The organism is Mesorhizobium sp. M0598 (assembly GCF_040320865.1).
Lineage (GTDB): Bacteria > Pseudomonadota > Alphaproteobacteria > Rhizobiales > Rhizobiaceae > Mesorhizobium.
The window spans coordinates 1-55277 of record NZ_JAMYQL010000018.1; the positions used below are offsets into that span (position 1 = coordinate 1).

General features: G+C 62.4%; 56 protein-coding genes (1 of these 56 running past the window's edge). 26 read left to right on the plus strand and 30 right to left on the minus strand.

Going from position 1 to position 55277, the window contains the following annotated elements; genetic code table 11:
- Positions 1-377: 377 nt before the first annotated feature.
- Complete coding sequence (locus NKI59_RS21145) at positions 378-1274, plus strand: LysR family transcriptional regulator (RefSeq protein ID WP_352706558.1); 897 nt, start codon at positions 378-380, stop codon at positions 1272-1274.
- Between the two features lie 44 nt (positions 1275-1318).
- Here the strand turns inward: NKI59_RS21145 and NKI59_RS21150 are convergent, their stop codons facing one another.
- The 3 genes from NKI59_RS21150 to NKI59_RS21160 form a co-directional block, all read right to left on the minus strand.
- A complete protein-coding gene (locus NKI59_RS21150) occupies positions 1319-1480 on the minus strand; it encodes a hypothetical protein (protein WP_352454322.1) in 162 nt (53 codons plus the stop codon).
- 81 nt (positions 1481-1561) lie between these two features.
- On the minus strand, positions 1562-3181 hold the full coding sequence (groL, locus tag NKI59_RS21155) for a chaperonin GroEL (protein ID WP_352706561.1): 1620 nt from the start codon (positions 3179-3181) through the stop codon (positions 1562-1564).
- Positions 3182-3281: 100 nt separating this feature from the next.
- Positions 3282-3620, minus strand: a complete 339-nt coding sequence (locus NKI59_RS21160; RefSeq protein ID WP_352591912.1) for a co-chaperone GroES — start codon at positions 3618-3620, stop codon at positions 3282-3284.
- Positions 3621-3865: 245 nt separating this feature from the next.
- Here NKI59_RS21160 and NKI59_RS21165 point away from each other — a divergent pair, with 245 nt between their 5' ends.
- Together NKI59_RS21165 and NKI59_RS21170 are read left to right on the plus strand one after the other, a co-directional pair.
- Positions 3866-4138 carry a hypothetical protein gene (locus tag NKI59_RS21165; protein ID WP_352454325.1) on the plus strand — a complete coding sequence of 91 codons (273 nt, stop codon included), beginning with the start codon at positions 3866-3868 and terminating at the stop codon, positions 4136-4138.
- Positions 4135-4401: a DUF1488 family protein gene (locus NKI59_RS21170; RefSeq protein WP_352591915.1), complete on the plus strand. Its 267-nt coding sequence runs from the start codon at positions 4135-4137 to the stop codon at positions 4399-4401. Before NKI59_RS21165 ends, NKI59_RS21170 begins: the two co-directional genes overlap by 4 nt.
- A gap of 30 nt (positions 4402-4431) precedes the next feature.
- Here the strand turns inward: NKI59_RS21170 and NKI59_RS21175 are convergent, their stop codons facing one another.
- Positions 4432-4617, minus strand: a complete 186-nt coding sequence (locus NKI59_RS21175) for a hypothetical protein (RefSeq protein WP_352706563.1) — start codon at positions 4615-4617, stop codon at positions 4432-4434.
- A gap of 539 nt (positions 4618-5156) precedes the next feature.
- Here NKI59_RS21175 and NKI59_RS21180 point away from each other — a divergent pair.
- The 14 genes from NKI59_RS21180 (at position 5157) to NKI59_RS21245 (ending at position 21030) form a co-directional block, all read left to right on the plus strand.
- Complete coding sequence (locus NKI59_RS21180) at positions 5157-5567, plus strand: DUF3168 domain-containing protein (protein WP_023677827.1); 411 nt, start codon at positions 5157-5159, stop codon at positions 5565-5567.
- A 373-nt stretch (positions 5568-5940) separates the two neighbouring features.
- Entirely contained in the window at positions 5941-6240 is a 300-nt protein-coding gene (locus NKI59_RS21185; RefSeq protein ID WP_352454329.1) for a hypothetical protein, read from the plus strand.
- Between the two features lie 64 nt (positions 6241-6304).
- Positions 6305-6970, plus strand: a complete 666-nt coding sequence (locus tag NKI59_RS21190) for a response regulator transcription factor (RefSeq protein WP_352454330.1) — start codon at positions 6305-6307, stop codon at positions 6968-6970.
- A 10-nt stretch (positions 6971-6980) separates the two neighbouring features.
- Positions 6981-8408, plus strand: coding sequence for an ATP-binding protein (locus tag NKI59_RS21195; RefSeq protein WP_352454424.1), 1428 nt, complete (start codon positions 6981-6983; stop codon positions 8406-8408).
- A 121-nt stretch (positions 8409-8529) separates the two neighbouring features.
- Positions 8530-8964: an RT0821/Lpp0805 family surface protein gene (locus tag NKI59_RS21200; protein WP_352706566.1), complete on the plus strand. Its 435-nt coding sequence runs from the start codon at positions 8530-8532 to the stop codon at positions 8962-8964.
- 222 nt (positions 8965-9186) lie between these two features.
- Positions 9187-10305, plus strand: coding sequence for a c-type cytochrome biogenesis protein CcmI (ccmI, locus tag NKI59_RS21205; RefSeq protein ID WP_352706568.1), 1119 nt, complete (start codon positions 9187-9189; stop codon positions 10303-10305).
- A gap of 3 nt (positions 10306-10308) precedes the next feature.
- Positions 10309-10752 carry a cytochrome c maturation protein CcmE gene (gene ccmE / locus NKI59_RS21210; protein ID WP_023677821.1) on the plus strand — a complete coding sequence of 148 codons (444 nt, stop codon included), beginning with the start codon at positions 10309-10311 and terminating at the stop codon, positions 10750-10752.
- Positions 10753-10766: 14 nt separating this feature from the next.
- A complete protein-coding gene (locus NKI59_RS21215) occupies positions 10767-12755 on the plus strand; it encodes a heme lyase CcmF/NrfE family subunit (protein WP_352706570.1) in 1989 nt (662 codons plus the stop codon).
- A complete protein-coding gene (locus NKI59_RS21220) occupies positions 12752-13216 on the plus strand; it encodes a cytochrome c-type biogenesis protein (RefSeq protein ID WP_352706573.1) in 465 nt (154 codons plus the stop codon). The genes NKI59_RS21215 and NKI59_RS21220 overlap by 4 nt, the downstream gene beginning before the upstream one ends.
- 116 nt (positions 13217-13332) lie before the next feature.
- On the plus strand, positions 13333-14889 hold the full coding sequence (locus NKI59_RS21225) for a Do family serine endopeptidase (protein WP_023677819.1): 1557 nt from the start codon (positions 13333-13335) through the stop codon (positions 14887-14889).
- A 399-nt stretch (positions 14890-15288) separates the two neighbouring features.
- Complete coding sequence (locus tag NKI59_RS21230; protein WP_254819962.1) at positions 15289-15963, plus strand: response regulator transcription factor; 675 nt, start codon at positions 15289-15291, stop codon at positions 15961-15963.
- 6 nt (positions 15964-15969) lie between these two features.
- Positions 15970-17439 carry a sensor histidine kinase gene (locus NKI59_RS21235; protein WP_352706575.1) on the plus strand — a complete coding sequence of 490 codons (1470 nt, stop codon included), beginning with the start codon at positions 15970-15972 and terminating at the stop codon, positions 17437-17439.
- Positions 17439-20405, plus strand: a complete 2967-nt coding sequence (locus NKI59_RS21240) for a bifunctional [glutamine synthetase] adenylyltransferase/[glutamine synthetase]-adenylyl-L-tyrosine phosphorylase (RefSeq protein ID WP_352706577.1) — start codon at positions 17439-17441, stop codon at positions 20403-20405. The genes NKI59_RS21235 and NKI59_RS21240 overlap by 1 nt, the downstream gene beginning before the upstream one ends.
- Before the next feature lie 145 nt (positions 20406-20550).
- Positions 20551-21030, plus strand: coding sequence for an EF-hand domain-containing protein (locus NKI59_RS21245; RefSeq protein ID WP_352706580.1), 480 nt, complete (start codon positions 20551-20553; stop codon positions 21028-21030).
- Positions 21031-21140: 110 nt separating this feature from the next.
- On the opposite strand, the gene NKI59_RS21250 is transcribed toward NKI59_RS21245, so the two are convergent.
- From NKI59_RS21250 to pepN, 4 genes are all read right to left on the minus strand, one after another.
- Positions 21141-21578 carry a type II toxin-antitoxin system PemK/MazF family toxin gene (locus NKI59_RS21250; RefSeq protein WP_352706582.1) on the minus strand — a complete coding sequence of 146 codons (438 nt, stop codon included), beginning with the start codon at positions 21576-21578 and terminating at the stop codon, positions 21141-21143.
- Positions 21575-21835, minus strand: coding sequence for a type II toxin-antitoxin system prevent-host-death family antitoxin (locus tag NKI59_RS21255; protein WP_352454340.1), 261 nt, complete (start codon positions 21833-21835; stop codon positions 21575-21577). Before NKI59_RS21255 ends, NKI59_RS21250 begins: the two co-directional genes overlap by 4 nt.
- A 125-nt stretch (positions 21836-21960) precedes the next feature.
- Positions 21961-24285 carry a PAS domain-containing sensor histidine kinase gene (locus NKI59_RS21260; RefSeq protein WP_352706586.1) on the minus strand — a complete coding sequence of 775 codons (2325 nt, stop codon included), beginning with the start codon at positions 24283-24285 and terminating at the stop codon, positions 21961-21963.
- 189 nt (positions 24286-24474) lie between these two features.
- Complete coding sequence (pepN, locus tag NKI59_RS21265) at positions 24475-27120, minus strand: aminopeptidase N (protein ID WP_352706588.1); 2646 nt, start codon at positions 27118-27120, stop codon at positions 24475-24477.
- Positions 27121-27274: 154 nt separating this feature from the next.
- On the opposite strand from pepN, the gene NKI59_RS21270 reads away from it, so the two are divergent.
- Positions 27275-27499: a hypothetical protein gene (locus tag NKI59_RS21270; RefSeq protein ID WP_352706696.1), complete on the plus strand. Its 225-nt coding sequence runs from the start codon at positions 27275-27277 to the stop codon at positions 27497-27499.
- The gene (locus NKI59_RS21275) at positions 27496-28473 is read left to right on the plus strand and encodes a DMT family transporter (RefSeq protein ID WP_502897459.1); all 978 of its coding nucleotides are present in this window, start codon (positions 27496-27498) and stop codon (positions 28471-28473) included. The genes NKI59_RS21270 and NKI59_RS21275 overlap by 4 nt, the downstream gene beginning before the upstream one ends.
- Here the strand turns inward: NKI59_RS21275 and NKI59_RS21280 are convergent, their stop codons facing one another.
- The 3 genes from NKI59_RS21280 to NKI59_RS21290 form a co-directional block, all read right to left on the minus strand.
- Complete coding sequence (locus NKI59_RS21280) at positions 28474-29289, minus strand: helix-turn-helix domain-containing protein (RefSeq protein ID WP_352706590.1); 816 nt, start codon at positions 29287-29289, stop codon at positions 28474-28476. It abuts the gene before it with no gap.
- A gap of 104 nt (positions 29290-29393) precedes the next feature.
- Complete coding sequence (locus tag NKI59_RS21285; RefSeq protein ID WP_352706593.1) at positions 29394-30275, minus strand: uracil-DNA glycosylase; 882 nt, start codon at positions 30273-30275, stop codon at positions 29394-29396.
- 37 nt (positions 30276-30312) lie between these two features.
- On the minus strand, positions 30313-30957 hold the full coding sequence (locus NKI59_RS21290; RefSeq protein ID WP_023677808.1) for a hypothetical protein: 645 nt from the start codon (positions 30955-30957) through the stop codon (positions 30313-30315).
- A 239-nt stretch (positions 30958-31196) separates the two neighbouring features.
- Here NKI59_RS21290 and NKI59_RS21295 point away from each other — a divergent pair, with 239 nt between their 5' ends.
- Complete coding sequence (locus tag NKI59_RS21295) at positions 31197-32876, plus strand: electron transfer flavoprotein-ubiquinone oxidoreductase (protein WP_352706597.1); 1680 nt, start codon at positions 31197-31199, stop codon at positions 32874-32876.
- A 111-nt stretch (positions 32877-32987) separates the two neighbouring features.
- On the plus strand, positions 32988-33584 hold the full coding sequence (locus NKI59_RS21300) for a DUF922 domain-containing protein (protein ID WP_352706599.1): 597 nt from the start codon (positions 32988-32990) through the stop codon (positions 33582-33584).
- A gap of 30 nt (positions 33585-33614) precedes the next feature.
- Here the strand turns inward: NKI59_RS21300 and NKI59_RS21305 are convergent, their stop codons facing one another.
- The 5 genes from NKI59_RS21305 to NKI59_RS21325 all read right to left on the minus strand — a co-directional run bounded on the left by NKI59_RS21305 (position 33615) and on the right by NKI59_RS21325 (position 37259).
- Positions 33615-34652: an endonuclease/exonuclease/phosphatase family protein gene (locus tag NKI59_RS21305; protein ID WP_352706602.1), complete on the minus strand. Its 1038-nt coding sequence runs from the start codon at positions 34650-34652 to the stop codon at positions 33615-33617.
- Between the two features lie 80 nt (positions 34653-34732).
- Complete coding sequence (locus NKI59_RS21310; RefSeq protein ID WP_352706606.1) at positions 34733-36235, minus strand: AMP nucleosidase; 1503 nt, start codon at positions 36233-36235, stop codon at positions 34733-34735.
- An 80-nt stretch (positions 36236-36315) separates the two neighbouring features.
- Complete coding sequence (locus tag NKI59_RS21315; RefSeq protein ID WP_352454349.1) at positions 36316-36510, minus strand: hypothetical protein; 195 nt, start codon at positions 36508-36510, stop codon at positions 36316-36318.
- A gap of 41 nt (positions 36511-36551) precedes the next feature.
- Positions 36552-36704, minus strand: coding sequence for a hypothetical protein (locus NKI59_RS21320; protein WP_023677802.1), 153 nt, complete (start codon positions 36702-36704; stop codon positions 36552-36554).
- 210 nt (positions 36705-36914) lie between these two features.
- On the minus strand, positions 36915-37259 hold the full coding sequence (locus NKI59_RS21325) for a DUF2147 domain-containing protein (RefSeq protein WP_023677801.1): 345 nt from the start codon (positions 37257-37259) through the stop codon (positions 36915-36917).
- A 458-nt stretch (positions 37260-37717) separates the two neighbouring features.
- Here NKI59_RS21325 and NKI59_RS21330 point away from each other — a divergent pair, with 458 nt between their 5' ends.
- Together NKI59_RS21330 and NKI59_RS21335 are read left to right on the plus strand one after the other, a co-directional pair.
- Positions 37718-37984, plus strand: a complete 267-nt coding sequence (locus NKI59_RS21330) for an SEL1-like repeat protein (RefSeq protein ID WP_010915070.1) — start codon at positions 37718-37720, stop codon at positions 37982-37984.
- Between the two features lie 379 nt (positions 37985-38363).
- On the plus strand, positions 38364-39485 hold the full coding sequence (locus NKI59_RS21335) for a branched-chain amino acid ABC transporter substrate-binding protein (protein WP_352706608.1): 1122 nt from the start codon (positions 38364-38366) through the stop codon (positions 39483-39485).
- A 98-nt stretch (positions 39486-39583) separates the two neighbouring features.
- On the opposite strand, the gene NKI59_RS21340 is transcribed toward NKI59_RS21335, so the two are convergent.
- The 11 genes from NKI59_RS21340 to NKI59_RS21390 all read right to left on the minus strand — a co-directional run bounded on the left by NKI59_RS21340 (position 39584) and on the right by NKI59_RS21390 (position 48301).
- Positions 39584-41572, minus strand: a complete 1989-nt coding sequence (locus NKI59_RS21340) for an acetyl/propionyl/methylcrotonyl-CoA carboxylase subunit alpha (protein WP_352569847.1) — start codon at positions 41570-41572, stop codon at positions 39584-39586.
- A gap of 111 nt (positions 41573-41683) precedes the next feature.
- Complete coding sequence (locus tag NKI59_RS21345) at positions 41684-42058, minus strand: hypothetical protein (protein ID WP_352569846.1); 375 nt, start codon at positions 42056-42058, stop codon at positions 41684-41686.
- Between the two features lie 43 nt (positions 42059-42101).
- Positions 42102-42482 carry a hypothetical protein gene (locus NKI59_RS21350; RefSeq protein ID WP_245274740.1) on the minus strand — a complete coding sequence of 127 codons (381 nt, stop codon included), beginning with the start codon at positions 42480-42482 and terminating at the stop codon, positions 42102-42104.
- A 29-nt stretch (positions 42483-42511) separates the two neighbouring features.
- Positions 42512-42886: a hypothetical protein gene (locus NKI59_RS21355; protein WP_352706691.1), complete on the minus strand. Its 375-nt coding sequence runs from the start codon at positions 42884-42886 to the stop codon at positions 42512-42514.
- A gap of 115 nt (positions 42887-43001) precedes the next feature.
- Positions 43002-43532, minus strand: a complete 531-nt coding sequence (locus NKI59_RS21360) for an O-acetyl-ADP-ribose deacetylase (RefSeq protein WP_352540759.1) — start codon at positions 43530-43532, stop codon at positions 43002-43004.
- A gap of 1 nt (position 43533) precedes the next feature.
- On the minus strand, positions 43534-45141 hold the full coding sequence (locus tag NKI59_RS21365; protein ID WP_352706612.1) for a carboxyl transferase domain-containing protein: 1608 nt from the start codon (positions 45139-45141) through the stop codon (positions 43534-43536).
- A gap of 4 nt (positions 45142-45145) precedes the next feature.
- Positions 45146-45529, minus strand: a complete 384-nt coding sequence (locus NKI59_RS21370; RefSeq protein WP_023677795.1) for a type II toxin-antitoxin system VapC family toxin — start codon at positions 45527-45529, stop codon at positions 45146-45148.
- Entirely contained in the window at positions 45526-45918 is a 393-nt protein-coding gene (locus NKI59_RS21375) for an AbrB/MazE/SpoVT family DNA-binding domain-containing protein (protein ID WP_352706615.1), read from the minus strand. The genes NKI59_RS21370 and NKI59_RS21375 overlap by 4 nt, the downstream gene beginning before the upstream one ends.
- 82 nt (positions 45919-46000) lie before the next feature.
- Positions 46001-47164 (minus strand): isovaleryl-CoA dehydrogenase, encoded by a 1164-nt coding sequence (locus NKI59_RS21380; protein WP_352706617.1) that lies wholly within the window; start codon positions 47162-47164, stop codon positions 46001-46003.
- A gap of 65 nt (positions 47165-47229) precedes the next feature.
- Positions 47230-47874 (minus strand): TetR/AcrR family transcriptional regulator, encoded by a 645-nt coding sequence (locus tag NKI59_RS21385; RefSeq protein ID WP_352706620.1) that lies wholly within the window; start codon positions 47872-47874, stop codon positions 47230-47232.
- 148 nt (positions 47875-48022) lie between these two features.
- A complete protein-coding gene (locus tag NKI59_RS21390) occupies positions 48023-48301 on the minus strand; it encodes an acylphosphatase (RefSeq protein ID WP_352706622.1) in 279 nt (92 codons plus the stop codon).
- A 384-nt stretch (positions 48302-48685) separates the two neighbouring features.
- Between NKI59_RS21390 and NKI59_RS21395 the strand changes: the two genes are divergently transcribed.
- Entirely contained in the window at positions 48686-49000 is a 315-nt protein-coding gene (locus NKI59_RS21395; RefSeq protein ID WP_352706625.1) for a MarR family winged helix-turn-helix transcriptional regulator, read from the plus strand.
- A 32-nt stretch (positions 49001-49032) separates the two neighbouring features.
- Here NKI59_RS21395 and NKI59_RS21400 read toward each other — a convergent pair whose 3' ends face one another.
- Positions 49033-50139 (minus strand): pyridoxal phosphate-dependent aminotransferase, encoded by a 1107-nt coding sequence (locus NKI59_RS21400; protein ID WP_352706627.1) that lies wholly within the window; start codon positions 50137-50139, stop codon positions 49033-49035.
- A 120-nt stretch (positions 50140-50259) separates the two neighbouring features.
- Between NKI59_RS21400 and NKI59_RS21405 the strand changes: the two genes are divergently transcribed.
- Together NKI59_RS21405 and NKI59_RS21410 are read left to right on the plus strand one after the other, a co-directional pair.
- A complete protein-coding gene (locus tag NKI59_RS21405) occupies positions 50260-51912 on the plus strand; it encodes a tetratricopeptide repeat-containing sulfotransferase family protein (protein WP_352706629.1) in 1653 nt (550 codons plus the stop codon).
- Positions 51913-51991: 79 nt separating this feature from the next.
- Positions 51992-53644: a tetratricopeptide repeat-containing sulfotransferase family protein gene (locus NKI59_RS21410; protein ID WP_352706631.1), complete on the plus strand. Its 1653-nt coding sequence runs from the start codon at positions 51992-51994 to the stop codon at positions 53642-53644.
- Between the two features lie 262 nt (positions 53645-53906).
- Here NKI59_RS21410 and NKI59_RS21415 read toward each other — a convergent pair whose 3' ends face one another.
- On the minus strand, positions 53907-55058 hold the full coding sequence (locus tag NKI59_RS21415) for a porin (RefSeq protein ID WP_352591993.1): 1152 nt from the start codon (positions 55056-55058) through the stop codon (positions 53907-53909).
- 97 nt (positions 55059-55155) lie between these two features.
- Positions 55156-55277: the end of a GIY-YIG nuclease family protein gene (locus NKI59_RS21420; protein WP_352591996.1), read on the minus strand. Its footprint extends 130 nt past the window's final position; the window shows 122 of its 252 coding nt (coding positions 131-252); its start codon lies off the right edge, out of view; the stop codon is at positions 55156-55158.

Sequence of the window (55277 nt, forward strand, 5' to 3'; positions counted from 1 at the left end):
CGGTGGTCGTGGCTGCGATCGCACGCGAGATGGCCGCCTTCTTGTGGGCCATCGGCCGGGAGGTCGCGCCGTCATAGCCGGTCTCGACCCAACCCGCTGCACAGTGTTGGGGGTGGGGCCACGGTGGGGAACTCCCGTCGCTAGTTATGTGGCCAAGCCGATGCGCCCGACGCCCGCCCTCTAGACCGAGGACAGCCCCGAGACGAAGATACGGAAGGCCGGTACCCAACCCGCGGATGAGAGTCTGATCAACCGTCGTCTCTGAGCTCCACCCCCAGCCCTGTGCAGCTTCAGCCGGTCCGACTGCTTCGCAAACCTGCCAAGCAGGCGAGCCTTCTTGCCTTCAACCTTGACAGGGAACATGAGAGACTAGGTTCGTGATCAAGACCGGCGAACCGGACTGGAACGATCTGCGCTACTTTCTCGCTGCCGCCCGCGCGGGAACGTTGTCGGGAGCAGCGCGCGTGCTCGGCGTGCGTCACACGACGATCAGCCGGCGCCTGGCTGCTCTTGAGGCGGCACTCGGGGTTTCGCTTGTCGTGCGAACGCGGCAAGGCATTGAGATCACGCCGCTTGGCCAGACATTGCTGCCGCTCGGCGATGACCTTGAACGTACCATGCAAGCACTGACGGCGCTTGTGCGTTCGGGCAAGAATAGCGTTCGGCTGGCACTGCCGTCGGGCTTCAGCCCCCTTTTTGCCGAGCGTATGGCCGGGTTCCATAAGGCCCACCCGGATATCAACCTGGAACTGACGAGCGGCAGCAGGCCAGTGGACCTGCAGCACGGCGAGGCCGACCTTGCGGTCAGGATCGGCAGCGTCGCCGCAGACGATTTGATCGCGCAGAAGCTTTGTGTTGCGGGCTGGTCGATCTATGCGTCCCAGCGCTATCTCGACCGTCACCCAATGCCCATCGACCCTCGCCAGTTGGCCGGACACGAGATCATTGGATTTCACGCAAGCCTTGCCGGCGTCCCCGGCGCCAAATGGGTTGAGGCGCACGGCGCCGGCGCGACAATTGTCCTTCGCGTTGCCGAAATGACGGAAATGCTGGCGGCGGCTCTGAGTGGCGCCGGTCTGGCGGTAATGCCCTGCATGTTGGCCGAAGCTGAACCGCGGATGGTGCGCCTTGCCCCCGACATTCTCGGCAGTCATCCGGTGTCGCTCGTCTATCGCCGTGAAATCGGGGCGGAGGCGCCGGTGCGCGCCGTCATCCGCTTCGTTTCTACCATCATCAAGGACCGTGCCGCGCTGATCAGCGGCGAAACGCGATAAGCGTCTGGTGCCGCGCTTGCGTGGGTGCCGAAGATTGGCAGTCGTCACATGGGACGCTTGTCCGCGATCTTTTTCGGGTCGCGGCCTACCATGCCGGCGTCGGCTTTCCTGTGCTTGTCGGCAAGCCTGCGAATGCGATCGAAGCGGCTTTCCTCGGCCACTTTGGTCTTCGCCGCTGCCTTTGGCTTCGGGACGAATGCGATCATGGATCGATCTCCTTGCCGATGGCGCGGCCGGGGAAGAACCCCGGCGGCTGTCTTTTCAGGCTTGTTTCGGGCAGCGGCTGGTCAATAGCCCATGCCGCCGGTCGAAGCAGCGGCGTCCTTGGCCGAAACGTCGGTGATCATGGCTTCCGCAGTGATCAGGAGCGCCGCAATGGAGCCCGCGTCCTGCAGTGCCGTCCGCACCACCTTCGCGGGGTCGACGATGCCGGCCTTGATCATGTCGACATAGACCTCGTTCTGGGCATCGAAGCCCTGATTATGGTCCTTGTCGTCGGCGAGCTTGCCGATGACGATCGAACCTTCGACGCCGGAATTCTCGGCGATCTGCCGGATTGGCGCTTCGAGCGCTCTCGACACGATCGAAATGCCCGCCGTCACATCGGCATTGGCTCCGGTCAGCCCGTTCAGCACAGCCTTGGCGCGCAGCAACGCAACGCCGCCGCCGGGAACGATGCCTTCTTCGACGGCCGCGCGCGTGGCGTTCAGCGCATCATCGATGCGGTCCTTCTTTTCCTTGACTTCCGTCTCGGTCGCGCCGCCGACGCGAATGACAGCAACGCCGCCCGCCAGCTTGGCGAGACGTTCCTGCAGCTTCTCCTTGTCATAGTCGGAAGTGGTTTCCTCGATCTGCGCCTTGATCTGCTGGACGCGCGCCTGGATGGTGGTCTTCTCGCCGGCGCCGTCGATGATCGTGGTGGTGTCCTTCTCGATCAGCACGCGCTTGGCGCGGCCGAGCATGTCTATGGTGATGTTCTCCAGCTTGATGCCGAGATCCTCGGAAATCATCTGTCCGGCGGTGAGCACGGCAATGTCTTCCAGCATCGCCTTGCGCCGGTCACCGAAGCCAGGCGCCTTGACGGCCGCTACCTTGAGGCCGCCGCGCAGCTTGTTGACGACCAGCGTTGCCAACGCTTCGCCCTCGACGTCCTCGGAGATGATCAACAGCGGCCTGCCGCTTTGCACCACGGCTTCGAGGATGGGCAGCAGCGCCTGCAGATTTCCGAGCTTCTTTTCGTGGATGAGGACGTAAGGGTCTTCCAGCTCGGCGCGCATCTTCTCGGCATTGGTGACGAAATAGGGCGAGAGATAGCCGCGGTCGAACTGCATGCCTTCGACGACGTCTAGTTCGGTTTCGGCGGTCTTGGCCTCCTCGACGGTGATGACGCCGTCATTGCCGACCTTGTCCATCGCCTTGGCGATCATGGCGCCGACGCTGGTGTCGCCATTGGCGGCAATGGTGCCGACCTGCGCGATCTCGCCTGAGGACTTGACCTTCTTGGCGCGCGCCTGGATTTCCTGGACGACGGCGCTGACAGCAAGATCGATGCCGCGCTTGAGATCCATCGGGTTCATGCCCGCGGCAACGAATTTGGCACCTTCGCGCAGGATGGAAGCGGCAAGCACCGTGGCGGTGGTGGTGCCGTCGCCGGCGAGGTCGTTGGTTTTCGAGGCCACTTCGCGCACCATCTGTGCGCCCATGTTTTCGAACTTGTCGGAAAGCTCGATTTCCTTTGCCACCGCCACCCCGTCCTTGGTGATGCGCGGCGCGCCGTAGGCCTTGTCGATGATGACGTTGCGGCCCTTGGGGCCGAGCGTCACCTTGACGGCGTTGTTGAGGATTTCGACGCCGCGCAGCATGCGGTCACGCGCGTCGGTGGAGAATTTGATTTCCTTGGCAGACATGATCTTTTCCAGTTCGGTTGTCGTGGCAAGACGCTTGCAGCGCCTGAATCAAAGCTCGGAGCGTCCTTTGCGCGCGCGGGAGGGCGCGCGGCCTTCCAAATCAGGCGGCCTTCTTGGCAGCCACGGTCTTGTCGATGATGCCCATCTCGCTTTTTTCGATGATGCCCATGATGTCGGCCTCCTTCATGATCAGAAGGTCCTCGCCGTCTATCTTGACCTCGGTGCCGGACCATTTGCCGAACAGAATGAGGTCGCCGGCCTTGACGTCGAGCGGGATCAGCGCGCCGCTTTCGTCCCGCGCGCCCGGCCCGACAGCGATCACTTCGCCTTCCTGCGGTTTTTCCTTGGCATTGTCGGGGATGATGATGCCGCCCTTGGATTTGGTGTCGCTTTCGGCGCGCCGAATGACGACGCGATCGTGGAGTGGCCGGAATTTCATGGGGACTCTTTCTGGGGCCGGCTTAGGCGGCCGCCCCCTCTCTATAGGCGCCTTGGCACTCGATTGATAGGAGTGCCAAAAAAATATTCATAGGGCATATAAAATATTGAACGTATTATCTTGCCTGGTCATGCCCTGATGTTCGGGTCTTGCGGAATATTAATGAAATTGAATTTCTGTCTTTGAACACCTATTTTACGATGAAGTTCACATTCATGACTTTCGCTTCAAGGGAGATTTTACCGATGGCCGAAGGCAATCAGAACATCATGGAAAAAGCTCAGGCTCGCTTCATGGAAAATCAGAAGAAGACGGCGGAGCGGAACAAAGCAACTGCCGAATATCTCTCGGAGGCCAAGGCGAGGAGCATCAAAACGGCAAGGCTGAGGGAATTGCGACTGGCCAAGGAAGAGGCGGACCGCGCGGCGGAAGCTCTGAATCCGGTCGCACCAAAGAAGAAGCGGGCGTCGCGGACAGTCAAGAAGGCCGTATCTGCATCGACGGAGGCCAAATCATGAGCCTGACATTTCCCAACCCCAGCCGCAGCTACGACGAGGCAAGCAAACGCATTCGCTTCGTTGGCCATGACGGCATGTTCCAGATTTCCTTCTCTGTCGCAACCGATGCCATTTCCAAGATGCAGCCGGGAACGGCGGCTTCAGAAGCTACCTATCTGGCGGCCTTCGACACGGCTTCCAGCTCAATTCATGACGTCGCCAGGAATGCCTATGCCCGTACCCGCAGGAGCATGTACGTGCTGACTGCAGCCGATTTTCGCTAGATCCTTCGAGATCGCTCACAGGACGGTTGCTCAGGACTTGCGATCCGCCTTGGCTCGCCGCTTGACGTCGCGACTGTTCAGCCGGTCGACCATCGCGTCTGCATCGCGCGTATTCATGCCGACCATGAGCTGATGCTTGACCGGCTGGCCGGTGAAGACGTCGAAGACGGTCCAGCTGTGGGGATGCTCCATGCGCAGTGCGTAGCGGTTTGCCATCCTGGCGTCCTTTGGTTTCCGCCCGATCGATGAATGTCGCTCGATCAGGCCTGGGCGATCTCGGTCAGGCCTGGGCGATTAAGAATACTGCCGCTAGGACAAGCTCCGTCCACAAAACGACGGACAGTTTCAAGGCCAGGCTACCGTGCGCCGAGAGCATCTCCCGAGTGCGGCTCACCAAGCTCTTGATGGTCATCGACATAGTCGGCGCCGCAATCGCGACCGGCGGCGCCTTGACCCCAAGCTTTCCGCAGCAGCGATGGCTCGCGCAGAAACCGACCTCGAATATTTGGAAACCAGACATCTTCATAGCACCGTTCTTTCAAACTCCATGCATGCCAAATGAATTCGCGGGTTGGCATCACCCTAAAGGGCGTCCGTGATGCGAAACGTCGCGGGTTGCAGGAGCAGGGCTTATTGCCGAGATCATGAAGGTTCATAATCCGCATGAGACGCGCTGATTCGCGCTTTGCCGGGATGCCTTCATGCAACGCAGCTACGCAGCCGGGAGGTCGAGGCGACGGGCGAAGGGAAAGACGATGACCGCGCCGGCCGTCGAATTGCAGAGGGCCATATTCGAGGCAGTGAACGGCGATCCCCACCTGTCGGCGGCACTGGGCGATGCAAGATTATTCGACCATGCGCCGGAAAATGTTGCGTTTCCCCACATGACCTTCGGCCGCACCAGCGTCTACGACTGGGCAACGGGCATGGAGAACGACGCCGAGCAGTTGCTGACGCTGCATGTCTGGTCGAAGTCCGAGGCCAGCAAGGAAACCAATGACATCATGGACCTTGTTAGCACCCGCCTGCGCGATACGGCTCTCTCGCTCGGCGAACATCGCCGCGCCTACCTCAAGCTCGAATTCGCCGAAGCCCGCTACGACGAGGACCTTTCGGCCCATCACGGGCTGCTGCGCTTCCGCGCCGTGATCAAGGACGAGGGCTGACCACCGGGCACTTTTTGCAAATCGGGCAATGTTGTTCTTGCTTTGTGCCGGCAGCTATGCTACTAATTCCCCTATGGTGCTGATGGCGCCAGCGACCCGCCGCAGAGGCGGGTTTTTTGTTTCAGGTTCGGTTCGCCTGAACTGCCATCGGTTGCCTTGGGCCGGATGCTTCGTCGTCCCAAATGGTCCTGCCCGCCAGATGATGCCGGTTGTCGACGAAGGATTGGAGGGCTAGGTTAAACATTGGCGATTTCGCGGAGCCGGGCGGCGAAATGGCAATCCGGTAATCTCGCGCTTCAGGGGTGTGGCGGGCATGCATTCGAGCGTTCACCGTTCATATCACGTTCAGCACCGGCGCGTTAGAACGCTGACCATGAACATCCTTCGCCCCCACTTCCGGACCGCGGCACTGGCGCTGTCAGCCGCCGGTCTGCTTGCGTCGCAAGCGATGGCGATCCCCGTTGTCGTGCCCGAGCAGCCGCAGCCGGTCGTCCTCGCCGCGTCCGACTGCTACGCGATCGGCCAGCAGGTGGCCGAGCAGAATGGCGGCACCTTGGCCAAAGCCTCGCAGTCGACACGCGGCGGCCAGCCGGTCTGCATCATCGTCGTGCTCGTTCCGGGCAAGGAAGGGCAGCGTCCGCGTCGCTCGGAGATCGTCGTTCCGCTGAACTGAATCGTGCCGTTTCCCAGTCTGCCGGAATCGGCCTATATCTGACCAGCATCAACAGGCCTCCCGCATGCGCGTACTCGTCGTCGAAGATGACAAGGATCTCAATCGGCAGATCGGCGATGCGCTGGTCGATGCCGGCTATGTCGTCGACCGCGCTTTCGACGGCGAGGAAGGGCTTTTTCTCGGGGACACCGAGCCCTACGATGCCGTGGTGCTCGATATCGGCCTGCCGCAGATGGACGGCATCAGCGTGGTCGAACGCTGGCGGCGCGGCGGCCGCAAGATGCCGGTGCTGATCCTGACGGCACGCGACCGCTGGAGCGACAAGGTTGCCGGCATCGACGCCGGCGCCGACGACTACGTCACCAAACCCTTCCACATCGAGGAAATCCTGGCCAGGGTGCGGGCCTTGATCCGGCGTGCTGCCGGGCACGCTTCGTCCGAACTGACCTGCGGGCCGCTCCGCCTCGACACCAAGGCCTCCAAGGCCGACGTCGACGGCGTGCCGCTGAAGCTGACCTCGCACGAATTCCGCTTGCTTGCCTATTTGATGCACCACATGGGCGAGGTGGTGTCCCGGACCGAGCTTGTCGAACATCTCTACGACCAGGATTTCGACCGCGATTCCAACACGATCGAGGTCTTTGTCGGACGGCTTCGCAAGAAGATGGGCATCGACATGATCGAAACTGTTCGCGGCATGGGCTACCGCATGCGTAAGCCGGAGGCGTAACGCGGAACCGCTGCCTACAAAACCCGCCGTCTCGAACACGCCGTCGCTGCGGTCATGGCCGCGTTCGGTGGCGTTTCGCGTCATCGCCTTTTCCACGGTCTGGGCGATCCTCACTCTGGTCGTCATCTTCACCTTGATCACCACGCTCTATCGCCAGGCCAGCGAGCGCGGTTTCGACAGCCTGCTTTCGGCGCATCTGTTCAACCTGATCGGCTCGGTCGGCGTTTCTGAAAGCGGCCAATTGACCGGCGCCCCCGACCTTGGTGATTTGAGGTTCTCGGAACCGAATTCCGGCTGGTACTGGTCGGTCGAGCCTGCCTCGGAAGGTGTGCACGGCGATCTCCATTCGTCGTCGATGACCAAGGCGATCCCGTCGCCAAGCGTTGCCGAGGTGCCCTTCAATGCCAGCTTCCAGCGCAGCTATTCAGCGGACGGCATCGAAGGCGAGCAACTGGAGGTGTTCGAGAGCGAGTTCGTGCTCGATGCGAAAAACCGCGCCGCGCGCTTCCGCGTCATGGGCAACCAGACCGAGCTCGAGCAGGAAATCGCCACCTTCCAGCGGCGCCTTTTGACCTATCTGTCGCTGTTCGGCGTCGGCATGATCGCCATCAATGCGATTGCCATCCTGCTCGGCCTGCAGCCGCTGCGCCGGGTCAGGAATGCGCTTGCCATGGTGCGCGAAGGAACCGCGCAGCGCCTAGACGGCCGTTTCCCGGCCGAGATCGAGCCGCTCGCCAACGAGACCAATGCGCTGATCGAGAACAACAGGCGTATCGTCGAGCGGTCGCGCACGCAGGTCGGCAACCTCGCGCACTCGCTGAAGACGCCGCTTGCCGTGCTGCTCAACGAGGGACGGGCGCTGGGTGGCGCCAAGGGCCAGCTGATCGCCGAGCAGGCCGCTTCCATGCAAAAGCAAGTGGACCATTATCTGCAACGTGCCCGCGTCGCCGCGCAGCGCGACAGCGTCGTCTACCGTACGCCGGTGGCGCCGCTGGTCCAGCGCATGGTTCGGGTGCTGCAGAAGCTCAACCCGCAGACGGCGCTGTCGCTGTCGCTGCCGGCCACCGACATCGTCTTTGCCGGCGAACGCGAGGACCTGGAGGAGCTGCTCGGCAATCTGCTCGACAATGCGATGAAATGGGCAAGGAGCGCGGTCGCCGTTTCGGTCAAGCCAATCTCCAGCAAGGGTGGCGCTGGCACGGAAGGCGCAGCCAACCTGTTCGAGATCAGCATCGAGGATGACGGCCCCGGCATTCCCGACGACAAGGCGCGCGAGGTGTTGCAGCGCGGCCGGCGGCTCGACGAGACAAAACCGGGCAGCGGGCTCGGACTTGCCATTGTCGCCGACCTTGTCAACGAGTATGGAGGCTCTCTGGCGCTGGAACGATCCGTCATGGGTGGATTGAAGGCGATGGTTCGATTGCGGAGCCTTCAGTAATGCTTTTCCAGATTGCTTTTCCAGGTGGCCGGCTGCGGCCAAATTTCCGACAAACATCGACATTATGGCCGCGCCAGCTGCTGACAGCGCGGCGGTCCAGCTCAAGAAAGCCGGTATTGGCATGAAGATTCGCGTCGCGCTCGTTTCCGCCCTGCTCGCCGTCTCCGGCTGCACAACGCTCGGCAAGGGCCCGGCCGTTACGGTGACGCCGGCCGCGACGCCCCCCAGCGGCGCCAAGGTGGCGACGACGATCATCGCCGCCATGGGCGGCGGCCTCGTCGGCGGCTCTATCGGCGCCGGCCTGAGCGAGACCGAGAAGCGCAGCGCGCTCGAGGCGGAATACAAGGCGCTTGAATACACGGCGAGCGGCCAGAAAGTGGCTTGGAAGAGCGACAGTTCGGCCCATCGCGGCGAAGTGGTCGCCGCCCAGCCCTATCGCGTCGGCTCGCAGGACTGCCGGCAATACACCCATACGGTGTTTACCGGCACCGCCGGCGCCACCGCGCGCGGAACCGCCTGCCGCAATGCCGACGGCAGCTGGACGCCGCTGACGTAGCTGGCCGGCCGTCGATCCGCCGATTCCGGTCCGGCACCAAAGCGCGTCGCGTTCGACCGGCCTCATGCGACGCGCTTTAGGTTCTTGTTTTGATGCATGGTCGTTATCGCAAAACCGCTGCACACTTTTGCGCGACATGCATTATCGATCGGAGCGGCCCCGCCAAAGCGTCGCAGCACGCTTGTGTTGGCAGGGCAAGGGTCTCGTTCTATTGGAAGAGCCATGCTGTTCTGGGTCATAGCCGCAATCCTGACGCTGGGCGCAAGCCTGGCGGTGCTGCTGCCGTTGGCCGGCGGATCGAAGAACGCGTCCGCTGCCGGCGATCACGACCTTGAAGTCTATCGCGACCAGCTGGCCGAGCTTGACCGCGATATGGCGCGTGGCCTGATCCAGCCAATGGAGGCCGAAGAGGCACGCGCTGAAATCGCCCGCCGCATCCTTCGCCTGAGCAATACCGGCCACTCCGACGACACGGCGACGCAGCCGTCGCGGTCGACAAGGCTGGTGGCGACAGCGGCCGTGCTGCTGGTTCCGCTGGTCAGCTGGGGCCTCTATGGCCAGCTCGGCTCACCCGACCTGCCGTCGCAGCCGCTCAGCGAACGCCTGGCCAAGAATCCCGCCGACAGCTCGGTGGACGAGCTGATAGCCCGCGCCGAGGCGCACCTGGCGGCCAACCCATCCGATGGCCGCGGCTGGGACGTGCTGGCGCCGGTCTATCTGCGCATGCAGCGATACGCCGATGCGGTGACCGCCTATCGCAACGCCATCCGCCTCGACGGCGACAGCGCCGCCCGCCAGGCGGGTCTTGGCGAGGCGATCGCCAATGCGGCCGGCGGCATTGTCTCCGCCGAAGCGCAGGCGGGTTTCGAGGCGGCGTTGAAGCTCGATCCGGCCAATCCGAAGGCATCGTTCTATCTCGCCATGGGCATGGCACAGGAAGGCCGCATAGCTGAAGCCACGGCGGCCTGGCAAAAGATGCTTGCCGCCTTGCCGCAGGGCTCGCCGTGGCGCGGCGCCGTCGAGCAGGCGCTGGCCGAATCCGCCGAGGCGCCCGCGAAAGGGCCGACCGCCGAGGATATCGATGCTGCCTCCTCGATGTCGCCGCAGGACCGGCAAGCCATGATCAGCACCATGGTTGCCGGCCTCGACGAAAGGCTTCGGCAAAATCCGCGCGACGAGGAAGGGTGGATGCAGCTCGTTCGTTCCTATGCCGTGCTGGGCAAGACAGATCAGGCGCGTGACGCGCTCAATCGCGGTATCGCCGTCTTTGGCGCGGACAGTGACCAGGCCAGGAAATTCACCGCCTTTGCCGCCTCGCTTGGCGTGACGGCGACGGAGTAGACGATGACGCGCAAGCAGAAACGATTGTCGGTGATCGCAGCGGGGCTGGGGTTTCTCGGTGTTGCCACGGGGCTGACCTTCTATGCGCTTGGCCAGAAGGCCTCCTATTTCTACATGCCGGCCGATCTGGCCACCGCCAGCCTTCAGCCGGGCCAGCGCATCAGGCTCGGCGGTCTCGTCGAAAAAGGCACGGTCGAGCGTAGCCAAGGCGCCACCGTCGCCTTTTCGGTGACCGACAACCAGAAGGACGTCAAGGTTACCTATACCGGCATTCTTCCCGATCTTTTCCGGGAAGGGCAGGGCGTGATCACCGAAGGCTCGTTTGGCCCTGACGGAATCTTTGTCGCCGACAGCGTGCTGGCCAAGCATGACGAGACCTATATGCCCAAGGAAGTGGCCGACGGCCTCAAGGCCAAGGGCGTATGGCAGGAGAGCAAGAGTGACTAGCGGGTGCGGTGACAATGGTTGAAACCGGACATTTCGCCCTGATCCTGGCGTTTGCGCTGGCCCTGGTGCAGACGATGGTGCCGCTGTTCGGTGCGCGCACCGGCAACCACAAGATGATGGCCGTCGGCGCACCGGCCGCGCTGACCGGCTTTGCCTTGACGGCGCTGTCTTTCGTGGCGCTGGCAACCGCCTACGCCGGCTCCGACTTCTCGGTTGAGAGCGTCTGGGAGAACTCGCATTCGCTGCAGCCGCTGATCTACAAGATCACCGGAACCTGGGGCAATCACGAAGGTTCGATGCTGCTCTGGGTGCTGATCCTGACCTTCTTCGGCGCGCTCGTCGCCGTCTTCGGCGGCAATCTTCCGGCGACGCTCCGGGCCAATGTGCTTGCCGTGCAGGGAGCGATCGGCGCCACTTTCTTCCTGTTCATCCTGACGACGTCGAACCCGTTCGTCAGGCTCAATCCGGCGCCTATCGAGGGCCGCGATCTCAACCCGATCCTGCAGGACCTCGGCCTCGCCATCCATCCGCCGCTGCTTTATCTCGGCTATGTCGGTTTCTCGATCTGCTTTTCCTTCTCTGTCGCTGCCCTCATCGAGGGCCGCATTGACGCTTCGTGGGCGCGCTGGGTAAGGCCGTGGACATTGGTTGCCTGGATGTTCCTCACCGGCGGCATCGCCATGGGCTCCTACTGGGCCTATTACGAGCTCGGCTGGGGCGGCTTCTGGTTCTGGGATCCGGTCGAGAACGCATCCTTCATGCCGTGGCTGGCGGGCACGGCGCTGCTGCATTCGGCGATCGTCATGGAAAAGCGCTCGGCGCTGAAGATCTGGACGCTGCTTCTAGCGATCCTGACCTTCTCACTGTCGCTGCTCGGCACCTTCCTGGTGCGTTCCGGCGTGCTGACCTCGGTGCACGCATTCGCCACCGATCCGACGCGTGGCGTGTTCATCCTCTGCATCCTGACGCTGTTCATCGGCGGCTCGCTGGCGCTGTTTGCCTTGCGCGCCTCCCGGCTGACGGCCGGCGGCCTGTTTCACCCGATCTCGCGCGAAGGCGCGCTGGTCCTGAACAATCTGTTCCTCACCACCGCCACCGCCACCGTGCTGGTCGGCACGCTCTACCCGCTCGTCGTCGAAGCCCTGTCTGCCGACAAGATTTCGGTCGGCGCGCCGTTCTTCAACCTGACATTCGGCCCGCTGATGGTGCCGCTCTTGGTCGTCGTGCCGTTCGGGCCGCTGCTCGCCTGGAAGCGCGGTGACATTTTCGCGGTCGCCCAGCGCCTGATGGCGGCTTTCGCGGCGGCGCTGCTCGCCGTGCTGGTGACGGCCCTGTTCATCGATGGCGCTTCGGTGTTGGCGGCACTCGGTGTCGGCCTTGCCTTCTGGCTGATCTGCGGCGCGCTCACCGATCTCGCCGTCAAATCCGGCTTCGGCACCGTCGCGCCCGCCACCATGCTCAGGCGCTTCGCCGGCCTGCCGCGCTCGGTCTTCGGCACAGCGCTTGCGCATCTCGGCCTCGGGCTGACAACGCTCGGCATTGTCGGCACGCTTTGCTTCGGCACCGAAAAAATCTTGGCGATGCATGCCGGCGAGACCGTCGAACTGTCCGGCCACAAGCTGCGCTTCGAGGGGCTCTACCCGGCCCAGGGACCTAACTACAGTGAGGATCGCGGCCGCTTCGCCCTGCTTGGCGCCGACGGTAGCGTCGCAGGCGAGATCACCTCGGCCAAGCGCTCATATCCGGTGCGCCAGATGACCACAACCGAATCCGGCATCAGGACGATCGGCTTCAGCCAGCTCTATCTTTCGCTTGGCGACGAGGGCAGCGATGGCTCTGTGGTCGTTCGTCTGTGGTGGAAGCCGCTGGTGACGCTGGTCTGGGGCGGCGGACTGGTGATGATGGCGGGCGCGGCGATGTCGCTGCTCGACCGCCGCCTGCGCGTCGGCGCACCGTCGCGCCGCAAGGCTGCGGCCGGCGTGCCATCGGCGAGCCCGCAATGAAAAGGATCACGCTGGCCTCGCTGGTCCTGCTGCTGGCGCTGTTGTTCGCCGGCGCCGCGCAGGCGGTCAAGCCCGACGAGGTGCTCGCCGACCCGGCACTCGAGGCGAGGGCGCGGGCTTTGTCGGAAGGCCTGCGCTGCATGGTCTGCCAGAACCAGTCGATCGACGAGTCCGATGCCGACCTCGCCCGCGACCTGCGCATCCTTGTGCGCCAGCGCCTGGTCGCCGGCGATACCGACCGGCAGGTGATGGACTATGTCGTTTCGCGCTACGGCGAATTCGTGCTGCTGAAGCCACGCTTCAATCTGCGCAATGTTTTGCTCTGGGGGACGCCAGTTCTTCTGCTGCTGGTTGGCGGGACATTCATCCTGCTGGCCGCCCGCTCGCGCCGTTCGACGGTGACCGCTGCATTAACTGCCGAGGAACAGGCGGCGCTGGACAAGATGCTCCGCCGCGATTGATCGATACATTACGAAAGTTTCATGTACCGGAAATGGCGCCGTAATGTGCGGCCCTCTATTTCCTTTGTCGAGGATGCCAATCAAGGGGCGTCCCTTGAAAAGAGGATACGATAAACATGAATGTTGCCCCCAATTCATATCTTCGCACCCGTAAACGCCTGCTGGCCGCAGCCGCATCCCTGGCCATTGCCGGCGCGATCGGCTTTGGTGCTGTTGCCACCGGGACAGCCCCGGTGCTGGCCGACGCCGTGCGTGTCGAGGCACCGCAGGTCCCGAGCTTCGCCGATGTGGTCGAGCGCGTTTCGCCGGCGGTCGTCAGCGTGCGCGTCAAGGCCAAGATCCAGTCGACGGCCGATGACGGTTCCGGCCAGATGGACGACGAGGACGGCTTAGGCAATCTTCCCGACAACCCGCAGTTGCGCCGGTTCTTCCGCGAATTCCGCGGCTTTGGCGATCAAGGCGGCGATCAGGGCCCGAACGGAATGCGCCGATTTGGACACCGTGACCGCAACAACGACCAGCCGCGGCCGGTGGCGCAAGGGTCCGGTTTCTTCATCTCCGATGACGGCTATCTCGTCACCAACAACCATGTCGTCGAGGAGGGCACCGCCTTCACCGTGGTGACCAATGACGGCAAGGAACTCGACGCCAAGCTGATCGGCACCGATCCGCGCACCGATCTTGCCGTGCTCAAGGTCGATGACGGCAACAAGTTCACCTATGTCGACTTCGCCGATGATTCCAAGGTTCGCGTCGGCGACTGGGTGGTGGCTGTCGGCAATCCGTTCGGCCTCGGCGGCACGGTTACCGCAGGCATCGTTTCGGCCCGCGGCCGCGATATCGGCGCCGGTCCCTATGACGACTTCATCCAGATCGACGCCTCGGTGAACCGCGGCAATTCGGGCGGCCCGACCTTTAACCTCAACGGCCAGGTTGTCGGCATCAACACCGCGATCTTCTCGCCCTCGGGCGGCAGCGTCGGCATTGCCTTCGACATTCCCGCTTCGACCGCCAAGCAGGTCGTGCAGGATCTGATGAAGAACGGCACCGTGCAGCGTGGCTGGCTCGGTGTCGAGATCCAGCCGGTCACCCCCGAAATCGCCGAGTCGCTTGGCCTTGGGTCCGGCAAGGGCGCGCTCGTTGCCAGCGCGCAGGACAACGGTCCCGGCAAGAAGGCCGGCATCACCGCCGGTGACGTGATCACCCAGGTGGACGGCAAGGACGTTGCTTCGCCGAAGGAACTCGCCCGCCTGATTGGCGCTTACCCGCCCGGCAAATCTGTCGATGTCACGGTGTGGCGCAACGGCAAGAGCGAGGCGGTTAAGGTCGATCTCGGCAAGCTGCCGTCGAGCGACAAGCAGGCCTCGGCCGACCAGCAGCCTGCCCCCGCGCCGAAGACCGACACGCTCGCCGATCTCGGCCTGACCGTCACCAAGTCTGACAATGGCAAGGGCCTTGTGGTGACCGATGTCGACCCCGACAGCGATGCCGCCGATCGCGGCATCCAGCCCGGCGACGTCATCACCTCCGTCAATTCGGCGGAAGTAAACGGCACCGGCGACGTCGACAAGGCGATGGCCGACGCGGTGAAGTCCGGCCGCAAGGCGGTGCTGATGCAGATCACCCGCGACGACAGCAACCGCTTCGTCGCACTGCCTGTCGCCAAGGGCTGAGCGCATGACCCCGAACACGTATTCCGTTTTCGGAAAGGCTCATGCGCCGATTCAAGGTGCTAGAGCGTCCTTTGCGCGTCCAAGAGGACGCGCGGCGCTCTAGTGGTCGACTTTTCCGGTGCGGCGGTTTTCAACACCCCCGAGCCGCCGCACGGGAAAGCACGGGGCCTGAATACGTTAGTCAGTCATCGTGTTCCGCCCCAGCGGCAGCGGGCTTCCCATCGCCGCTGCCGCTCGAACATGCCGCTCAAGGCGTGAAGCGATTTTAGGCTAACGACATGCTAAAACAAAGACTTACCGCGTATCCCTGAATCACTTTGTTCGCGATATGCCATGGAGAAGGCCACGATGCATATGCCGGCCACTCAATCTTCCAGCGAAATCGCGTATAACGGTTCTATGAAGATTCTCGTCATAGAAGACGATCGCGAGGCGGCCGACTACCTGCAGAAGGCGTTCGCCGAGGCCGGCCATACCGCCCATGTCGCCGGCGACGGCGAAACCGGCTTCGCGCTCGCTGATTCCGGCGACTATGACGTCATGGTCGTTGATCGCATGATGCCGCGCCGCGATGGCCTGTCCGTCATTGCCGGGCTCAGGTCCCGGGGCAATACGACGCCCGTGCTGATCTTGTCGGCGCTCGGCGAAGTCGACGACCGGGTCACCGGTCTGCGCGCCGGCGGCGACGACTATCTGACCAAGCCCTACGCCTTTTCCGAACTGCTCGCCCGCGTCGAGGTGCTGAACCGCCGCGCCAGCGCCAGGGAAGCCGAAACCGTCTACCGGGTCGGTGATCTCGAACTCGACCGGCTGTCGCACTCGGTGCGGCGCGCCGGGCGCGAGATAACGCTGCAGCCGCGCGAGTTCCGCCTACTCGAATATTTGATGCGCCATGCCGGCCAGGTGGTGACGCGCACCATGCTGCTCGAGAATGTCTGGGACTACCATTTCGATCCGCAGACCAACGTCATCGACGTTCATATCTCGCGGCTGCGGGGCAAGATCGAGAAGGGCTTCGACAAGCCGATCCTGCACACGGTTCGCGGCGCCGGCTACATGCTGAAAAGCGGCTAGAACCCCATGACTCTTTCCGTGCCGGCCATCATGAAGACGACGGCAGCGCGGCTTTCGGCGCTCTACCTCCTGCTGTTCGCCATCTGCGCGGTGCTGCTCGTGTTCTACATGACCTCGCTGTCGGCGCGCATGCTGACCGGCCAGACCCAGGACACGATCAACGACGAGGTGCTCGGCCTCGCCCGCGCCTATCAGCGCGGCGGCTTGCCGCTGCTGGTCCGTGTCGTCGAGCAGCGCTCCCGCCAGCCCGGCGCCAATCTCTATCTGATCGCCGATGCCAACGGCCAGATCCTGACCGGCAACGTGCAGAGCCTGGAGCCGGGCGTGATCGAGGCCGAGGGCTGGACCACCGAACCGTTCTCCTACCGCCGCTTCGGCGAGGGCGAGCTCGAGCGGCAGCGCAACCCGATCTCCGACCCGAACGAGCCCGCCCAGAGCGAAGTCCAGGCCGAAGGCGAGAAAGGCCACAACGCCATTGCCCTGGTGCTGCGCCTGCCCAACCAGATGATCATGCTGGTCGGCCGCGACCTCGGCGAGCCGGAGCGCTTCCGCGCCGTCATTCGCCGCGCCTTGATGCTGGCGCTCGGCATGATGGGCGTCGGTGGGCTGCTGATCTGGTTCTTCGTCGGGCGCGCGGCGCTGAAGCGCATCGACAGCGTGTCCGAGGCGAGCCGCCGTATCATGGGCGGCGATCTTTCCGGCCGGCTGCCGGTCACCGGCGCCGGCGACGAGTTCGACCGGCTGTCGGAAAACCTCAATTCCATGCTGGCCAGGATCGCCACGCTGAACGAGGGCCTGAAGGAGGTCTCCGACAACATCGCCCACGACCTGAAGACGCCGCTGACCAGGCTGCGCAATCGCGCCGAGGCGACGCTTTCCGGCAAGCACAACACCAGCGACTACCGGCAGGCACTGGAAGGAACGATCGCCGAATCCGATCAGCTGATAAAGACCTTCAACGCCATCCTGATGATCTCGCGACTGGAAGCCGGCTATTCCTCGGAAAGCACCACCAGGGTTGATCTGGCCGCTGCCGTGCACGACGTCGTCGAACTCTACGAGCCGGTAGCGGAGGAGGCGGGCGTGACGCTCGAAACTTCGGTGCAAGGTTCTTTCGCCGTCAACGGCAATCGCGAGCTGATTGGCCAGGCACTGTCCAACATCGTCGACAACGCGATCAAATATTCGACCGACTCGACCTCCAGGCCTACGGTTCGCGTGACGCTGGAGCGTGTCGGTAGCGAGATCAGACTCGCCGTCTCCGACAACGGCCAGGGCATTCCCGACGATGTCGACCGCGCCAGGGTGACCGAGCGATTCGTGCGGCTGGAAAAGAGCCGCTCGCAGCCGGGTTCCGGCCTTGGCTTGAGCCTCGCCAAGGCGATCGTGACATTCCACAATGGACGGCTTGAGCTTCTGCCCGGCAATCCCGGATTGTCGGTCGTCATGAGTTTTCCCGGGCGTGAGGATCGCTGATGGTGGCGAGGATGGCAGTGCGACGCCTCGAAACGGACTGGCTGTTGAAGCCGACGGTAGAGCTCGTTCCGCTGGATGCAAGCCGCGCCAGGCAGGAATTGTCGGAGATCGCCGACGCCGCGCGGCAAAAGGAACTGCCGCGACTGGCGAAATTCTTGGCAGGCAAGGGGGTCGTCCAGGATTTCCTCGCCGCCGTGTTCGACCTGTCGCCGTTCCTGCGCGATACCGCGCGCCGCCGGCCGCGGATACTCGATGTGCTTTTCGACGAGACCATCGAGGCGCGGCTATCATCGATCGGCGCCGCGGTCGACAAGGCAGCACGCCTTCAGGCCGTCTCCGAAAGCAGCCTGATGATGGAGCTGCGCCAATGCAAGGCGGAGGCGCATTTCCTGATCGCCTTGGCCGATCTCGCCGGCGAAGCCGAGACCTCGCTGACGGTGCGGCGACTGAGCGACCTTGCCGACGCCTGCACGCGTGCGGCTGTCGATTTCCTGCTCCGCGACGCGCATGAGCAAGGCAAGCTCCGATTGCCGGATGCCAAAAATCCGGCGCGACGCTCGGGCTGGATCCTGCTCGGCATGGGCAAGCTCGGCGCGCATGAGCTGAACTTCTCCTCCGACATCGACCTCATCGCCTTCTTCGACCCCGATGCGCCTGCCGTCGTCGATCCGCTCGATGCAACCGAGCTGTTTTCGCGGCTGACACGCCGGCTGGTCCGCATTCTGCAGGACCGCACCGAGCACGGTTACGTCTTCCGCACCGATCTCAGGCTTCGTCCCGACCCCGGCTCGACGCCGCTGGCGATCCCGGTCGAGGCGGCGCTGCGCTACTATGAGGCGCGCGGCCAGAACTGGGAGCGCGCCGCCATGATCAAGGCGCGCCCGGTGGCCGGCGATGTTGCCGCCGGCGCCGCGTTCCTGAAGGAACTGCAGCCCTATATCTGGCGCAAATACATGGACTACGCGGCGATTGCCGACGTCCATTCGATCAAGCGCCAGATCCACGCCCACAAGGGCCATGGCGAGGTCGCGGTCAAAGGCCACAACGTCAAGCTCGGCCGCGGCGGCATCCGCGAGATCGAGTTCTTCGTCCAGACCCAGCAACTCATCGCCGGCGGCCGCTTTCCCGAACTGCGCGGCCGCGAGACCGTGCCGATGCTGGGCGAACTCTCCGCGCGCGGCTGGATCACCGCCGAAGCGCGCGATGCGCTCACCAGGCAATACTGGTTCCTGCGCCGCGTCGAACACGCCATCCAGATGGTTGCCGACCAGCAGACGCATATCCTGCCGGAGGACGAAGAGGGGCTGGAGCGCGTCGCCCGCATGCTGGGCTTTGCCGATGCGGCAGGCTTTGCCGAAACGTTCCGCGCGGCGCTGCACCAGGTCGAGCGCCACTATGCAGCGCTGTTCGAAACCGCGCCGGAGCTTTCGGCCGGCATCGGCAATCTGGTCTTTACCGGCGACGTCGACGATCCCGATACCTTGCAGACCTTGCAGCGGCTCGGCTTCCAGCGGCCGAGCGACATCTGCCGGGTTATCCGCGGCTGGCACTTCGGCCGCTACCGCGTCACCCGGTCGGCGGAGGCGCGCGAGCGGCTGACCGAACTGACGCCGGCGCTGCTGCAAGCCTTCGGCCAGACGCGGCGAGCGGACGAGGCGGTGATCCGCTTCGACGAATTCCTTGCCGGCCTGCCTGCCGGCATCCAGCTGTTTTCGCTGCTGCAGTCGAATCCGGCTTTGCTGAAGCTGATGGCGACTATCATGGGCGCGGCACCGCGGCTGGCCGCCATCATCACGCGCCGGCCGCATGTCTTCGATGGGCTGCTCGATCCGGCGCTGCTGAGCGAACTGCCAAACCGCGCCTATCTGTCGGCGCGTCTTGCCGCCTTCCTCGAAGGCGACAGAGCCTATGAAGACGTGCTCGACCGGCTGCGCATCTTTGCTTCGGAGCAAAAATTCCTGATCGGCGTCAGGCTGCTTGCCGGGTCGATCGACCCGCCGCGCGCCGGCCGCGCTTTTTCCGATCTCGCCGACCTGACCATCGAGGCGGCATTGCAGGCGGTGATGGCGGAATTCGCTTTGCGTCATGGCTATATTGCCGGCGGCCGGGTCGCGCTGCTCGGCATGGGCAAGCTCGGCAGCCGCGAACTGACGGCGGGCTCCGACGTCGACCTCATCCTGCTCTACGATCACGACGCCGATGCGGAGGAGTCCGACGGCGACAAGCCGCTTGCCCCGTCGCATTACTACAGCCGGCTGACACAGCGGCTGATCGCCGCCGTTTCCGCGCCGACCGCCGAGGGCGTGCTCTACGAGCTCGACCTTCGCCTGCGGCCGTCCGGCAACAAGGGGCCGGTGGCCACCCATGTCGACGCCTTCAAGAAGTATCAGCGCCAGGACGCCTGGACATGGGAGCACATGGCGCTGGCGCGCGCCCGCACGATCGGCGGCGATGCCGAGCTCTGCCGCGAGGTCGAGGGAGAGGTTGCCGCAGTGCTCGCTCTGCCGCGCGATCCAGCCAAGGTGATGGCCGAGGCATCCGAGATGCGCGCCATGGTCGACAAGGAGAAGCCGCCGCGCGATCCCTGGGACATCAAGCTGATCCCGGGCGGCCTCATCGATCTCGAATTCATTGCCCAGGTTGCGCTGATCACCGGAAAGATCGAGGCAGGCCGCAGGGCCACCGGCACGGCTGAGGTCCTGTCGCGCCTGGCGCCGGATTTCGCCAGCGCCCAGGTCAGGCAGGAACTGGTGGATGCCTATTCGCTCTATCTGGCGCTGACCCAGATGATACGGCTTTGCCTCACCGGCGCGTTCGAACGCGACGACGTTCCGCCAGGGCTTTCGGATCTGCTTCTGGCCGTCACCGACCTGCCGGATTTCGGGGTGCTTGAAGCGCATCTCGGGGAGACGTCGCAGAAGGTCAGAAAGGATTTCGACCTTCTGCTTCGTGCGAAACAACCGTGACGGCAACCAGCCGAACGGGCGAGAGCATCGGGCCCAAAATTGCGACCTGCTTTGGGAGGTTCCGATGTTCAATCAAAGAGATAGAGCGGGGGATTGAAGGTCCGCCGCTCTAGCATCGGGGGTGACGATGCAACAGGAGAAGACCATGAGAAAGACAACCAGACTTGCACTCGTTTTCGCAGCCCTGGCCGGCGCCGTCGGCACCGCTGCCTATGCAGACGAGCACTCCGGGGCCGGGCCGCGCGACGGCATGATGATGCGCCTCGGCAAGGTCATAAAGGACAATGACGGCACCATCACCTTCGACCAGTTCTCCGACGCCATGAACGCGCGGCTGAAGAAGATGGTCGCCGACAATGGCGGCAAGCTGACCGTGGCACAGCTCGCCGAGGCGCTGGAGAAAGCACGCTTCGAGCAGATGGCCAGGCGCATCATCGCCCGTTACGACACCAAGGGCGACGGCACGCTGACCGCCGATGACATCACCAGCCGCCAGAAGAAGGTCTTCGCCATGCTCGACCGTGACAATGACGGGAAAATCGAGAAGAACGAACTGCCGAAGGGTCCCGGCGGTCACCGCCAATGGGACGGCGAGGGCAATGATGGCACTGACGGCATGCAGTGAGAATTGATAACGCTCCGGCGGTGCGAGCCGCCGGAGACTTATGTGCGCGTCGACGCCTGAATCACCAGATCGGCCCAACTGCGAACGGACGGTGTTTCCACCGCATTCAGCTACTCTGTTCGGCGAGTCCGGTGCAGGGCGCGGCTTGTGTGGACCTGCAAAATCCGGTCGCGCAGATGGGCATAGAAGCGCGGCGGCAGCATGCCGTGATCAAAGCGGGACGGCTTCGTCCCTGGAATGGGCCTCAAATCGGGACCCGGCCAAAGGAATTCATTGATCTCGGTCACGATGATCCACGACGGCATATCGTCGAGACCGAGGTGGGTTTTGAGTGGCGCAGGTATTTCTATTGCATCCGCATGATCAGCCGGAGCTGAGTGGGTAATCGGAACCACCGTTACAACTTCACGCCCCTCCACGATGCGACGGGCGGCGACAATGGCGCAGGGCCGGCTCTTGCGGCCTTCCTCCGCGCCTTTTTTGTTTTCTCTCGGCCAGAGATAGGAATAGGAAATCACCAGACCGGAGACAGGTTTTGGGAGGCTCACGGTGTCCAGTCTTTGAGCATTGCATCAAGTCCGGCGTATTGGGTCGGGACGGCGCTTTCGCCGATGGCGTTCAGCGTCTCGTCGTCCAATTCCTCGACCGGGCGGGCGACCCGTCCTCTGACCAAAACCTCGAACATAGCCGCTGACAGGAGTACTGTATGGGTCCGCCCATTCTTTGTGATTGCAACCGGCGTGCGCTGGGCGGCATCCTGAAAGCGTCCGACATTCTGCTGGAATTCCGTTGAAGTCACTCGCATCACAAGCCCTCCTGTTATCTAAAATAGATAAAATAGATAGACTTATCAAGGGAAAGTTCTCGCGTTGCAGGGCGGCGCGCAAGCGCATGTTCGACTGATCATGCTGGGCCTGGTCACGAAGTCATTCAGGCAGCCGCCCTGACCGCCTGCGCGGCTTTCTTGATCGGGATGCGTACCGAGACGATCGTGCCCACGCTTTCGGTCGAGCGGATCTTCAACGCGCCACCCTGAAGCTCGGCCAGCGAGCGCGAGATGGCGAGGCCGAGGCCGGAGCCGGCATGGCTCTTGGAGAACTGGTTTTGCACCTGTTCGAATGGCCGCCCGAGCTTGCTCAGCGCCGCCTTCGGGATACCGCAGCCATTGTCCTCGATCGTCAGGATCAGCGCGCTGGAAATGCTGCGGGCTCTGACCGAGATGTGGCCGCCTTGCCCGGTGAACTTCACCGCATTGGACAGAAGGTTGATCAGGATCTGCTTGATCGCCCTGCGGTCGGCGAACAGCGTCAGCGAATCGGCGATGCGGGTTTCGACGGTGATCGACTTTTCCGCCGCCTGCAGAGAAACGACGCGAACCGTCTCCCTGATGAGCGGGCAGAGATCGATTTCTTCCTGATCCAGGGCGAACTGGCCGGCCTCGATCTTCGACATGTCGAGGATGTCATTGATCACACCGAGAAGATATTTGCCGCTGCCGTTGATGTCGGTGGCATACTCTTCGTAGCGCGGCGAACCCAGCGGCCCGAACAGCCGCCGTTCCATCAGTTCCGAGAAGCCGATGATCGCGTTGAGCGGGGTGCGCAACTCGTGCGACATGTTGGCCAGGAATTCGGATTTGGCCCGGTTCGCGGCTTCGGCGCGCTCGGTTTCCTTCATGTATTTGCGATTGAGTTCGACGAGCTCACGAGCCCGTTCTTCCTCCGCGCGGCGGGCAAGGCTGAGGTCATGGATTGTCGCCATCAGCCGGCGCTCGCTGTCGACCAGCTTCTCCTGGTGCAGCTTGATCTGGGTGATGTCGGAGCCGACGGAGACGGTACCGCCGTCCCTTGTCCGCAACTCGTTCACCTGCAGCCAGCGGCCGTCGGCAAGCTGGCGCTCGAAGGTCACGCCTCCCTGCGGTCCGTTGGTGTTGGCAAGCCGCCGCTCCGAGGCGAAGGCCAGCATGCGTTCCTCCAGAACGGCTCGCGGAGCGCCCGGCATCACGTCGCGATCCAACAGGCCGTTGTCCTGCTGGTATTTGGAATTGCACATGATCAGGCGCTCGGACGAATCCCACAGCACGAAAGATTCGTTGATGTTTTCGATGGCCGTCCTCAGGCGCAGGTCCGCCGCTTCGGAGCGCAGCGCCAGATGCCGCTGCTCGGTGACGTCGACAGCGATGCCGATCAGCTGGATCTCCGGCGCTTCCGGGTCGATAACGTGTGCTCTTGCGCGCATCCAAACCCATTGCCCGTCGGCATGGCGCATCCGGAACACCTGGTCGATATGGTCGATCTCGCGTGCGATGATCCTGTTGGCGAGTTCGAACAAATCGCCGTCCTCGGGATGAATGATTTCATCGACTTCGCCGAACGACAGCATCGTGTCACAAGGCTCGTAGCCCAGCATGTCGTACATCGAGCGCGACCAGTACATCTTGCCGCGCACCATGTCCCAATCCCACAGGCCGCAGCGGCCGCGCACCAGCGCCATGTCGATGCGCTGGTGGGCTTCGAGATAGATGCGATCGGCGGCCTGGGCGCGCGCCGCCTGGCCGAAATAGGCGTAGAGGATGATGATCAGCACGCCGGCCGTCAGCACGAACAGCGTGACGTTGAGTGAGACCGTCTTGCGCCAGGCGTCAAAAACTGCCTCCTGCGGCACTAACGCTGCCGCGGCACCCCTTCGGCCATTCGCCAGGCTCACTGCCGCGTACCAGTCCTGTCCGCCGATGTTGACCTCCATTACCCCGGCGCGGTCGCCGAACATGAACAGCGGCTGCCCGCCCTGCACGACGCCATCGAGCGATCGCCCCTCCCAGTGCATCGACTGCGGCGATACGGCAGTGATCTTGAAGGCGCTATCGGTGATCGCCAGTACGTGGCTTCGGCCCATCGCGCCCTGACGACCGGTGCTCTCCAGCAGGTCCTGGATCGCGCCGGGCGCGGAAACCATGGTCGCGTCGGCGATCGAACTGGCCAATTGGCCGGCGGCCAGCGCAAGGATCGCCTTGGCGTCGCGCTCGATCTCGTCGCGCTCGTTCATCAGCGACAGAAAGCGCAGTACTGCGATGATCAACAGAAACATGATGATGAGGGCCGGGATCGATCGCCGCAACAGCGGCTCGGCTGCCAGCAGCCGTCGGTAGGCAGGTTCGGCGATGAGCCGCGTATTGCCCGCGAGACCGTCGCTTCGCGCCTCGCGACGCTCAAACGCCGTCCCACCGGGCGCGCCCCACGCGTCCGCCTTCGCCATAAATGGCACTCCCCGATTTTCTGTCCCGCTTGACGATCCGGCAACGCCGCACTTCCGAATCGTCACTAAAGAATCAAAGGTGATTCGCCTTGTCCAGAGGCGCGGCGAAAAAAGATTAAAAATCGACTAAAATAATGGGGTTTTCGGGTGGTCTTCCCTTTTTCCCACAAGGGGAGAACGGGAGGTCGCTTACGCCAGGGTGCGCTCGACGATGTCTCGCAAATCGGCCGACAGCTTCTCGGTATTGGCGATCGAAAGCAACGCCTCCCTTGCCTTGGCCTGCCGCACCGGTTCGAGCGAGCGCCACGACCTGAGCGCCGTCGCCAGCCTGGCGGCCACCTGCGGGTTGCGTTTTTCGACCTGCAGCACCGTTTCGACGAAAAGCCGGTAGCCTTGGCCGTCGGCGCCATGGAAGCCGGTCTGGTTGGCGCTGGAAAACGTACCGATGAGTGCCCGTACCCGGTTCGGGTTGGCCATCGAGAACGCCGGGTGGCTGGTCAAGGCGCGCACCGCGTCCACGGTTTGCGGGCCGGGCACGCTGGCCTGGGTCTGGAACCATTTGTCCATGACCAGCGGATCGGTTGCATATTTCGCCTCGAAATCGGCCAGTGCCTTGGTCGCTTCAGGTGAGCCATGGTGACGGTGCGCAAGAACGGTCAACGCCGCGGCACGATCCGTCATGTTGGTCGCCGATTGGAAGTGCCCGGCAGCGAGTCCCGCACCTCCCGGCAGCAAGGAGAGATAGTCCAGCAGGACATTGCGCAGTGCACGCCGCCCGGCACTGGCCGCGTCCGGGCTGAACGGACCATTGTCGGCGAGCCGATCGTAAAGGTTGGAGAATATCTCGCGGTTGGCCTCGGCGATCGCAACCGCCAGCGCCTCGCGCGCCGCGAAAATGGCGTCGGGGTCGATGTTCTTGCCGATGTCGCGGGCGATATCGGCCTCGCCCGGCAGCGCCAGCGCCAGCGCCCGATAGGCGGGTTCGAGCGCTTCGTCGCCGGCTGTCTTGCCGGCAAGCCCGGTCAGCCGGGCGCTGAACTCGGGTTGCCTGTGGTCCAGGATCTGGCGGAAGGCTGCAATCAGCGCATCGGTCAAAAGAGTGTTGAACGACTGCCAGCGCGAGAAGGCGTCGCTGTCGTGGCCAGCCAGAAAAAACTGGTCGTCGGGCCGCTGCTCGACCGAAAGCGTCACCGGCGCCGAAAAGCCGCGGTTGAGCGACATGGCTGGACGCTCGGCAATCCCGGAAAACCTGACGACATGGCGGCGTTTGCGGATATGGATGACACCGTCCTCGACGTTCGCCCCTTCGGCGCCGCTGTGGGCTATTGCCTCGCCACCGGCGCCAACCAGGCCGAAGGCAAGCGGAATGTGCATCAGCCGCTTGCGGCTTTCCGACGGTGTTGGCGGCACCGACTGCTCGATTTCGAGCGTGAATTCCCGCGCCGCCGGATTATACGCCGAACTGACGGTCAGGTTCGGCGTACCGGCCTGATGATACCACAGCGAAAACTGCGACAGGTCGCGACCTGAGACGTCTTCGAACACTTTGATGAAGTCTTCGATCGTCGCCGCCTGGCCGTCGTGACGTTCGAAGTAGAGGTCCATGCCGGCGCGGAACGTCTCGGCGCCGAGGATGGTATGGATCATGCGCACGACTTCCGAGCCTTTTTCGTAGACCGTCGCCGTGTAGAAATTGTTGATCTCGCGGTAGCGGCGAGGCCGGACCGGATGCGCCAGCGGCCCTTGGTCCTCGGGAAACTGATGGGCGCGCAGCGTACGCACCTCGGCGATGCGCTTGACGGCGCGCGAGCGCTGATCGGCCGAGAATTCGTGGTCGCGGAAAACCGTCAGCCCTTCCTTCAGGCAAAGCTGGAACCAGTCGCGGCAAGTGATTCTGTTACCTGTCCAATTGTGGAAATACTCATGCGCGATGATGGCTTCGATATTGGCGAAATCGGCATCGGTCGCAGTTTCCTGGTCGGCAAGAACGTACTTGTCGTTGAAGATGTTGAGGCCCTTGTTCTCCATTGCGCCCATATTGAAGTCGGACACGGCGACGATGTTGAAGACATCGAGGTCGTATTCGCGGCCGAATGCCTCCTCGTCCCATTTCATTGACCGTTTCAAAGCGTCCATGGCGTAGCCGGCGAGCCTCTCCTTGCCCGGTTCGACATAGATTCCGAGCTCGACCCTGCGGCCAGACAGGGTGACAAAACTGTCCGAGATCTTGCCGAGGTCGCCCGCCACCAGCGCAAACAAATAGGACGGCTTGGGGAAGGGGTCGTGCCAGACCGCATAGTGCCAGCCGCCGGCAAGCTCGCCGCCATCGGCCGGGTTGCCGTTGGACAAAAGCAGCGGCGCCTCACGGCGCTGAGCTTCGATGCGGACCGAATAGACCGACAGGATGTCGGGACGGTCGAGGAAATAAGTGATGCGGCGAAAGCCTTCGGCCTCGCATTGTGTGCAATAGACGTCGCTCGAGCGATAGAGGCCCATTAGCGCTTCGTTCTGCGCTGGCGCCAACACGGTTTCAATTCTCAGCTGGAAGCACCTTGTCGCAGGGGGGCTGATGATTGTCAGTTGATCGGGCGTGGCGAGAAAATCCGCAGGGCTCGGTTCCTGGCCGTCGATGGCGATGCTGCGGAGCGTCAGCCCGTCGCCATCCAGCACCAGTGGCACCGACGCCGCAATCCCGTCGCGGCGTTCGACCGTCAGCACGGCGGTCACATGCGTTGCTTCAGGCGAAAGGCGGAAAGTCAGGCTGGTTTCCGGAATGAGATAATCACTGGGGCGATAGTCTTCGAGCTTGAAGACCTGGCCGGTATCTGTGCGCATTCCTTGATTTTTCCTGTCGATCCGGGAGCGGCGGGCGGGTCCGCTGGTCCAAATAATTTGAAGTCTGCGCTCTTTACACGAAACGTTCCCTCGACAAAACTGCAGCGACGTCTATTTCACGCGATCATTTCCCAAGCATCATCGCGAGGCTTCCATGACCGTCGTCACGCCGAAATTCGGAACGGGCGCCTCTGTGTTGCGTCGTGAGGATATGGCCTTCATCAAGGGCGCGCGGGAGGCGGGTACGATCGGGTCGACGCCTGCCGCGCTCAATGCGGTGACCGACGCGCTCTACCGCACCTACGGCATCAGGCATATCGACATGCCGGCAACGCCGGCGTGCATCTGGGCGGCGATCGAGGAAGCAAAAGGGGCGTGACAGCCAGACCGGATTTGCCAGTGCTTGCAGCCGGCGACCTTGCCGGCGAGCACAGCACGCTGACCGGGATCTTGCTCAAGATCGTATCGGTGGCGGTCTTCGTCGGCATGTCGTCCTGCATCAAGGCGGCAGGCACCGTGCCGGCGGGCCAGATCGTCTTCTTCCGCTCCTTCTTTGCCATTTTTCCGATCATCGCCTTCCTCGCCTTCCAGGGAAAACTCGGAACCGCCTTTTCGACAAAGCGCCCGCTCAACCACATTGCGCGCGGCGTCGTCGGTGTCTGTGCCATGGGGCTCGGCTTCTTCGCGCTGACGCGGCTGCCGCTGCCGGAGGCGATCACACTGAACTACGCGCAGCCGCTGCTGGTCGTGGTGTTCAGTTCGATCTTCCTCGGCGAAGCCATCCGCATCTATCGCTGGAGTGCGGTTGCCGTCGGCCTGGTCGGGGTGCTGATCATCTCGTGGCCGGAACTGACGCTGCTCAGTTCGGGCGCTGCCCTTGGCGATCAGGAGGTGCTTGGCGTCATCGCCGCCCTCATAGCCGCGGCGATCTCGGCCATCGCCATGCTCCTGGTTCGCAACCTCGTCCAGAGCGAGCGGACGGCGACCATCGTGCTGTGGTTTTCGGTAACCGCGAGCGTCATGGCGCTGCTTTCGTTGCCATTCGGCTGGCAGGCGCTGACGCCAGCACAGGCGGTGCTTCTGATTGCCGCGGGTTTTTGCGGCGGGCTTGGCCAGATCCTGATGACCTCGGCCTATCGCCATGCCGAGGCTTCCGTCGTAGCACCTTTCGAATACACTTCGATGATCCTCGGCGTCGTCGTCGGCTATCTGGTCTTTGGCGACGTCGCCACGATCAACATGCTGGTCGGCGGCATGATCGTGGTTGCGGCGGGGATTTTCATCATCTGGCGCGAGCGCCAGCTGGGTCTCGAACGCACCCGCACCCGCAAGGCCGTCGCGCCGGAAGGGTGATCAGCCCGCTGCATCGGTCCGCTCTTTCGCCAGCCACATCAGCACCGCCCGCGTCTGCTCGTCGGCGGGGAAAAAAGATTCGATCGCCAGCTCCGACAGCGTCACGTCGAGCGGCGTGCCGAACACGGTGATGGTGCTGATGAACGACAGCACCGCGTCGCCATGGGCAAGCTTGAGCGGATGGACAATCGCGTTCGGTTCGACCGGCGCCGGCCGGCTGCTTCTAAGGCCGGACGGATAGGCCCGAAGCTCGCGCTCGAGCTCGACCAGAACCGGATCGGCGGCAGCGTCGTTCTGCCGCTTCAGCCGCTCCAGAAGATGCGTCCGCCATTCCGCAAGGTTGACGATGCGCGGCGCGATGCCGCCGGGATGCAGGCTGAGGCGCAACACGTTGACCGGCGGCTTCAGCAGGGAGGCGTCGGCGACATTGGCGAGGAACGGGCCGATGGCGACGTTCGCCGACACCAGGTTCCAATGCCGGTCCACGGCAAGCGCCGGGAACGGCTCGTGCGCCTTGAGCACGGTCTCGACCGCCGCCATCGCCGGTGCCATCGAGGCATCGTCAAGTGGTCGTTCGCTGAAGCTCGGGGCAAAGCCGGCGGCCAGCAGCAGCTGGTTGCGCTGCCTGAGCGGGATCGAGAGCTGCTCTGCCAGATGCAACACCATATCACGCGAGGGTGCGGCGCGGCCGCTTTCCACGAAACTCAGATGCCGCTGCGAGATCTCGGCCTCCATAGCAAGGTCGAGCTGGCTCATGCGCCGGCGTGTACGCCATTCGCGAATGAGACTGCCGGCGGAAATCTGGGCTGCTGTCATCACGAGATGACTAGGCCGGAAGTGGGCGCATTTCAATTACCTGCTAGGTCATGATGCCGCCTTCCTTCCTCGCAAGGGGAGGACGGAAGACGCGTTCTGCACCGTTACCCAAGTGCCCGCAACTTCGCCATCACTTCGAGGAAATCCCGCCACGCCAGCTTCTTGTGCGCCGGCGTTCTCAACAAATAGGCCGGATGCAGGGTCGGCATGGCGGGAATGGCGACGCCAGACGGGGTCATGTGGACGCGCCAGTTGCCGCGCAGCCGCAATATGCCTTCGGAGGTGTTGAGCAGGGTCTTTGCCGACGGGCCGCCGAGATTGACCAGCACCTTCGGATTGACCAGTTCGATCTGCCGCTCGATGAACGGCCGGCAGATCTCGGTCTCGTGCGGCGTCGGCGTGCGGTTGCCCGGCGGCCGCCAGGGAATCACGTTGGCGATGTAGGCAGATGTCCGGTCAAGACCGATCGCGGCCAGCATGCGGTCGAGCAGCCGGCCCGAGCGGCCGACGAACGGCAAGCCCTCTATGTCCTCGTCGCGGCCCGGTGCTTCGCCGACCAGCATCACCGCGGCAGTCGGATTGCCGTCGGCGAACACCAGGTTCTTGGCGGTGAATTTAAGATTGCAGCCGTTGAATGCCGCCATGTGCTGGCGAAGCTCGTCGAGGCTTGCCGCCGATCTCGCCAGTTGCCGCGCCAATGCCGCCTGCGCCTCGTCGGGCACCGTTGACATGGCCGCGGACGTTCGCACTGCCGGTGCCGTATTCGGTCTCTCGCCCATTTCGGCGCGCGACACGCTCGTCGAGCGATGAGGCGATGCATTTTCACCGGCCGGCAGAGCGGCCGCCGCAGGCACCCGCTCGGGCGGCCTGGCTTCTGCAAACCTGTTTACCGGCTGTTCTTCAAGTGCCTCGTCGACGCCGGCGCTGGCGTAGAAGGCCAGCAGCTCGGCGAGATCGGCTCGGCTAGTGTGGGGGGCGGCAGTCATGGTTTCACATTCGGCCGCGGAGCTTGAATTTGCAAGTTCAGCTCGACGGTATGCGTGGATCCTGCACCAGATAGAACGTCCAGCGCGGCGTGTAGTCGGTGATCAGGAAATAGAAGCTGGCGGTCTTCAGCGGGTCGATCTTGCCGTTCTTGAACAGCAGGCGGTCATACGGTTCGAAATTGCGGTCGAAATCGGCGTAGCTGCTCGACCAGATATTTTCGGGCGTTTTGTTGCGCTGGTCGAACGACAGGCCGTCGCCGAACACGCTCGGCTGGTCGAGGATCTCCTGGAGTTCGAACTGGAACTCGACCCAGGCTTGGCCGCTATTGTTGAGCACGTCGATGCGCATATACATCAGACCATTGGCGAAGTCTCCCGCCTTGCCGAACGGCTGGATCGGCCTTGTCGTGCGAATAGCCAGCGTTACCGGCGTCGCTGAATTCAGCTCTTCGGTGATGACCAGCGGATCCTCCTTCGTGCCGATGCCGGAAGCCCCGGTGATGCGGAAACCGCCGCGCTCGTCGGAAAAGGAATAGGCGCCGGTCGCCCAGACCAGTTGCTGCTCGGCACGGGCATCGAGGGCCGTCAGTGGCAGAAGCGCCAAGAGCGCCGCACGGCAAAACCGGCCGGGCGTGAAAAAAAAGCGCGTCGATGAAAAGCCAGCCGGCCCGAATATGCGCATGGCGGGAAGTATGGCCGATAAGCAAGCCGTCGAACAATTAAAAACATCAGTGCGACATATCTGTGCAAACCGAATAGGATTGAAGATTGATGCTCGTCACCGCGAATCTGTGCGGCAGGACGCGACTTTTTGACGAAATCGGTATTGTCACGTCCGCGCCGGTTTCCCGTCGCTATTTGATGCGCTATGCAGCGCGTGAGCCAGCAAGATGCCGGGAATAGCGAGCCAGTGAGGGATCGATGAGCGATATCGAACGCGAAAGCATGGAATTCGACGTGGTCATCGTCGGCGCCGGCCCGGCCGGCCTCGCCGCCGCGATCCGTCTCAAGCAGGTCAATCCCGAGCTTTCCGTCGTCGTGCTGGAAAAGGGCGGCGAAGTCGGCGCGCACATCCTGTCCGGCGCCGTCGTCGATCCGATCGGCATCGACCGGCTGCTGCCCGGCTGGCGCGAAGAGGAGGGTCATCCCTTCAGGACACCGGTCACCGACGACCATTTCCTGGTTCTCGGCCCCGCCGGTTCGTTCCGTCTGCCCAATATCCTGATGCCGCCGCTGATGAACAATCACGGCAACTACATCGTCTCGCTCGGCAATGTCTGCCGCTGGCTGGCGACCAAGGCCGAGGCGCTGGGCGTCGAGATCTATCCGGGCTTTGCTGCGGTCGGCCTGCTCTACAACGGGGCCGGTGCGGTCACCGGCGTCGTCACCGGCGACATGGGGGTCGAGAAGGACGGCACGCACGGTCCGGGCTTTGCGCCGGGCATGGCGCTGATGGGCAAATATGTCTTGATCGGCGAGGGCGCGCGCGGCTCGCTGGCCAAGCAACTGATCGCCAAACACCACCTTTCCGACGGTCGTGAGCCTGGAAAATACGGCATCGGCCTCAAGGAACTCTGGCAGATCAAACCGGAAAACCACCGGCCGGGCCTTGTCCAGCATTCCTTCGGCTGGCCGCTCGATTTGAAGACCGGCGGCGGCTCCTTCCTCTACCATCTCGAGGACAACCAGGTGGCAGTCGGCTTCGTCGTTCACCTGAACTACAAGAACCCCTATCTGTCGCCCTTTGACGAGTTCCAGCGCTTCAAGACCCATCCGGCGATCCGCGGCACCTTCGAGGGTGCCAAGCGGCTGGGCTATGGTGCCCGCGCCATCACCGAAGGCGGCTGGCAGTCGGTGCCGAAACTGTCCTTCCCCGGCGGTGCGCTGATCGGCTGCGCGGCCGGCTTCGTCAACGTGCCGCGCATCAAGGGCTCGCACAATGCCGTGCTCTCCGGAATGCTGGCGGCCGAGCATGTCTGTGATGCGATAGCCGCCGGCCGCACCAATGACGAGCTGGCCTCCTACGAGGCCACCTGGCGCGCCACCGATATCGGCAAGGACCTGAAGAAAGTGCGCAACGTCAAGCCGCTATGGTCGCGCTTCGGCACCATTGTCGGCGTCGGCCTTGGCGGCCTCGACATGTGGCTGAACACGCTGTTCGGCTTCTCGCCCTTCGGCACGATGAAGCACGGCAGGGCCGACTATGCCACGCTGGAACCGGCCGCCGCGCACCAGAAGATCGCCTACCCGAAGCCGGACGGGGTGCTGACCTTCGACCGGCTGTCGTCGGTGTTCCTGTCCAACACCAACCACGAGGAGAACGAGCCGGTGCATCTGCTCGTCGCCGACATGGACCTGCAGAAGCGCTCTGAGCATGACGTCTATGCGGGACCCTCGACGCGTTACTGCCCGGCCAGCGTCTACGAATGGGTCGACAAGGATGGCAATGCCGCCGCCGATCCTGCGGCCAAGGATGTGCGCTTCGTCATCAACGCGCAGAACTGCGTGCACTGCAAGACTTGCGATATCAAGGACCCGAACCAGAACATAAATTGGGTGCCGCCACAGGGCGGCGAGGGCCCGGTCTACCAGAACATGTAAGTCACAAGGTTTGCTCCGGACTAAACAAGATGAGGAGCAGCGCAACCGTAGGATTGTTGAATAAACCGCCTGCCTGTGTTTCCTTTCTGCGGCGACAGGGAGGAAGGAAAAATGCGCCTGGCAGTTCTGACGAGCGTTGTGGCGATCGGGGCATTGTGCGCCCCTGCAGCCTTGGCCGGCACTAAGGTGCTGGTCAAGACACGAACTTACAGCATTGCCGGAACCACCGGCGCGGCCCTGATCGAGGCCATGGATCGCAGTGGGCCGAAGCACGGCTTCATGACCCACGCCATCGCGCAGACCGGCTACAGCGTCGATGATTGGACCTTCGACGCCCATCGGGAAAACGGCGTCTGCCGCCTGCGCCAGGCCAACGGGACGCTCAATCTCTTCTATACCTATCCCAAACTAGTCTCAGCCACGTCGCCTGCGCTGCAGAAGCGCTGGAAGCGGTTCTTCGCTGGCGTCCGCGCCCATGAAGAGACCCATGGCCGCATCGCCAGACAGATGATGCGGGCCACCGAAAAGTCGCTTCGAGGGCTGACAGTCGGTGATGACCCGCACTGTTTCGATGCACGTCGCGAGGCAAAGCGCCGGATCAATGCCATCTATGCCGAATACGAGGCAAAGCAGATCGCCTTCGATGCGCACGAGCATCGCGACGGCGGCCCTGTCGAGCACCTCATCCGCGCTTTTGTGGGCCAGTAATAAGCCAGGTCGAGATTGGACTGCGGATTTTCAGCTTCGCGTCCCGCCAGGCAGCGCCGCAAGCGCGGTCGCCGTCTGGTGCTCGTCGAGCGGCTTTTGTTCATCCGACCGTAGCGAAAACTCCACCAGCATCGGCAGATGGTCTGAGCCGGTGTCCTCAAGGGTCGACGCCGAACGGATAACGATGGCGCCCTTGCTGAAAACCTGGTCGATCGGCAGTCCGGCGAAGCGCAGGAAATCCGGCAGCCTTCTGTAGAGCCAGGTCGGCCCGACCGACGGCATTACAGTCAGCTTGCCAAGCGATGCGACGCGCCGGACGGCGGCGCTCCATGGCGCTGCGTTGCAGTCGCCTGCCAGGATTGACGTCTCGCCAAGCGAGGCGATTTCGCCAGACAACCCTCCAATCTGCCGTGATTGGTTGTACGGCCATGGCCAGGTGAGGTGGATGGCGGCGACATCGACGTCGGTTCCGCCGAAATCGACCGTGGCGATCGCCATCGCGCCGCGGCTGTCGCAGTGCGGCTCCGTGCCTATGGCAAACGGTCGTCTGGACAGCAGCGCAACGCCGAACACGCCATTGGGATATGGGCAGAGGATCCGGTGGGGATAGGCGCCGGATAGCAGCCCAAGCTTTGCCTTCCACATCTCGGACACCTCGTCGAGGGTGATCACATCAGGCTGGGTCCGGCCGATCAGCGACAGCACCTGCTCAGGCGTTGGATTGTTGAACCTGAGGTTCATCTGCAGCAGGCGGTAGACTGGCTCGTCACCGGGTTTGGCTTCGTAGGCGGCCTGCACCTGCCATAGCCGCGAAAGCGGCAAGGCATTCGACGTGGTGACAAAGGAGGCTATCGCAAACAGCAATGCGGACGCGGCCTGCAGGCGAAACGAGGTGGCGAGCAGCGGCAGCGCGCAAAGCGCCATCAGCACCGAAAAATGGACGCGGAAATGAGCAAAGGAATCGAGGGCCGGATGCAGCGATCCGAAGAACCCGGCCACCAGCGCGGCCGAGAGTGCAAGCATTGCGACGAATGCCAGCGCAACCGTCATGTCCCGAACACGTGCCATCGCCTTGTCTATCGGCAGAAGTGCGGCTCAATCAAGATGACGAAATGTCCTGACCTGGACAGACACATGCGATTCGGCATTTACTGGAAGGCAGTTTCCGAAAAGCTCCTGAGTTTGCGCGAATGCAGTCGGTCCATCGGCATTTCAGCCAGCTTCTCCATCGCCCTGATGCCGATGGTCAGGTGCTGCGCTACTTGCCGCTTGTAGAACTCGGTCGCCATGCCCGGCAACTTTAATTCGCCATGCAGCGGCTTGTCGGATACGCAAAGCAGCGTGCCATAGGGCACCCGGAAGCGGAAGCCGTTGGCGGCGATCGTCGCCGATTCCATGTCGAGCGCGATCGCCCGTGACTGCGACAGCCGCTGGACCGGCCCGCGCTGGTCGCGCAGCTCCCAATTGCGGTTGTCGATAGTGGCGACGGTGCCAGTGCGCATGATGCGCTTGAGATCATATCCGGAAAGCCCGGTGATCTCGGCGACCGCTTCCTGCAGAGCCACCTGGATTTCGGCTAGCGGCGGGATCGGCACCCAGACCGGAAGATCGTCGTCGAGGACATGGTCTTCTCGTACATAGGCATGGGCCAGCACATAATCCCCGAGCGCCTGCGTGTTGCGCAGGCCGGCGCAATGGCCGAGCATCACCCAGGCATGCGGCCGGAGCACCGCAATATGGTCAGTGATCGTCTTGGCGTTGGAAGGCCCAACGCCGATATTGACCATGGTGATGCCACCATGATTCGGCTTCTTCAGATGATAGGCCGGCATCTGCGGCAGGCGAGGGGGCGCAGCACCCTCACCGGGCGCACCGTCCCCTGCTTTGGTCACGATGTTGCCCGGCTCGACGAACTCGACATATCCGCCACCGCCATTGGCCATCAATTCGCGTGCACGGGCGACGAATTCGTCGATGTAGAACTGGTAGTTGGTGAACAGCACGAAGTTCTGGAAATGCTGGGGACTGGTCGCCGTATAATGCGACATCCGGTGCAGCGAATAGTCGATCCGTTGCGCGGTGAACGGCGCCAGCGGCCGTGCCTCGCCCAATGCCACTTCGAACGTGCCGTTGGCGATCTGGTCGTCGGTGCCGTCGAGATCCGGCACGTCGAACAGGTCACGGATCGGCCGTTTGATGCGCTCGGCAGCAGTGCCGTCGACATGCGTGCCTTCGAGGAAGGCGAAATGCAGCGGGATGGGAGTGGTCGATTCCGAAACCGTGACGGGAACGCCGTGGTTGCGCATGATCAGCCGAAGCTGTTCGGTGAGGTAGCTTTCGAAAAGAGCAGGCTGGGTGACGGTGGTTGAGAAATGCCCCGGCGTCGGCATGTGGCCATAGGCCTGCCGCGAGTCGATTTGCGTGAAGGAACTCGTGGTGACGCCGATCTCCGGATAGAAAGCCCGGTAGCGTTTGTTGTTGTCGCCGCCCGCGGCGAGCGCGGCAAATGAATCGCGCAGGAACTTGGTGTTGCGGTCGTAAAGCACCTGTAGGGCCGCGACGGCCTTCTTGGCGTCGTTGAAGCTCTGCCGGCCAAACGGCTCCGGCGTGACCACCGATTCAATGGCTTGGGGATAGATTCGCTTTTCCATGACCCAATATAGAGAGTTGGACGCGCGGTTGGGAGGGGGTAAGGCGGCCTCAATACGCGCTGGCGGCGTTTTTCGGTCTGCTAACCGCGCTGCAGGCTAACCAGCAGCACAAAGCCGAGGCCTGACTTCCTCAACGCAGGCGCCTCGATCGTCGAGCCGGCGTTGGTGCGCATTGTCGGCACGGCCAGTACCGGTACCGAAAGAACAGTCAGGATGAGCGCCGCGCGCGGCAGCAGCCGAAGCGTCTTGAGGGTGTTGGCGGCGAGGCGGTTCATTGGCGTTTTGCTTTTCTCTAAAGGTTCAGCTCTTTGTCGTTTCAGTGGTGAAGATGGTTCAAGCAACCGAGTCGGCAGGAACTGGCGACGTCCCAGGAGCGGGACGGCCGGCCGGCTTCGGCGACAAGGACGGCGAACAACATGCCGAACAGGCTCATCAGCAGGCAGACGATGGTGAAGCGGCGGGCAAGCATTGCGCGGTGTCTCCTTCAACACGCATGACAATGCCTTGCCCCGGCTGAACCGGCTCTGATCCCGGCGTTCATCTGCGGTTCAAAAATGGTTGATGATCTCTGAGAGGGTCCGCTTTGAGTGCAGCGACCCATGGCGACGCCATGGCTGCGAGACCGATAACATGAAAACGGGGCCGATTGGCCCCGCTCACCCCGGCAGGAAGGGCACGATCAGAGCTTGTGCCAGGTCTGGCTCTTGCAGATCAGCCCGCCGAGCACGCAGCCGCTCATCTTGAGCGAACTGCCGGAAAGCGAAGCCTTGCCCGAATAGGTCTTGTCGGTTTCCGGGTCGGTTATGGTGCCGGCATATTTGTTGTCGCCGGCAACCTTCAGTGAACCGATGTTCTTGCCGGCAAATTTGCCGGATTTGAGCGTAATCGAAAATGCCCCGCCGCCACCCGAAATGGCGGCAGTCGATCCGGCTTGCGTTTTCCAATTGCCTTCGATCGGATCGGCCCACGCCGCGCCGGTCATCATTATTGCGGCCGCGAGGGCCAGGCTCACTTGCCGAAACATGTCTTTCCTCCCTCAGGTAAGTCCAATCGGGCTCCGTCCCGGGTGTCTGCCCCTTACGCAAACGTAAGCTAGTCCAGCTCCCGGAAAAACAAAAGCGGTGCCGCGACGGAAGGGTGCGGGTTTTTGCCCGCTCCCGAACGGCCGCGCCGGCGAAAAATGAAACGGGCCGCACACGTCTTTGTCTTCTGTGGTTAGCGGAGTCTTGATCCGCGCCTCGCAAGTTTTCTTCAAATCTTGTGCAAACCGGCGCGATTGCTGGCTTTGTATCCTTAACGAATTTTCGCGTTTACCTCTTGTTTTAGCTTTGTTTTCCTCAAATTAAGCACGCCATTTAACGACGGATTCAAGCCTCCGGGGCATTCTCGAAAGCATCGAAAGAGCGGCCGCCCCCGACGGTAATCAAGGACACCGAGGGACAGACGGAGACAGCTCTCGGGAGCCAGAACAGGGGATTTGAAATGGCACGTTTTGAAATGCTTGAAGCCGGCTTCGGCGCCATGGGGGCAACTGCCCAGGCCGATATTCTTTTCGAGTTGGGCATGATGTATGCGACTGGCCGCGATTGCGAGACCGATGTCGTCGCCGCCCACAAATGGTTCAACATCGCCGCGATCAAGGGTTCGGCCCGCGCCGCGGAACTGCGCTCCGAATTGTCTGCCGCCATGTCGAAGGTCGAGATCGCCAAGGCGCTGCGCGAAGCTCGCGAATGGATGACGATGCACTGAATTCGCCGGCATCGACTTCACAAGGGTACTGACCTCACAACAGGGACGCTTCGGGTCAAGGCCGCGCAGAGGGCCGGGCTCGAAAAATCAAGGCCGCGCAAGACGGCTGAGCCAACAAGATCAAGAACACGGCGGCAAGCTGTGCAATAGGCAGGGAAGGCGAGCGGGTCCTGGCGCCGATGCGTTGGGAAGCTCATGGCAAAAGCCGCGACCGGCCGGAACAAGGCTGGCGCGGCTTTGTCTTTGGGACTGCGTGTTGCAGGCCCAATCGAGTGCCGACGATGCGTCTAGACAGCCCCGGTGAAGGATGAAATTCTCCCGCCACTCTGGAAGAGGCGCGGCCGGGATGGTCGCGCGAGAATGGAGGAGTTGTGTCACCATGAAGAAATTCAGTATTTTGAGCGCCGCCATATTTGGCCTGATGATGACCGCGCCGGTCGCCTTCGCCGACGACATCACCTTTTCGGTGGTCGGACCGATGACCGGTCAGCTTGCCACCATCGGCGATCAGTTTAAGCAAGGCGCGCAAGCCGCCGCCGACGCGATCAACGCGGCGGGCGGCGTCGACGGCCGCCAGATCAAGCTCGACGTCGAGGATGACCAGTGCGATCCGAAGCAGGCGGTTTCGGTCGCCAACCGCATCATCGCCAACGGTGTCAAGTTCATCGATGGCCACGCCTGCTCGGGCTCCAGCATCCCGGCCTCCGCTGTCTACGCCGAAGCCGGTGCGCTGATGATGAGTCCGGCTTCCTCGAACCCGGTGTTGACCGACGCAGCGGCGAAAGCCGGCTGGCCGACGATCATGCGCCTCTATACGCGCGACGATGCGCAGGGCGCTTTCATCGGTCCCTGGATCGCCAAGAAATATGCCGGCAAGAACGTCGTCATCATGCACGACAAGAGCGCCTATGGGCAGGGCGTGGCCGATGCCGTCAAGGCAACGATGAACCAGAACGGTCTCAAAGAGATCCTCTACGAGGGCATCAACGCCGGCGAGAAGGACTATTCCGCTCTTGTTACCAAGCTCAAGGAGCTGAAAGCCGACGTCGTCTATTTCGGCGGCTATCACCCCGAAGCCGGCCTGATCCTGCGCCAGTCGGCGGAGCAGAACCTCAAGTTCCAGTTGATCATGCCGGACTCGATCGCTTCGCCGGAATTCTGGCAGGTTGCCGGTCCGGCCGGCGAAGGCACCATGTTCGTCTTCCCGTCGGATCCGCAGGCGAAGCCCGAAGCCAAGGAAGCCATCGCCAAGATCAAGGCCGGCGGCTTCGTGCCGGAGGGCTTCACGCTGTTTTCCTATGCGGTGATCCAGGCCTTCGCCGAAGGCATCAAACGCGCCAGCAGCGACGATCCGGCAAAAGTCGCCGAAGCGTTGAAGAACGGCCAGCCGATCAGCACGGTTGTCGGGTCAGTCACCTTCGACGAGAAGGGCGACCTCAAAAACGCCAGCTACGACATCAACCAGTGGCACGACGGCAAATACGCGCCGATCCAGCCGTGATGGCCGCGGCGCCGCAAGACGCGCTGCTGTAATTGAACATGGCCGGGGTCAAACCCGGCCATGTTGTTTTTGGCGACGCCTTTGTGCCGCGTTCGAGATCACTTCGTGGATAGGGAAACAGCAGTCAACTGAGGTTCCTCGGCAAAGCGAACCAGCACGGTGCCGTCGGTTACCTGCGCGCCTTCGGCAGCAATCTCGGCGATAACCCCGTCATGGGGCGCGGCAATGGTGTGCTCCATCTTCATCGCCTCCAGGATCAGCAGCGGCTGGCCCTTGATCACGGACTCGCCTCTGGCTGCACGCACCAATTTGACCAGGCCGGGCATTGGCGCGCGCAGGCTGCCGGAAGCGGCGGCGGCTTCGTCGGCTCGGGCCAGCGGATCCGGCACAGCAAAACCGTAGCCGATTGCACCATCGAAGACCGTGACGTGGCCCGGCCAGCGGGCGAGGCGAGGCGCCGCGCGGAGATCACGCGAATTGGCGCTGTCATAGGGCGCATCCAGCGCCACCTCGAACCGCCCGTCCGGCCGCACCGACACGCGCGCGCCGATCTCCTGCTCGCCAAACTTCAGCAGCATGCGCCGCACTACAGCGTGGAAATGCGCATAGCCGGCCAGCGACAACCAGGGATCGTCCGAGGACGGCAAGTCGCGCGCACCGGACGCGGCAAGTGCCGCGGCGGCAATCGTCTCACCGCCCGGCGGCGGAACCGCCGTCAACGCCTGCTGATGCCTAGCGATCAGGCCGGTATCGACATCGCCCGCCGCAAAATCCGCATCAGCGACCAGCGCGGCAAGAAAGCCAGTGTTGACCGTTGAGCCGGCGATTTCGGTCTGCGACAGCGCTGCGCCAAGCGCTGTGAGCGCTGCCCGTCTGTCCTTGCCGTGGATGATCAGCTTGGCGATCATCGGGTCGTAAAACGGCGAAATCGCATCGCCGGCGCGCACACCGGTTTCGATGCGCATGGTCGCACCCTCCGGTGCCGGCTGCGGAAATTTCAAATGGTGCAAGGTGCCGGTCGCCGGCAAAAACCCTCTTGCCGCGTCCTCGGCATAGATACGCGCCTCGAAGGCGTGGCCGGAGAGCGCGATCTCGCTCTGCGTCTTCGGCAGTTTTTCGCCGGAGGCTACCCGCAACTGCCACTCGACCAGGTCGATGCCGGTGACCATTTCGGTGACGGGGTGCTCGACCTGCAGGCGGGTGTTCATTTCCATGAACCAGAAACGGTCGGCCTTCAGACCTTGCGAGGCATCGACGATGAACTCGATGGTACCGGCGCCGGAATAGTGGATTGCCTTGGCGGCTTTCACCGCCGCCTCGGTCATCGCCTTGCGCAGTGCCGGCGTCATGCCCGGGGCAGGCGCCTCCTCGATCACCTTCTGGTGGCGGCGCTGTGCCGAGCAGTCACGTTCGTGAAGATGCACGGCGTTGCCGAAATTGTCACCAAACACCTGCACTTCGATGTGGCGAGGCTTGTCGACATATTTTTCCACCAAGACGCGGTCGTCACCGAACGCGGCTTTCGCCTCGCGCCGAGCGCCCGACAGTGCTTCCGAAAAATCATCGGGATGCTCGACGCGCCGCATGCCTTTGCCGCCGCCGCCGGCGCGCGCCTTGATCAGTACGGGGTAGCCTATCTCGCGCGCCTTGGAGGCGAGCAACACGATCTCCTGCGCTTCGCCATGGTAGCCCGGAACGACAGGCACGCCGGCCTTTTCCATCAGCCGCTTGGCCGCGTCCTTCAGTCCCATGGCGCGGATCGAGGCCGCCGACGGGCCAATGAAGATCAGCCCCGCCGCGACCACCTGATCGACGAAATCAGGGTTTTCCGAAAGAAAGCCGTAGCCCGGATGGATGGCCTCGGCACCTTTGGCCAAGGCCGCCGCAATGATCTTGTCGCCGCGCAGATAGCTTTCGTTGGCGGGAGAGGCGCCGATATGCACCGCTTCGTCGGCCATTTCGACATGCAAGGCGCGATCGTCGGCGTCGGAATAGACGGCGACGCTGCGCACACCCATCCTGCGTGCCGTGCGGATCACCCGGCAGGCGATCTCGCCACGGTTGGCGATCAGGATCTTGGCGAACATCGGGCCTCCACAGGCAGAGCTGCCGCCAACGGCGCGAATTCTCGTCACGCGAACTGCGGCAATGCCCTGCTTTGTAGTCTGGCGGTCAAAGGGTAGGCAAGCGAGGCCTGCCTACTTTGAGGCCGCCATTTCGCAAGCTCCCCCGGTCGTGACCCTGTAACGGTCGCGGGTGACCTGGCAGGATTTCATCGCCATATCCTCGGCAGCTTTTTGCGAGGGCGCATTCAAGCGCGAGCCGCACAGGATGTACAACGAACGCACCCGGGAATACGGAGTGGTCGCATAAGCTGAATGGCCGCTGGCCGCCACATAGGCCTTATATGCCTTGGTGCATGGCCGATCCGCGGTCGCCGGAAAATACGGGTAGAAGCGGACGTCGCCCTTGCTTCCAGCCAGCGATTCCGCCGCGCCGACATTGGGGCTCGAGATTAGAAGCAACCCGGTTATCAGCGAGAAGACTGCTTGTTTGACGCTTATAGATTTCATTTTTCCCACCCATTGAATACGTCGAAGGCCGACGAGTGTCGGTCTATTTGGAGGCAGCTATGGCGCAGGCCCCTGCAGTCGTGACCTTGTACTTGCTGCGCGCGGACTGGCAGGATTTCAACGCCAGCGCCTCCGCAGCCTTCTGGGATGTTGCATTCAGATAAGCACCGCAAATAGTGAATTCGGTTGCCCAGTTGAATGGCGTCATCGCATAGGCCGAGTGACCGCCAGCCGCCACATAGTCCTTGTAATTCTTGCCGCAGCCTCCGATTGTACCCGGTGCAAAATAGACCGGAAAGCGGCTGTCGCCCTTGCTTCCCGCCAGCGATTCGGCGGCGCCGACATTCGGTGCAGAGGCCACAAGCAGTGCAAGTACCGACATGGTTGCTCGCTTGATTGATAAAGATTTCATTGCCAAACCCATTTGAACCCCAAACACTGAAATATATTCGCCTACTTGGAGGCAGCGATTTCGCAGCCGCCGCCTGTTGTAACTCTGTAACTGTTGCGGGCGGCCTGACAGGATTTCAACGCGAATTCTTCGGCAGCTTGCTGTGACGGTGCATTCAAGCGCGAGCCGCAGATGATGTACAGAAAACGCACCCGGGAATACGGAGTGGTTGCATAGGCTGAATGGCCGCCGGCCGCTACATAGGCCTTGTAGGCCCTGGTACACGGATCCTTCGGGCTCTGCGGCAAATAGGGATAGAAACGGGTCTCGCCCTTGCTTCCCGCCAGCGACTCCGCTGCACAGATGCCAGGCATTGCTAATATAAGCAATCCCGCAAGTATATGCACAGTTGTTCTCTGAAAAACCCGCCGCCTCATCTTCGCCCAATCCCCATTGGTATTTGCGATGATCAATAGCCGTGATTCTTTCGTCTGGCCAGATCGAGAAGCAAAAAATAGTCTGGAGATGTGGTGGGTTGTCTCCCGCGCAGGGTCACACCCTGCCGAGTGCAGCGACGACCCGCTGATACAATTCGGCCGTCGGCTCGTCGAAGCAGCAGAAAATGACGGTTTCCGGAACGATGTTCTGGCCGATGAAGGCGCTCACGGTCCCGACAGCAATTTGCGTCGCCTGATCTTTCGGATAGCGGTAGGCCCCGGTCGAGATCGCAGGAAACGCCACCGTCCGGCAGTCCTTTGCGGCGGCGATTTCGAGCGACCGGCGATAGCAGGAGGCGAGCAGTTCGGCTTCTCCTTTGCTGCCACCTTGCCAGACCGGCCCGACCGTATGTATGACGTAGCGCGCGGGCAGCCTGTAGCCCTTGGTGATTTTTGCGTCTCCGACCTTGCAGCCATGCAAGGTCCGGCATTCTGCCACAAGCTCGGGGCCGGCCGCGCGGTGGATAGCGCCGTCGACGCCGCCGCCTCCGAGAAGAGAGGTATTGGCGGCGTTGACGATGGCATCGACCGCCAGCTTCGTGATGTCGCCGGTTTGAATGCGAATCCTCTGGCCGATTTCGCTCATCTCACATCCTGAACACGCCGAATTTTGTCTCCTCGATCTCGGCGTTGAGCGCGGCCGAAAGGCTGAGCGCCAGCACCTCGCGGGTCTTGGCCGGGTCGATGATGCCGTCGTCCCAGAGCCTTGCCGACGAATAGAGCGGGTGTCCCTCCTGCTCGTACTTCATCAGGATCGGCTTCTTGAATTTCGCTTCCTCCTCAGCGCTCCATTCCCCGCCCTTGCGCTCGATGCCTTCGCGCTTGACCACGGCCAGCACCGTTGCCGCCTGCTCGCCGCCCATCACCGAAATGCGGGCATTCGGCCACATCCACAGGAAGCGTGGCGAATAGGCGCGTCCGCACATGCCGTAATTGCCGGCACCGAACGAGCCGCCGATGATCACGGTCACCTTCGGCACCTTGGCCGTTGCGACCGCCATGACCAGCTTGGCGCCGTCCTTGGCGATGCCGCCGGCCTCGTATTTTCGCCCGACCATGAAGCCGGTGATGTTCTGCAGGAAAATCAGCGGGATCTTGCGCTGGCAGCACAGCTCTATGAAGTGCGCGCCCTTCAGCGCGCTTTCCGAAAACAGCACGCCATTGTTGGCGACGATGCCGACCGGCATGCCGCTGAGATGGGCGAAACCGGTGACCAGCGTGGTGCCATAATTCTGCTTGAACTCATCGAACTCGGAACCGTCGACGGTGCGGGCGATTACCTCGCGCACGTCGTAGGGCTGGCGCAGATCCGTCGGCACGATGCCGTAGAGTTCATGTGGATCGTGAAGCGGCGGAATCGATTTCTGTAAGGCAAGGCTTACAGTCTTGTTCCGATTCAGGTTTTTGACGATACGCCGGCATATGGCCAGCGCATGCTCGTCGTCGAGCGCATAGTGGTCGGCAACGCCGGAAAGCCTTGTGTGCACGTCGGCGCCACCGAGGTCCTCGGCGGTGACGTCCTCGCCGGTGGCCGCCTTCACCAGCGGCGGCCCGCCGAGAAAGATGGTCGCCTGGTTGCGCACCATGATTGTCTCGTCCGACATCGCAGGCACATAGGCGCCGCCGGCCGTGCACGAACCCATGACGCAGGCGATCTGCGGAATGCCGGCGGCCGACATGTTGGCCTGGTTGTAGAAGATGCGGCCGAAATGATCGCGGTCGGGAAACACCTCGTCCTGGTTGGGCAGATTGGCGCCGCCGCTGTCGACCAGATAGACGCAAGGCAGATTGTTCTGCAATGCGATCTCCTGTGCACGCAGATGCTTCTTCACCGTCAGTGGATAATAGGTGCCGCCCTTCACCGTGGCGTCATTGACGACGACCATCACTTCGGTGCCTTCGACGCGGCCGATGCCGGCGATGAGGCCGGCCGAAGGGATGTCCTCGCCATACATCGACCATGCCGCGAACTGGCCGATTTCGAGGAAGGGCGAGCCTGTATCGAGCAATTGGGCTAGGCGTTGCCGCGGCAGGAGCTTGCCGCGGGAGACGTGCCGCTCACGCGCCTCTTCCGAGCCACCGCGCTCGATGGCGGCGGCTTTTTCAGCAATATCGGCGACCAGCGCCCGCATGCGCTCGGCATTGGCGCGGAAGGCATCGGAGGCGGACGACATCTGAGAGGTGAGGGCGGCCATGGCGCTACCGGATCAGCTCGATCTTGCAGCCGACATCGAGGTCGCCCCAATCGCGATCAGCGGTGACGGCAATGGCATTCTCGCGAATTGCCAGCGCCAGGCAAGCCCGATCGCCCAGCGACAAGCCGCGATGCCGCGTCAATTGGCGAAGCTGCCCAGCGGCGATGCCCATCGCGTCGTCGAAAACGGCGATCGGCATGCCGAGACTGGCGAGGTCGTCCGCGGCCTGTTCCATGCTGCGTCCCTTGTCGATCAGCTTGGCGATGATTTCGGCCGCATTGACTGAACTGCATTGTGCGTCCGGCGCGAACCCCAAAGCATTGTCGGTGCCTTGCTCGTTGAGCAGGATTGCGAGCGCCGCCGAACTGTCCATGACGTAGGGCTTCATTTCGTCCGCTTTCCCGTTGTCCCTTCGGCGTGAAGCCGGTCGAGACGCTTGTCACTTCGACGCTGCTCTTCCCGTCGCTCTTTCAGAAATTCGTCGACGACGCTTTCACCGGGCTGTTTCAACGCTGACAATTCGGCCTGGACGCGTCGCAGATTCTGCAGCCACGATCTTACCCGCAGCTCGCCGTTTTCGACATGCAGGATCATGTCCTCGCCAGGCTTCACGCCCATCTCCTCGCGCATCGCGGCAGGAATGACGAAGCGCCCGCCCTCGCCAAGCTTGACACGCTCGCGTTTCGCCGGAGCACGAAGCTGTGGTTGGCGAGCGCCGACATCGAACCGTGCCTGCGGATCTTCGTCAAATCCGGACTTTCCCGTTTTGCCAGCCATGGTCCGTCTCGCCTGTGTTGTGGCACATATTCCGAAGTGTGCCACATCGTGCGGCTTCTGGCAAAATCTCAAAAAGACGCCATCAGGCGCCCTCCACCATGATTTCCCGCCCGATCAGCCAGCGACGGATTTCGCTGGTGCCGGCGCCGATCTCGTAGAGCTTGGCGTCGCGCAAAAGCCGGCCGGTCGGGTAGTCGTTGATGTAGCCGTTGCCGCCCAAAAGCTGGATGGCGTCGAGCGCCATCAGCGTTGCCTTTTCGGCGGCGAAGAGAATACAGCCGGCAGCATCCTTGCGGGCCGTCTCACCGCGATCGCAAGCGGCGGCCACGGCATAGACGTAGGCGCGCGCCGCGCTCATCGTCGCATACATGTCGGCTAGCTTGCCTTGCACCAGCTGGAACTCGCCGATCGGCTGGCCGAACTGCCTGCGTTCGTGCACGTAAGGGATCGCCATGTCGAGGCACGCAGCCATCAGCCCGATCGGGCCGCCGGCCAGTACGGCGCGTTCGTAGTCGAGGCCCGACATCAGCACCTCGACGCCGCGCCCTTCCTCGTGCAGCACATTGTCGAACGGCACTTCGACATCCTCGAACACCAGCTCGCCGGTGTTCGAGCCGCGCATGCCAAGCTTGTCGAGCTTTTGCGCCACGGAAAAACCGGCAAAAGCCTTTTCGACGATAAAAGCGGTGATGCCGCGCGAATTGAGTTCCGGATCGGTCTTGGCGTAGACGACCAGCGTCTCGGCATCCGGCCCGTTGGTGATCCACATTTTGGTGCCGTTGAGCACATAGCGGTCGTTGCGCTTTTCGGCGCGCAGGCGGAGCGACACCACATCGGAGCCGGCACCCGATTCCGACATCGCCAGTGCGCCGACCTTTTCGCCGCTGCAGAGCGAAGGCAGATATTTTTCCTTCTGCGCCTGCGTCGCCCAGCTGTTGATCTGGTTGACGCAGAGGTTGGAATGGGCGCCGTAGGAGAGGCCGACCGAGGCCGAGGCGCGCGAAATCTCCTCCATCGCCACGACATGGGCGAGGTAGCCCATGCCGCTGCCGCCGAAATCGGGATCGGCGGTGATGCCGAGCAGGCCGAGCCCGCCGAGCTCCGCCCACAGATGTGCCGGGAATTCGTTCGAGCGGTCGATCTCGGCGGCGATCGGTGCGATCTTTTCCTGGGCGAAGCGCCGCACCAGGTCGCGCAGCGCCTCGATGTCTTCGTCAAGCCCGAAGTTGAGCGTATGCGTGTACATGCCGTTCCTCCCGGCGCACGATCCCGAAATCGGGATCATGCGCGAAATCAAGTTGCTAGAGCGTCCTATGCGCGCCCGAATAGAGGCGCAGCGTCGTAGCTCGTTGACGCGCCATCGCTCTTCGCTCCAACAAGGCGCATTGTCATTGCTAGATATGTAGCGGTGACTTCGGCGATCGACAGCCGTTCGCCCGGCCGGAACCAGACGATGACGCCGGTCATCATCTGGATCAGCGCCATGGCGGTGAGCCCGGTGTCTTCGATGCTGAATAACCCCGCTTCGACGCCGTCGCGCAGGATGGCGCGCAGCTCCTTCTCGTAGGCCGTGCGCATGCGCAGGATCTGCGTGAGTTTTTCATGCGACAGGCTGCGCAGCTCCATGTTCGAGACATGGGTGGAGTGGCGGCGTTCGATATGGAAAGCGATGTGGTTTTCGACATAAGCGGCAAGCCGCGTTGCCGGATCGGCGCCGACCGGGCGTGTTGCCCGCCACGCCTCGATCAAGCCTTCCATATGCTCACTCATCAGCATGAACAGAAGGTCCTGCTTGGTCGGGAAGTAGCGGTACAGCGCCGCTGCCTGGACGCCGACCTCGGCCGCCAGCTGGCGCATCGACATCGCCTCGTAGCCGAGACGCGCAATCAGGCTGACCGCCGCCTCGCGGACCGCAGCTTCGGTCTTCTCTCCGTCGGAACCGGTCGTACGCGCCATGACAAGCCGCCTTTTCGCGGACAATAAAACAAACGTTCAATTAATTCAAGGACCGAGGCATGTCCGGGCAGGGCAATGGTTTCAGGTTTTCTCTATCTGCACCCTGGAGATTTGTGCGATGGAAGCGAATGAGCAGGATCATGCCTTGCTAGGCAACAATCCTGAAACCCGCGGACATGTTGCCTGACTCGATCTCCTCGACATCGACCTTCGAAACTGCTGCCCCTGGCGGTCCTTGCCAAAGCCGTTCGATCATTGTCGAGACCGCCGCACCGGTCCCTGCGATCAAGGCTGTCACCGAGCCGTCAACTTCGTTGCGCACCCACCCGGCAAGGCCAAGCGCCGACGCCTCGCGCCGCGCCCAGACCCGGTAGCTGACGCCTTGCACCTTGCCGTATATGCATACCTGCACCGTACGATCGGTCATCGCGCTCTCCATCCTTTAAGTCGAGTCTGGCGCATCGCCGTGCAAATTCAACCGCGCAACGTGCATCGAAGGTCTCTCTCCGGTCGCTATCCGCCAGCTTCACGTGCGAGATAGGCGGCGTCTCCATTAATGATTGACTAAGTCAAATAATAGGTGATCATGGCCCTGACGGAGCGGTCCGTCCGAAGGAGGTCGACATGCCGGCCGATCGGAATGCCCTTGTCGCAGAGATACGTGGCTTCAATCGCTTCTACACGCGCCTGATCGGGCTGCTCGACCTGACCTTGACGCACAGCGCCTATACGCTGGGCGAGGCGCGGCTGCTGTTCGAATTGGGCGGCCGATCCCGCGCTGTCGCCAATAGCGGCGGTGAGGCAGGGTTTCTTGCAACGGGCGTTCCACCTCGATCTCCGGCCGGCGGCCTCCGAAATCGCTGCCGAACTCCGGCTCGATCCGGCCTATGTCTCACGCGTCCTGAGGAGGTTCGCCGCCGCTGGCCTGACCGAGACACGCTCTGACCCAGCCGATCAGCGCAGACGTATCCTGTCGCTGACCGCTCGCGGAAGTGCTGAGCTCGCCTGGCTTCAGGCTGCGGCGGATCGCGACCTCGCCCGGCTGACGGCCGGCCTCGCCGATGACGCGGCTGCCGAATTATCGGACGCCTTGAAGCGCGTCATGCGCGTGCTCGGAGAGAAATAGCGGGCAGCACTGGAATCCCGGCGTTGCGCTCTTCAGTTCCCCCGCGCTGCCGCCAGTGCGCCAGGCAGTTCCTCGGCAAAGATGTCGAGCTCGTGGTCGAGGCCGACACTGACCCGGATGCAGCGGTCGAGAACCGGCACCATCGGCTTGCGGATGAAGACGTCGCGTGACAACAGCGCCTGCAGCACTTTTAGTGCGAAAGCGCCGTCGCGGCCGCAGTCGATGGTGACGAAATTGGTCGCCGAAGCCAGCGGCTTCAGCCCGTTCGCTTCGGCTATTGCGGCGATACGCCGGCGGCCGGCGGCGACCCGCGCCACCACGCTATCCAGCCAGGCCTGATCGGCAAGCGCCTCGACACCGGCGATCTGCGCCATGCGGCTGACGCCATAGTGGTTGCGGATCTTCTCGAAGTCCCGAATCACTTGGGCCTCGGCCACCGCATAGCCGCAGCGTATGCCGGCCAGCCCATAGGCCTTGGAAAAGGTGCGCACGCGGATGACGTTCGGCCGCGCCACATCGATCGGCGGCAGCGCTGAGGCTGGCCCTAATTCGCCATAGGCTTCGTCGAGCACCAGCATTGTGGTCTCCGGCAAGGCTTCGATGAAGCGGCTGAGCTCGGCGGCTTCCCACCAGCTGCCCATCGGATTGTCCGGATTGGACAGGTAGACCAGTGGCGCCTTTTCCCTGGCCACTGCCGCCAGCAGGCCGTCGAGGTTTTCCCGATCGTTCTCGTAGGGCACTGCGACCAGCCGGCCGCCGACGCCGGCAACATGAAAGTTGAAGGTCGGATAGGCGCCGAGCGAGGTCACCACCGCATCGCCCGGCGCCACATACATGCGCGCAACCAGGCTGAGCAGCCCGTCTATGCCTTCGCCGACGACGACGTTTTCGGCGCCGACACCGAGATGCCGGGCCACGGCTACCTTCAAATCGTGATTGTCAGGGTCGCAGTACATCCACATGTCGCCGGCAATCTCGGCCATACGGGCAATGACGCGTGGGGAAGGGCCAAAGCTGCTCTCATTGGCGCCGATGCGGGCGCGAAAGGCGCGACCGCGATCACGCTCCTGCGCCTCCGGGCCGACAAACGGTACCGTGGAGGGAAGCGCGTCGATGAGCGGCGTAAGGGGAGGGCGCATGGCAAAGGCTCGTTCGAAAAGGGGCCTTCTTGCTAGCCTGCTGGCTTGGCCTGCGCAAGTTCCGCGGCAGGCGGGCACGTCAGGCTGGATTCTCCCGGATCATTTTGCTAGCGAGACATGATGAGCAACCGACTGCCGCCCGCTTGGTCCAAACACATAAAGTCCCGCCCGGCGCCGAAAGTGCAGCCGCCGAAAGCGAAACCGCCGTCGCGCGCGCAAGCTGACGATGCGCTGCTGAAACAGGCGTATGGCTTGCAGCAGGCCAAGCGGTTGGCCGAGGCTGAGGAACTGTGCCGCCGCGTGCTGGAGCGCACGCCCAACCATCCCCTGGCTTTGTATATCATGGGCACGCTGTTCATCGGGCTCGACGATGAAACGGCGCTGCGATATTTGGCCCGAGCCGTCGGCGAGGAGCCTCAAAACCCCTTTTATCACCTTAGTCTGGGTGAAGTTTATCTAAAAGTCAGCGAATATTCGCCCGCAATCAGGCATATTCAGCAAGCATTGAAGTTGAAGCCCGATTTGCTGGAAGCGCTTTGCGCGTTGGGACGCGCTTACGTCGAATTCGACAAGGCTGACATGGCTGTCCCGGTTTACGAGAAAGCGCTCAAGATCAACCGCGATCATCCTCGCGTTCGGACAGGACTGGTCAGCGCACTCACCGGTCTCGGTCGCGTGGACGAAGCCGAAGTCTATCTGAAAGAAGCGATCGAACGTCGCATCGCGATGCCCGCTGCCTATAACGAGCTTGTGCATACGCGCAAATTCACCGAAGAGCCGGCCGAACTTAAGTCCATCCTGCGCGAACTGGGCTACCCAAAGCTTGACCCCGAAAGTGCGATGAGACTTCATCACGCAGCCGGCAAGGTGCTGAACGACCTTGGGCGCTACGAAGACGCGATAGATCATTTCAAGAAAGGCAAGCAGGCCGCAGGCTATAAGTTTGATCTGGAAGCCTATCGCCGCTGGGTCGACTCTACGCTCGAGCTCTTCAACCCGGACATGGTGGCTACCAAGGCGGGTCATGGAAGCCCATCGGAAGTGCCCGTGTTTGTATTGGGAATGCCCCGGTCGGGGACCACCCTGACCGAGCAGATTTGCGCGAGCCACCCGGATGTTCACGGCGCAGGAGAACTTAAAAAGCTAAGGCGAGCCGCAAATGCTACCGGCCTCACCAGGCTTTCGGCACGGGCTTTGGGCCAATCGATAGTGCCGATCACCCCTGACCTGTCCAAAATCCTGGCCGAGGAGCACCTGTCCTACCTTCGTGAGCGTGCGCCGACCGCACGTCGCATAGTCGACAAGATGCCCCGGAATTTCGAATTGATAGGCCTCATAGGCCTCCTCTTTCCCAACGCGCGGATTATTCACTGTCGCCGCGACGCCATCGACAATTGCCTCTCGTGTTTTTTCCAGAATTTCTCCAAGGGACACAGCTACATCGCCGACCTGCAGACGCTCGGGCTGTACTACCGTGAATACGATCGCCTGATGCGACATTGGGACAAGGTTTTTCCGGGACGCATCTTCGAAAGTCGCTACGAGACGCTGGTTGCGGATCAGGAGGCACAATCGCGCCGTCTGATCGATTATCTTGGATTGCCCTGGGACGATGCCTGCCTGCGCTTCTTCGAGAAGGGCGGATCGGTCAACACGGCCAGTCGCTGGCAAGTCCGGCAGCCGATCTACAACTCGTCCATCAAGCACTGGAAAAATTATGAGGGCAAGATCCAGCCGCTGATCGACGCCTTGGGCGACCTAGCCGAACTTTGAATAAGGAGGGCGCCCGACAGGATAGGCCAGCCTTCAGGCCAGGCTGGATTCTCCCGGACCATTTTGCTAGCGAGACATGATGAGCAACCGACTGCCGCCCGCTTGGTCCAAACACATAAAGTCCCGTTCGGCGCCGAAACTGCAGCCGTCGAAAGTGAAATCGCCCTCGCGCGCGCAAGCTGACGACATGCTGCTGCGACAGGCGCTCGAACTTCAGCAAGCCAAGCGGCTCCCGGAGGCGGAGGAATTATGCCATCGCGTTCTCGCCCGCACGCCCAACCACCCGCTTTCGCTCTACGTCCTCGGCACGTTGGGGCTCGGTATCGACGACGAGTTGGCTCTCAAATATTTTGCGCGGGCAGTAAGCCAGACGCCTCAGAATCCATATTTCCACCTTAGCCTGGGAGAAGCCGGTCTGAAGCTTGGCGACAGCTTGCTTGCGATCAGGCACCTGCAGCGCGCCTGCGAATTGAAACCCGATCTGGTGGAAGCGCTTTGCGGACTGGCGCGTGCCTACGTCAACTTCGACAAGGCCGAGATGGCTTTGCCCCTTTACGAGAAGGCGCTAAAGATCAACGGCGACCATCCCATGGTCCGGATTGGTCTGGCTGGTGCGCTCACCAGCCTCGGCCGCATGGACGAAGCCAGAGCCTATCTCGATCAGGCAATAGAACGTCGCGTCGATGTTGGGGCAGCCTACAATTACCTGGTCGACACGCAAAAGTTCACCGAAAAACCTGCCGAGCTCGACTCTATCCTGCGCGAACTCTCCAATCCCAGGCTCGAACCCGTTGCTGCATCGCAGCTCCACCACGCGGCAGGCAAAGTGCTGAACGATCTTCAGCGCTATGAAGAGGCGATAGATCACTTCAAGAGGGCGAAAAAGGCCGCTGGTCACGATTTCGACCTGGAGTACTACCGCCGAAGCGTCGATTCCATGATCGAGATATTCAGCCCATCACTATTGGAAGCCAAGGCTGGCCACGGCAGTCCGTCTGAAGTGCCTGTGTTTGTGCTGGGCATGCCCCGGTCGGGGACGACGCTGACCGAGCAGATCTGCGCGAGCCATCCGGATGTCCATGGCGCCGGGGAGCTTACGAAGCTGCGGCGAATCGCGAACTCGATGGGCTTTAGAATACTGTCGGATGAGGACCTGCGCAGTTCGATTGTGTCGATGACGAGGGATCAGTCGAGGGCGCTGGCCGAAGAATACCTGTCTTATCTGCGCCAGCACGCGCCTGCCGCGCCCCGCATCGTCGACAAGATGCCGCACAACTTCGAGTTTATCGGCGTGATTGGAATTCTCTTTCCCAACGCACGCATCATTCATTGCCGGCGCGATGCCATCGACAATTGCGTCTCCTGCTTCGTCTTGCATTTCACCAAGGACCACGGCTACAACGCCGACCTTGAGACACTCGGGTTGTACTACCGCGAATATGATCGCTTGATGCGGCACTGGGACAAGGTCTTTCCCGGACGTATTTTCGAAAGCCGCTATGAGACGCTGGTTGCGGATCAGGAGACGCAATCGCGCCGTCTCATCGATCATCTCGGCTTGCCTTGGGACGATTCCTGCCTGCGCTTTTTCGAGAGGAGCGGATCGGTCAATACCCCCAGCCGCTGGCAGGTCCGGCAGCCGATCTATAGTTCATCCGTCAAACGCTGGAAAAAGTATGAGAGCGCAATTCAGCCGCTGATTGACGCCTTGAGCGATCTGGCTGAAATTTGAACAGGTAGGATGCGCCCGATCGGCCGAGGTCGATCGTGACTTGCTGTCGAGATACATTGATCCGGTAGGCCAGCTCTTCAGATCGGCCCAAGTTTTCTTTTGCACGAACAAGCGTGCGGAGCGAGCATTGCATTCGACCAGCCCTGCGATCGGCTGCTCAGCAGCAGCCTGCATTATGCATCGAGAGTTGACAGCTGCGTCGCGCCGATACGAAAAACCCGGCGGTTGCCCGCCGGGTTCAATCTCAATCTAGCTCGGACTGTTAGAATGAGCGCTGGAAGCGGAGCATGCCGCCGACGCTGTCCTTGTCGTCGGCATTGGTCCAGTTGCGATCGTAGGCTTTGTCAAACTGACCGTCGCGGGCCCAATCGACTTCGGCAGTGATCGTGAGACCGGGAACGATATCGTAGGCAATGTTCGCGGCGACGCCGTAGTTTTTGTCATCGTCAGCCGACGCCTGGAGGTTGAACGAGGTCTTCTCGTTTATGGTGTAAGTGCCACCACCCCAGACTGCCCAGTTGCCGCCCCATTGCTTGTAGAAGTTGCGGTCGATGTTGTCGTCAGAGCCGTAACCGGCCATGAGGAACAGTGTCAGGTTCTGTATCGGCGTAACGTCGACGCGAACCTTGCCGGCCCACTCTTCCCAGGTGCTGTCGTAGGCGGCGACACCGGTGATCGAGCCCCAGCCCTGCGTGTATTTGATACCGCCGACGACATACGGGACATAGCTGTCGATGGAATCATTGCCGCTGTTGCTGTCTTGGAAAATGCCAGGATCCGCGGCGGCACTGCCCGAACCGGTTTCCAACGAAGCCACGGCCGAGAAGCCGTTTCCGGCATCGAAGTAATACTGGACGACATTGGTGTCGAAGCCGCCGTAGGGGACCAGCGTATCCTGGATGACGTTGCCGGCGTAGCCGATGAAGGTATCGAAGGCCGATTCGTCCTTGCCAACGCGCAGACCACCGAGCTGGACCCAGGCAAAGTTCAGCGAAACGCTCGTACCGCCATTGAAGTTGTCATCAAGGTAATCGTTGTGGTTACCCCAGTTGAAGCGCGTCTCGGTGTAGGTCTTCAAGGTGCCGAGCTCGGTTTCCTGGCCGGTCCAGGTCTTGAGCGTGAAGCGGGCGTGCTTGTAGTAGGTATCCTGCGAGTCGCCGTCCTGCTGATCGGTAGTCTTTGCACCGTCAAATGAGCCGACGTCACCGATGCCGATGTCATAGCGGACGTAGCCGCCGATGCGCAGGCAGGTCTCGGTGCCGGGGATGTAGAAGTAGCCGGCGCCGTAGACGTCGCAAATCTTGACGTATTCGGCGGGTTCCGGCTCGGCGACCACAACAGCGTCGGCGGCGCGCGCACCGGAGACCGCGACGAATGCCGCGGCTGAGCCGAGAAGAAGGCTCTTGATATTCATTTTCTGACCTCCAGTCAGAATCGGGACGGAGGTCGGCGAAAAGCAGCTCGTTGGGTTTGTTTTTATTTATATTTCAAATAGATAGGTCCTAAGGCCGTCAGTGAGGCCGTGTCGGCCAAAAACGTTTACTCGCAAAGGTCTTGCCCGAACCGGTCTTGAAATATCGCTCGAGTTGCCGTGCGTTCGCCTCGGTTTCAACCCCGATGTAGGACTTCAAAG

What these genes read in the sequence shown, in the direction of transcription:
- NKI59_RS21170 (WP_352591915.1), top strand. Translation starts at nt 4,135, where the DNA reads ATGAGCCTGACATTTCCCAACCCCAGCCGCAGCTACGACGAGGCAAGC.
- NKI59_RS21410 (WP_352706631.1), top strand. Translation starts at nt 51,992, where the DNA reads ATGAGCAACCGACTGCCGCCCGCTTGGTCCAAACACATAAAGTCCCGT.
- pepN (WP_352706588.1), bottom strand. Translation starts at nt 27,120, where the DNA reads ATGCGCACAGATACCGGCCAGGTCTTCAAGCTCGAAGACTATCGCCCC.
- NKI59_RS21360 (WP_352540759.1), bottom strand. Translation starts at nt 43,532, where the DNA reads ATGAGCGAAATCGGCCAGAGGATTCGCATTCAAACCGGCGACATCACG.
- NKI59_RS21190 (WP_352454330.1), top strand. Translation starts at nt 6,305, where the DNA reads ATGCGCGTACTCGTCGTCGAAGATGACAAGGATCTCAATCGGCAGATC.
- NKI59_RS21285 (WP_352706593.1), bottom strand. Translation starts at nt 30,275, where the DNA reads ATGACTGCCGCCCCCCACACTAGCCGAGCCGATCTCGCCGAGCTGCTG.
- groL (WP_352706561.1), bottom strand. Translation starts at nt 3,181, where the DNA reads ATGTCTGCCAAGGAAATCAAATTCTCCACCGACGCGCGTGACCGCATG.
- NKI59_RS21320 (WP_023677802.1), bottom strand. Translation starts at nt 36,704, where the DNA reads ATGCTTGCCCGCCGCTTCACCATCGTCTGCCTGCTGATGAGCCTGTTC.
- NKI59_RS21350 (WP_245274740.1), bottom strand. Translation starts at nt 42,482, where the DNA reads ATGGGTTTGGCAATGAAATCTTTATCAATCAAGCGAGCAACCATGTCG.
- NKI59_RS21280 (WP_352706590.1), bottom strand. Translation starts at nt 29,289, where the DNA reads ATGACAGCAGCCCAGATTTCCGCCGGCAGTCTCATTCGCGAATGGCGT.
- NKI59_RS21215 (WP_352706570.1), top strand. Translation starts at nt 10,767, where the DNA reads ATGGTTGAAACCGGACATTTCGCCCTGATCCTGGCGTTTGCGCTGGCC.
- NKI59_RS21330 (WP_010915070.1), top strand. Translation starts at nt 37,718, where the DNA reads ATGGCACGTTTTGAAATGCTTGAAGCCGGCTTCGGCGCCATGGGGGCA.
- NKI59_RS21185 (WP_352454329.1), top strand. Translation starts at nt 5,941, where the DNA reads ATGAACATCCTTCGCCCCCACTTCCGGACCGCGGCACTGGCGCTGTCA.
- NKI59_RS21315 (WP_352454349.1), bottom strand. Translation starts at nt 36,510, where the DNA reads ATGAACCGCCTCGCCGCCAACACCCTCAAGACGCTTCGGCTGCTGCCG.
- NKI59_RS21270 (WP_352706696.1), top strand. Translation starts at nt 27,275, where the DNA reads ATGACCGTCGTCACGCCGAAATTCGGAACGGGCGCCTCTGTGTTGCGT.
- NKI59_RS21415 (WP_352591993.1), bottom strand. Translation starts at nt 55,058, where the DNA reads ATGAATATCAAGAGCCTTCTTCTCGGCTCAGCCGCGGCATTCGTCGCG.
- NKI59_RS21310 (WP_352706606.1), bottom strand. Translation starts at nt 36,235, where the DNA reads ATGGAAAAGCGAATCTATCCCCAAGCCATTGAATCGGTGGTCACGCCG.
- NKI59_RS21300 (WP_352706599.1), top strand. Translation starts at nt 32,988, where the DNA reads ATGCGCCTGGCAGTTCTGACGAGCGTTGTGGCGATCGGGGCATTGTGC.
- NKI59_RS21175 (WP_352706563.1), bottom strand. Translation starts at nt 4,617, where the DNA reads ATGGCAAACCGCTACGCACTGCGCATGGAGCATCCCCACAGCTGGACC.
- NKI59_RS21200 (WP_352706566.1), top strand. Translation starts at nt 8,530, where the DNA reads ATGAAGATTCGCGTCGCGCTCGTTTCCGCCCTGCTCGCCGTCTCCGGC.
- NKI59_RS21380 (WP_352706617.1), bottom strand. Translation starts at nt 47,164, where the DNA reads ATGTACACGCATACGCTCAACTTCGGGCTTGACGAAGACATCGAGGCG.
- NKI59_RS21390 (WP_352706622.1), bottom strand. Translation starts at nt 48,301, where the DNA reads ATGACCGATCGTACGGTGCAGGTATGCATATACGGCAAGGTGCAAGGC.
- NKI59_RS21370 (WP_023677795.1), bottom strand. Translation starts at nt 45,529, where the DNA reads ATGAAGCCCTACGTCATGGACAGTTCGGCGGCGCTCGCAATCCTGCTC.
- NKI59_RS21400 (WP_352706627.1), bottom strand. Translation starts at nt 50,139, where the DNA reads ATGCGCCCTCCCCTTACGCCGCTCATCGACGCGCTTCCCTCCACGGTA.
- NKI59_RS21240 (WP_352706577.1), top strand. Translation starts at nt 17,439, where the DNA reads ATGGTGGCGAGGATGGCAGTGCGACGCCTCGAAACGGACTGGCTGTTG.
- NKI59_RS21165 (WP_352454325.1), top strand. Translation starts at nt 3,866, where the DNA reads ATGGCCGAAGGCAATCAGAACATCATGGAAAAAGCTCAGGCTCGCTTC.
- NKI59_RS21220 (WP_352706573.1), top strand. Translation starts at nt 12,752, where the DNA reads ATGAAAAGGATCACGCTGGCCTCGCTGGTCCTGCTGCTGGCGCTGTTG.
- NKI59_RS21305 (WP_352706602.1), bottom strand. Translation starts at nt 34,652, where the DNA reads ATGGCACGTGTTCGGGACATGACGGTTGCGCTGGCATTCGTCGCAATG.
- NKI59_RS21230 (WP_254819962.1), top strand. Translation starts at nt 15,289, where the DNA reads ATGAAGATTCTCGTCATAGAAGACGATCGCGAGGCGGCCGACTACCTG.
- NKI59_RS21235 (WP_352706575.1), top strand. Translation starts at nt 15,970, where the DNA reads ATGACTCTTTCCGTGCCGGCCATCATGAAGACGACGGCAGCGCGGCTT.
- ccmI (WP_352706568.1), top strand. Translation starts at nt 9,187, where the DNA reads ATGCTGTTCTGGGTCATAGCCGCAATCCTGACGCTGGGCGCAAGCCTG.
- NKI59_RS21225 (WP_023677819.1), top strand. Translation starts at nt 13,333, where the DNA reads ATGAATGTTGCCCCCAATTCATATCTTCGCACCCGTAAACGCCTGCTG.
- NKI59_RS21150 (WP_352454322.1), bottom strand. Translation starts at nt 1,480, where the DNA reads ATGATCGCATTCGTCCCGAAGCCAAAGGCAGCGGCGAAGACCAAAGTG.
- NKI59_RS21160 (WP_352591912.1), bottom strand. Translation starts at nt 3,620, where the DNA reads ATGAAATTCCGGCCACTCCACGATCGCGTCGTCATTCGGCGCGCCGAA.
- NKI59_RS21260 (WP_352706586.1), bottom strand. Translation starts at nt 24,285, where the DNA reads ATGGCGAAGGCGGACGCGTGGGGCGCGCCCGGTGGGACGGCGTTTGAG.
- ccmE (WP_023677821.1), top strand. Translation starts at nt 10,309, where the DNA reads ATGACGCGCAAGCAGAAACGATTGTCGGTGATCGCAGCGGGGCTGGGG.
- NKI59_RS21295 (WP_352706597.1), top strand. Translation starts at nt 31,197, where the DNA reads ATGAGCGATATCGAACGCGAAAGCATGGAATTCGACGTGGTCATCGTC.
- NKI59_RS21405 (WP_352706629.1), top strand. Translation starts at nt 50,260, where the DNA reads ATGAGCAACCGACTGCCGCCCGCTTGGTCCAAACACATAAAGTCCCGC.
- NKI59_RS21385 (WP_352706620.1), bottom strand. Translation starts at nt 47,874, where the DNA reads ATGGCGCGTACGACCGGTTCCGACGGAGAGAAGACCGAAGCTGCGGTC.
- NKI59_RS21245 (WP_352706580.1), top strand. Translation starts at nt 20,551, where the DNA reads ATGAGAAAGACAACCAGACTTGCACTCGTTTTCGCAGCCCTGGCCGGC.
- NKI59_RS21180 (WP_023677827.1), top strand. Translation starts at nt 5,157, where the DNA reads ATGACCGCGCCGGCCGTCGAATTGCAGAGGGCCATATTCGAGGCAGTG.
- NKI59_RS21335 (WP_352706608.1), top strand. Translation starts at nt 38,364, where the DNA reads ATGAAGAAATTCAGTATTTTGAGCGCCGCCATATTTGGCCTGATGATG.
- NKI59_RS21375 (WP_352706615.1), bottom strand. Translation starts at nt 45,918, where the DNA reads ATGGCTGGCAAAACGGGAAAGTCCGGATTTGACGAAGATCCGCAGGCA.
- NKI59_RS21290 (WP_023677808.1), bottom strand. Translation starts at nt 30,957, where the DNA reads ATGCGCATATTCGGGCCGGCTGGCTTTTCATCGACGCGCTTTTTTTTC.
- NKI59_RS21345 (WP_352569846.1), bottom strand. Translation starts at nt 42,058, where the DNA reads ATGAAATCTATAAGCGTCAAACAAGCAGTCTTCTCGCTGATAACCGGG.
- NKI59_RS21325 (WP_023677801.1), bottom strand. Translation starts at nt 37,259, where the DNA reads ATGTTTCGGCAAGTGAGCCTGGCCCTCGCGGCCGCAATAATGATGACC.
- NKI59_RS21255 (WP_352454340.1), bottom strand. Translation starts at nt 21,835, where the DNA reads ATGCGAGTGACTTCAACGGAATTCCAGCAGAATGTCGGACGCTTTCAG.
- NKI59_RS21355 (WP_352706691.1), bottom strand. Translation starts at nt 42,886, where the DNA reads ATGAGGCGGCGGGTTTTTCAGAGAACAACTGTGCATATACTTGCGGGA.
- NKI59_RS21365 (WP_352706612.1), bottom strand. Translation starts at nt 45,141, where the DNA reads ATGGCCGCCCTCACCTCTCAGATGTCGTCCGCCTCCGATGCCTTCCGC.
- NKI59_RS21340 (WP_352569847.1), bottom strand. Translation starts at nt 41,572, where the DNA reads ATGTTCGCCAAGATCCTGATCGCCAACCGTGGCGAGATCGCCTGCCGG.